The organism is Mycolicibacterium sp. 624, assembly GCF_040548615.1.
GTDB lineage: Bacteria > Actinomycetota > Actinomycetes > Mycobacteriales > Mycobacteriaceae > Mycobacterium.
Window position 1 is genome coordinate 572,228 of the sequence record NZ_JBEPRZ010000002.1, and the last position, 57,671, is coordinate 629,898.

The 57,671-nt window shown below is 67.1% G+C and carries 49 protein-coding genes and 1 tRNA gene (2 of these 50 running past the window's edge); 23 read left to right on the forward strand and 27 right to left on the reverse strand.

The genetic code is table 11. The annotated features are described in order from the left end of the window. Positions 1-843, forward strand: partial view of a DUF4118 domain-containing protein gene (locus tag ABIA65_RS09705; RefSeq protein ID WP_241403526.1) — the end only. The gene continues 1,680 nt to the left of window position 1, outside the view; only the last 843 of its 2,523 coding nucleotides appear in the window; the start codon falls outside the window, past its left edge; the stop codon is at positions 841-843. Further along, positions 840-1,520: a response regulator gene (locus tag ABIA65_RS09710; RefSeq protein WP_241403525.1), complete on the forward strand. Its 681-nt coding sequence runs from the start codon at positions 840-842 to the stop codon at positions 1,518-1,520. Before ABIA65_RS09705 ends, ABIA65_RS09710 begins: the two co-directional genes overlap by 4 nt. 27 nt (positions 1,521-1,547) lie before the next feature. Here ABIA65_RS09710 and ABIA65_RS09715 read toward each other — a convergent pair whose 3' ends face one another. Continuing rightward, positions 1,548-2,411, reverse strand: coding sequence for a class I SAM-dependent methyltransferase (locus tag ABIA65_RS09715; RefSeq protein ID WP_354523394.1), 864 nt, complete (start codon positions 2,409-2,411; stop codon positions 1,548-1,550). Between the two features lie 61 nt (positions 2,412-2,472). Beyond that, positions 2,473-3,414: an alpha/beta fold hydrolase gene (locus tag ABIA65_RS09720; protein WP_354523395.1), complete on the reverse strand. Its 942-nt coding sequence runs from the start codon at positions 3,412-3,414 to the stop codon at positions 2,473-2,475. A 59-nt stretch (positions 3,415-3,473) separates the two neighbouring features. Here ABIA65_RS09720 and ABIA65_RS09725 point away from each other — a divergent pair, with 59 nt between their 5' ends. Then, complete coding sequence (locus tag ABIA65_RS09725) at positions 3,474-5,357, forward strand: propionyl-CoA synthetase (RefSeq protein ID WP_354523396.1); 1,884 nt, start codon at positions 3,474-3,476, stop codon at positions 5,355-5,357. A gap of 255 nt (positions 5,358-5,612) precedes the next feature. Here ABIA65_RS09725 and ABIA65_RS09730 read toward each other — a convergent pair whose 3' ends face one another. The 6 genes from ABIA65_RS09730 to ABIA65_RS09755 all read right to left on the reverse strand — a co-directional run bounded on the left by ABIA65_RS09730 (position 5,613) and on the right by ABIA65_RS09755 (position 13,609). Continuing rightward, entirely contained in the window at positions 5,613-9,119 is a 3,507-nt protein-coding gene (locus ABIA65_RS09730; protein WP_354523397.1) for a hypothetical protein, read from the reverse strand. 207 nt (positions 9,120-9,326) lie between these two features. Beyond that, positions 9,327-10,292: a Ppx/GppA phosphatase family protein gene (locus tag ABIA65_RS09735; RefSeq protein WP_241403522.1), complete on the reverse strand. Its 966-nt coding sequence runs from the start codon at positions 10,290-10,292 to the stop codon at positions 9,327-9,329. Next, complete coding sequence (locus ABIA65_RS09740; protein WP_354523398.1) at positions 10,289-10,780, reverse strand: DUF501 domain-containing protein; 492 nt, start codon at positions 10,778-10,780, stop codon at positions 10,289-10,291. The genes ABIA65_RS09735 and ABIA65_RS09740 overlap by 4 nt, the downstream gene beginning before the upstream one ends. Continuing rightward, a complete protein-coding gene (locus tag ABIA65_RS09745) occupies positions 10,773-11,495 on the reverse strand; it encodes an FtsB family cell division protein (protein WP_354523399.1) in 723 nt (240 codons plus the stop codon). Before ABIA65_RS09745 ends, ABIA65_RS09740 begins: the two co-directional genes overlap by 8 nt. Before the next feature lie 9 nt (positions 11,496-11,504). Next, on the reverse strand, positions 11,505-12,794 hold the full coding sequence (gene eno, locus ABIA65_RS09750; RefSeq protein WP_354523400.1) for a phosphopyruvate hydratase: 1,290 nt from the start codon (positions 12,792-12,794) through the stop codon (positions 11,505-11,507). A gap of 83 nt (positions 12,795-12,877) precedes the next feature. After that, positions 12,878-13,609 (reverse strand): lytic transglycosylase domain-containing protein, encoded by a 732-nt coding sequence (locus ABIA65_RS09755; RefSeq protein WP_354523401.1) that lies wholly within the window; start codon positions 13,607-13,609, stop codon positions 12,878-12,880. 236 nt (positions 13,610-13,845) lie between these two features. Here ABIA65_RS09755 and ABIA65_RS09760 point away from each other — a divergent pair, with 236 nt between their 5' ends. After that, entirely contained in the window at positions 13,846-14,772 is a 927-nt protein-coding gene (locus tag ABIA65_RS09760; protein ID WP_241403518.1) for an EfeM/EfeO family lipoprotein, read from the forward strand. After that, a complete protein-coding gene (locus ABIA65_RS09765) occupies positions 14,769-16,040 on the forward strand; it encodes a Dyp-type peroxidase (protein ID WP_354523402.1) in 1,272 nt (423 codons plus the stop codon). Before ABIA65_RS09760 ends, ABIA65_RS09765 begins: the two co-directional genes overlap by 4 nt. A gap of 87 nt (positions 16,041-16,127) precedes the next feature. Here the strand turns inward: ABIA65_RS09765 and ABIA65_RS09770 are convergent, their stop codons facing one another. Beyond that, positions 16,128-17,096 carry a nucleoside triphosphate pyrophosphohydrolase gene (locus tag ABIA65_RS09770; RefSeq protein ID WP_354523403.1) on the reverse strand — a complete coding sequence of 323 codons (969 nt, stop codon included), beginning with the start codon at positions 17,094-17,096 and terminating at the stop codon, positions 16,128-16,130. 34 nt (positions 17,097-17,130) lie between these two features. Next, positions 17,131-20,790 (reverse strand): transcription-repair coupling factor, encoded by a 3,660-nt coding sequence (gene mfd, locus ABIA65_RS09775; RefSeq protein WP_354523404.1) that lies wholly within the window; start codon positions 20,788-20,790, stop codon positions 17,131-17,133. Between the two features lie 130 nt (positions 20,791-20,920). Between mfd and lysA the strand changes: the two genes are divergently transcribed. Continuing rightward, positions 20,921-22,261, forward strand: a complete 1,341-nt coding sequence (gene lysA, locus ABIA65_RS09780; protein ID WP_354523405.1) for a diaminopimelate decarboxylase — start codon at positions 20,921-20,923, stop codon at positions 22,259-22,261. A gap of 2 nt (positions 22,262-22,263) precedes the next feature. On the opposite strand, the gene ABIA65_RS09785 is transcribed toward lysA, so the two are convergent. Further along, a complete protein-coding gene (locus tag ABIA65_RS09785) occupies positions 22,264-22,857 on the reverse strand; it encodes a TetR/AcrR family transcriptional regulator (protein ID WP_241405503.1) in 594 nt (197 codons plus the stop codon). Between the two features lie 119 nt (positions 22,858-22,976). Here ABIA65_RS09785 and ABIA65_RS09790 point away from each other — a divergent pair. The 8 genes from ABIA65_RS09790 to pth all read left to right on the forward strand — a co-directional run bounded on the left by ABIA65_RS09790 (position 22,977) and on the right by pth (position 29,037). Next, positions 22,977-23,048: transfer RNA gene (locus ABIA65_RS09790), tRNA-Gln, on the forward strand. 51 nt (positions 23,049-23,099) lie between these two features. Beyond that, positions 23,100-24,659 (forward strand): bifunctional UDP-N-acetylglucosamine diphosphorylase/glucosamine-1-phosphate N-acetyltransferase GlmU, encoded by a 1,560-nt coding sequence (gene glmU / locus ABIA65_RS09795; RefSeq protein ID WP_354523406.1) that lies wholly within the window; start codon positions 23,100-23,102, stop codon positions 24,657-24,659. Between the two features lie 102 nt (positions 24,660-24,761). Further along, positions 24,762-25,742: a ribose-phosphate diphosphokinase gene (locus ABIA65_RS09800; RefSeq protein ID WP_241405502.1), complete on the forward strand. Its 981-nt coding sequence runs from the start codon at positions 24,762-24,764 to the stop codon at positions 25,740-25,742. Between the two features lies 1 nt (position 25,743). Continuing rightward, positions 25,744-26,082 (forward strand): arsenate reductase (glutaredoxin), encoded by a 339-nt coding sequence (arsC, locus tag ABIA65_RS09805; protein ID WP_241403512.1) that lies wholly within the window; start codon positions 25,744-25,746, stop codon positions 26,080-26,082. Continuing rightward, on the forward strand, positions 26,079-26,762 hold the full coding sequence (locus ABIA65_RS09810) for an LpqN/LpqT family lipoprotein (protein WP_241403511.1): 684 nt from the start codon (positions 26,079-26,081) through the stop codon (positions 26,760-26,762). Before arsC ends, ABIA65_RS09810 begins: the two co-directional genes overlap by 4 nt. 14 nt (positions 26,763-26,776) lie before the next feature. Then, complete coding sequence (locus ABIA65_RS09815) at positions 26,777-27,643, forward strand: oxidoreductase (protein ID WP_241403510.1); 867 nt, start codon at positions 26,777-26,779, stop codon at positions 27,641-27,643. 130 nt (positions 27,644-27,773) lie between these two features. Beyond that, on the forward strand, positions 27,774-28,433 hold the full coding sequence (locus tag ABIA65_RS09820; protein ID WP_354523407.1) for a 50S ribosomal protein L25/general stress protein Ctc: 660 nt from the start codon (positions 27,774-27,776) through the stop codon (positions 28,431-28,433). A gap of 25 nt (positions 28,434-28,458) precedes the next feature. After that, on the forward strand, positions 28,459-29,037 hold the full coding sequence (gene pth, locus ABIA65_RS09825) for an aminoacyl-tRNA hydrolase (protein ID WP_241403508.1): 579 nt from the start codon (positions 28,459-28,461) through the stop codon (positions 29,035-29,037). A gap of 80 nt (positions 29,038-29,117) precedes the next feature. Here pth and ABIA65_RS09830 read toward each other — a convergent pair whose 3' ends face one another. The 8 genes from ABIA65_RS09830 to ABIA65_RS09865 all read right to left on the reverse strand — a co-directional run bounded on the left by ABIA65_RS09830 (position 29,118) and on the right by ABIA65_RS09865 (position 37,329). After that, positions 29,118-30,152, reverse strand: coding sequence for a 4Fe-4S binding protein (locus ABIA65_RS09830; protein WP_354523408.1), 1,035 nt, complete (start codon positions 30,150-30,152; stop codon positions 29,118-29,120). Positions 30,153-30,233: 81 nt separating this feature from the next. After that, entirely contained in the window at positions 30,234-31,088 is an 855-nt protein-coding gene (locus tag ABIA65_RS09835) for an ABC transporter permease (protein ID WP_241403506.1), read from the reverse strand. Next, the gene (locus ABIA65_RS09840) at positions 31,085-32,041 is read right to left on the reverse strand and encodes an efflux ABC transporter ATPase subunit, DrrA-related (protein ID WP_241403505.1); all 957 of its coding nucleotides are present in this window, start codon (positions 32,039-32,041) and stop codon (positions 31,085-31,087) included. Before ABIA65_RS09840 ends, ABIA65_RS09835 begins: the two co-directional genes overlap by 4 nt. A 182-nt stretch (positions 32,042-32,223) precedes the next feature. Continuing rightward, positions 32,224-32,781, reverse strand: a complete 558-nt coding sequence (locus ABIA65_RS09845; RefSeq protein ID WP_241403504.1) for a helix-turn-helix domain-containing protein — start codon at positions 32,779-32,781, stop codon at positions 32,224-32,226. A 57-nt stretch (positions 32,782-32,838) separates the two neighbouring features. Further along, a complete protein-coding gene (locus tag ABIA65_RS09850; RefSeq protein WP_354523409.1) occupies positions 32,839-33,912 on the reverse strand; it encodes an urea transporter in 1,074 nt (357 codons plus the stop codon). Beyond that, positions 33,909-35,282, reverse strand: a complete 1,374-nt coding sequence (locus ABIA65_RS09855; protein ID WP_354523410.1) for an amidase — start codon at positions 35,280-35,282, stop codon at positions 33,909-33,911. Before ABIA65_RS09855 ends, ABIA65_RS09850 begins: the two co-directional genes overlap by 4 nt. Continuing rightward, a complete protein-coding gene (locus ABIA65_RS09860) occupies positions 35,279-36,916 on the reverse strand; it encodes an amidohydrolase (protein WP_241403501.1) in 1,638 nt (545 codons plus the stop codon). Before ABIA65_RS09860 ends, ABIA65_RS09855 begins: the two co-directional genes overlap by 4 nt. 20 nt (positions 36,917-36,936) lie before the next feature. Continuing rightward, positions 36,937-37,329: a RidA family protein gene (locus ABIA65_RS09865; RefSeq protein WP_241403500.1), complete on the reverse strand. Its 393-nt coding sequence runs from the start codon at positions 37,327-37,329 to the stop codon at positions 36,937-36,939. Positions 37,330-37,734: 405 nt separating this feature from the next. On the opposite strand from ABIA65_RS09865, the gene ABIA65_RS09870 reads away from it, so the two are divergent. The 3 genes from ABIA65_RS09870 to ABIA65_RS09880 all read left to right on the forward strand — a co-directional run bounded on the left by ABIA65_RS09870 (position 37,735) and on the right by ABIA65_RS09880 (position 40,260). Then, positions 37,735-38,949, forward strand: coding sequence for a YbfB/YjiJ family MFS transporter (locus ABIA65_RS09870; protein WP_354523411.1), 1,215 nt, complete (start codon positions 37,735-37,737; stop codon positions 38,947-38,949). 125 nt (positions 38,950-39,074) lie between these two features. Then, positions 39,075-39,599: a DUF6611 family protein gene (locus ABIA65_RS09875; protein WP_241403498.1), complete on the forward strand. Its 525-nt coding sequence runs from the start codon at positions 39,075-39,077 to the stop codon at positions 39,597-39,599. 49 nt (positions 39,600-39,648) lie between these two features. After that, positions 39,649-40,260, forward strand: a complete 612-nt coding sequence (locus tag ABIA65_RS09880; protein WP_354523412.1) for an AAA family ATPase — start codon at positions 39,649-39,651, stop codon at positions 40,258-40,260. Between the two features lie 35 nt (positions 40,261-40,295). On the opposite strand, the gene ABIA65_RS09885 is transcribed toward ABIA65_RS09880, so the two are convergent. Together ABIA65_RS09885 and ABIA65_RS09890 are read right to left on the reverse strand one after the other, a co-directional pair. Further along, positions 40,296-41,933, reverse strand: coding sequence for a fatty acyl-AMP ligase (locus ABIA65_RS09885; RefSeq protein ID WP_354523413.1), 1,638 nt, complete (start codon positions 41,931-41,933; stop codon positions 40,296-40,298). Between the two features lie 295 nt (positions 41,934-42,228). Further along, on the reverse strand, positions 42,229-43,185 hold the full coding sequence (locus ABIA65_RS09890) for a 4-(cytidine 5'-diphospho)-2-C-methyl-D-erythritol kinase (RefSeq protein WP_241403495.1): 957 nt from the start codon (positions 43,183-43,185) through the stop codon (positions 42,229-42,231). A 153-nt stretch (positions 43,186-43,338) separates the two neighbouring features. Between ABIA65_RS09890 and ABIA65_RS09895 the strand changes: the two genes are divergently transcribed. Then, positions 43,339-44,136 (forward strand): serine/threonine-protein kinase, encoded by a 798-nt coding sequence (locus ABIA65_RS09895; protein ID WP_354523414.1) that lies wholly within the window; start codon positions 43,339-43,341, stop codon positions 44,134-44,136. 28 nt (positions 44,137-44,164) lie between these two features. Here ABIA65_RS09895 and rsmA read toward each other — a convergent pair whose 3' ends face one another. The 3 genes from rsmA to ABIA65_RS09910 all read right to left on the reverse strand — a co-directional run bounded on the left by rsmA (position 44,165) and on the right by ABIA65_RS09910 (position 47,170). Next, positions 44,165-45,073, reverse strand: a complete 909-nt coding sequence (rsmA, locus tag ABIA65_RS09900) for a 16S rRNA (adenine(1518)-N(6)/adenine(1519)-N(6))-dimethyltransferase RsmA (protein ID WP_241405501.1) — start codon at positions 45,071-45,073, stop codon at positions 44,165-44,167. Further along, positions 45,070-46,197 (reverse strand): resuscitation-promoting factor, encoded by a 1,128-nt coding sequence (locus tag ABIA65_RS09905; RefSeq protein ID WP_354523415.1) that lies wholly within the window; start codon positions 46,195-46,197, stop codon positions 45,070-45,072. The genes rsmA and ABIA65_RS09905 overlap by 4 nt, the downstream gene beginning before the upstream one ends. A gap of 103 nt (positions 46,198-46,300) precedes the next feature. Further along, entirely contained in the window at positions 46,301-47,170 is an 870-nt protein-coding gene (locus ABIA65_RS09910; protein WP_354523416.1) for a TatD family hydrolase, read from the reverse strand. 26 nt (positions 47,171-47,196) lie between these two features. Between ABIA65_RS09910 and metG the strand changes: the two genes are divergently transcribed. The 4 genes from metG (at position 47,197) to ABIA65_RS09930 (ending at position 52,576) form a co-directional block, all read left to right on the forward strand. Beyond that, positions 47,197-48,768, forward strand: a complete 1,572-nt coding sequence (gene metG / locus ABIA65_RS09915; protein ID WP_354523417.1) for a methionine--tRNA ligase — start codon at positions 47,197-47,199, stop codon at positions 48,766-48,768. Positions 48,769-48,869: 101 nt separating this feature from the next. Continuing rightward, the gene (locus ABIA65_RS09920) at positions 48,870-50,075 is read left to right on the forward strand and encodes an NAD(P)/FAD-dependent oxidoreductase (protein WP_354523418.1); all 1,206 of its coding nucleotides are present in this window, start codon (positions 48,870-48,872) and stop codon (positions 50,073-50,075) included. A 28-nt stretch (positions 50,076-50,103) separates the two neighbouring features. Next, positions 50,104-50,997, forward strand: a complete 894-nt coding sequence (locus tag ABIA65_RS09925) for an RNA polymerase sigma-70 factor (protein WP_354523419.1) — start codon at positions 50,104-50,106, stop codon at positions 50,995-50,997. A gap of 46 nt (positions 50,998-51,043) precedes the next feature. Continuing rightward, positions 51,044-52,576 (forward strand): PucR family transcriptional regulator, encoded by a 1,533-nt coding sequence (locus tag ABIA65_RS09930; RefSeq protein ID WP_241403488.1) that lies wholly within the window; start codon positions 51,044-51,046, stop codon positions 52,574-52,576. Here ABIA65_RS09930 and ABIA65_RS09935 read toward each other — a convergent pair. Further along, positions 52,555-54,195: an amidohydrolase gene (locus tag ABIA65_RS09935; RefSeq protein WP_354523420.1), complete on the reverse strand. Its 1,641-nt coding sequence runs from the start codon at positions 54,193-54,195 to the stop codon at positions 52,555-52,557. The genes ABIA65_RS09930 and ABIA65_RS09935 overlap by 22 nt on opposite strands. Then, a complete protein-coding gene (locus ABIA65_RS09940) occupies positions 54,192-55,493 on the reverse strand; it encodes an MFS transporter (RefSeq protein ID WP_241403486.1) in 1,302 nt (433 codons plus the stop codon). Before ABIA65_RS09940 ends, ABIA65_RS09935 begins: the two co-directional genes overlap by 4 nt. Before the next feature lie 196 nt (positions 55,494-55,689). On the opposite strand from ABIA65_RS09940, the gene ABIA65_RS09945 reads away from it, so the two are divergent. Next, positions 55,690-56,958 carry an aminodeoxychorismate synthase component I gene (locus tag ABIA65_RS09945; protein ID WP_354523751.1) on the forward strand — a complete coding sequence of 423 codons (1,269 nt, stop codon included), beginning with the start codon at positions 55,690-55,692 and terminating at the stop codon, positions 56,956-56,958. Here the strand turns inward: ABIA65_RS09945 and rsmI are convergent. Further along, positions 56,914-57,671 carry the 3' portion of a 16S rRNA (cytidine(1402)-2'-O)-methyltransferase gene (gene rsmI / locus ABIA65_RS09950; RefSeq protein ID WP_241403485.1) on the reverse strand. Its footprint extends 79 nt past the window's final position, so the window shows 758 of its 837 coding nt (coding positions 80-837); its start codon lies beyond the right edge, outside the window; its stop codon occupies positions 56,914-56,916. The genes ABIA65_RS09945 and rsmI overlap by 45 nt on opposite strands.

Here is a 57,671-nt window from a genome sequence, read left to right on the forward strand (position 1 = left end):
GAGGTCGGCGACGACGAATTCTGGATGCTGTTGTCAGGCAAGCGCTTGCCAGCCCGCGACCGTCGCGTCCTGGGTGCCGTGGCCAAGCAGGCGGCCGGCCTGGTACGGCAGACCGAACTCACCGAGGAGGCCGGGCGCGCCGAGGCCATCGCGCGAGCCGACGAATTGCGGCGCTCCCTGCTCTCGGCCGTCAGCCACGACCTGCGCACCCCTCTCGCCGCCGCGAAGGTGGCGGTGTCGAGCCTGCGCTCCGAGGACATCGACTTCTCCCCCGAGGACACCGCCGAACTGCTGGCCACCGTCGAGGAGTCCATCGACCAGCTGACCGGACTGGTCGGCAACCTGCTCGACTCGTCACGGCTGGCTGCCGGTGTGGTGCATCCCCAACTGCGTGTGGTCTACCTCGAAGAGGCCGTGCACCGTGCCATTCTCGGTATCCCGCGCGGTTTCTCGGGGCGCGAGCAGGTCAAGGTCGAGGTCGGCGACACCGCCGTGATGGCCGACAGCGGGCTTCTCGAGCGGGTCCTGGTCAACGTCATCGACAACGCACTGCGGTACGCACCGGACGGCACGGTGCGCATCAATGCGGGCCGGGTCGGCGATCGCGTGCTGATCAACATCGTCGACGAGGGGCCAGGGATACGGCGCGGCGCCGGGGACCAGCTCTTCGAACCGTTTCAACGCCTCGGCGACAATGACAACACGTCCGGCGTCGGTCTTGGCCTGTCGGTGGCGCGCGGCTTCGTGGAGGCCATGGGTGGATCGATCGCCGTCGCCGACACGCCCGGCGGCGGCCTGACAGTCATCGTGGAACTGGCTGCACCAGAATTGGTCCCGACATGACCCGGGTACTGGTGATCGACGACGAACCGCAGATCCTGCGCGCCCTGCGGATCAACCTCTCGGTGCGCGGCTACGAGGTGGACATCGCGGCCACCGGCGCCCAAGCGCTCCGCAGCGCGGCCGAGCGCAAGCCCGACGTCGTCATACTGGACCTCGGGCTACCCGATATGTCGGGTATCGAGGTGCTCGAGGGGCTACGCGGCTGGCTCAGCGCGCCGGTCATCGTGCTGTCGGCGCGGACAGACTCCTCGGACAAGGTCGAGGCGCTCGACGCAGGCGCCGACGACTACGTCACCAAACCGTTCGGCATGGACGAGTTCCTGGCCCGGCTGCGCGCGGCGGTGCGTCGCGGTGCGGCGGCCTCCGAGCCCGATGAGCCCGTCGTCGAAACCTCCTCGTTCACCGTGGATCTCGCGGCGAAGAAGGTGACCAAGAAGGGCACCGAGATACACCTCACCCCCACCGAGTGGGGCATGCTCGAGATGCTGGTGCGCCACCGCGGCAAGCTGGTGGGTCGCGAGGAGCTACTCAAGGAGGTGTGGGGACCGGCCTACGCCAAGGAGACCCACTACCTGCGGGTGTACCTCGCCCAGCTGCGACGCAAGCTCGAGGACGATCCGAGCCACCCCAAGCATCTTCTGACCGAGGCCGGGATGGGCTACCGCTTCGCGCCGTGACCTCCGCCGAAATCGTCGTCCCTGTCGTCAATTCGACGAGGTAGCGACCGTGTGTGCGGTCTCGGCGCGCTTGACGGCCTGGATCGTATAGGTCAGCGGCAGCCGATCGCGACCGTGCGCCAGGACGAACTCGTTCTCCCACGCCTCGCTCTCGACCATCGCGTCCCCCAACGGGTTCCACGGGACCTCCCGGTGCTCCTCCAACGCCGTCACCACCAGCCCTGCCTCCGTCAACGCGGAGAAGATCTCGCCGAGACCGTGGTTGAACTCGACGGTCTCGGGTGCCGCCACGACACCGGAGCCGCCATAGGTCTCGTCCTCAGAGAACACGGTCCCCTCGGTCTCGAAGTACGGGTACTCGACCACCAGCAGCCCATCGGGGCGAGGATCGGCCAGCGACCACAGCATCGGATGCCCCTCACGCATGAACAGCCGACCACCCAGCCGTAGCAGCCCCGCGACGACCTCCGCCCAGCGCCGGATGTCGGGCAGCCAGCAGATGGCGCCGATACCCGTGTAGACGAGGTCGAATCGTTGCGTGCCAACGGCCGCCACCGCCTCGTACACATCGGTCTCGACGAAGCTGACCTCGACGCCCGCATGGTGCGCCAGCTCGCTGCCCGCCGCCAGCGCGGACGGTGAGAAGTCCAGTCCAGTCACCGAGCGGGCGCCGAGGCGCGCCAACGACACAGTGTCGGTCCCGATGTGGCACTGCAGGTGTACGACGTCGAGTCCGTCCAGCCGCCCGAGACGAGGCAGGTCGTAGCGCACCACAGCCGACAGATGGCCCGGGTCGTCGAATCCGGCGAGATCGTAGCCGTCACGCCCGGTGTGTAGCGGCACCCGGGACTCCCAGTTCGCCAGGTTCAGCCTGCGCCAGTCAGCGTTCACCGCACCATTCTCACAGCCGCGCGCGCATAAACACGATTTCCAGGTGCGTCGAGAACAGCCGCTAGGGCTTCGTCTCCTCGGCCAACGAGATCAGCCGGGCCCGCACCAGATCCGGGCGCTCGTCGACGATGAAGTGACCGGTGTCGGCTCCCTCGAATGTGTAGTCGTCGGCGTTGGCGGTCTTGGGCGCAGCCAGGGACCGATGCACCGCGATATCGGCGAGCCCGAACAGCGCGCGGATCGGCACCGTCGCGCGTCGCTTCTCGGGATGCCTTGCCCCGTCCGGCAACTCATGCAACAGGAAGGTCCGGTAGGTGTCGCGGGCGGCACGCGCGACCACGGGATCGCGGAACCGCTCGGTGTACACCCGCACGGTGGCGGGGTCGAGCCGGTGTGCGGCGGGGCCGACGCCGTAGATGACGCGCTTCAGGTAGTCGGTGCGCTGCTGCAGTGGCACCCCGGCGGCCGCGACCATCGGTTGGTAGATCAGGAACCGCCACAGGTGCGGCAGGACCGTGCGGGGGCTCTGCCACGGGTGAGCCATGTTCAGCACCAGGTAGCCGTCGATGCGCTCGGGGGCGGCCAGCACCATCCGGTAACCCACGAACCCGCCCCAGTCGTGGCCCAGCAGCAGGAAGTGATCCAGCCCCATCGCGTCGGCCAGCGCCAGCACGTCGGTGGCGATCTCCTCCTTGTACCAGCGATGCGGCGCCGGTCCCGACCATCCGTACCCGGGCAGATCCGGGGCGATGATGCGAAGCCCCGGCGGCGGGTTGCCCAGCAGATCGCGGTAGGCCCAGTGGTGCTGCGGCCAGCCGTGCAACGCGATGACCGGCCGTCCGTCGGGGTCGCCGGCCTCGGTCACGTGGAACCGGACGCCGCGAGCCTCGATGAACGACCTGCGCACACCCGCGATCGCGGGCGGCTCGGCGCTGCGGGCAAACGCGTTGTTGTCCGGCACGTTGTTGCCCGTCGCGCTATTAGACCCAGCGTCAGTAACCATGATCTGACTATAGGAATCCTCGCGACGTAGAGACAACCTCGTAGCGCTACGGTTCCCCTATGACCGGGTCAGCATCCACCTACAGAGAAGTCCTCGACGCCAGCATCACCGACCCGTCGGCGTTCTGGGCCGCCGCCGCACAGGCCGTGACGTGGACCAAACCGCCGACGCGCATCCTCGACGACTCCAACCCGCCGTTCTACCGCTGGTTCCCCGACGCCGAGCTCAACACCTGCGCAAACGCCCTCGACCGGCACGTCGAGTCCGGTCGCGGCGAGCAGGCCGCGCTCATCTACGACTCACCGGTCACCGGCACCAAGCGCACCTACACCTACCGCGAACTGCTGGACCAGACCGCGCGGTTCGCCGGCGTGCTGCGGGAACTCGGCGTCAACAAGGGCGACCGCGTGGTGATCTACATGCCGATGATCCCGGAGGCCGCGATCGCGATGCTGGCCTGCGCGCGCCTGGGCGCCGTGCACTCGGTGGTGTTCGGCGGCTTCGCCGCACACGAGCTCGCCGCCCGCATCGACGACGCCCGGCCCGCCGTGGTGGTCTCGGCATCATGCGGTATCGAGCCCACCCGCACCGTCGCCTACAAGCCGATGCTCGACGCGGCCCTGGACTCCGCCGAGCACGTCACGCCGAAGTGCGTCATCGTGCAGCGCGAGAACCACCCGTGCGACTTGGTCCCCGGGCGTGACGTCGACTGGGCCGAGGCCATGTCGACCGCGCAGCCCGTCGACCCGGTGCCGGTCGCCGCGACCGACCCGCTCTACGTGCTGTACACCTCGGGGACGACGGGTAAGCCCAAGGGCATCGTGCGCGACAACGGTGGCCACGCGGTGGCCCTGCTGTGGACGATGCGCAACGTCTACGACACCGAGCCGGGCGATGTCTATTGGGCCGCTTCGGATGTCGGCTGGGTGGTCGGGCACTCCTACATCGTCTACGGCCCCCTGCTGCTGGGTGCGACGACGGTGCTCTACGAGGGCAAGCCGGTCGGCACACCCGATGCGGGGGCGTTCTGGCGGGTGGCCGCCGAGTACGGCGTGAAGGTGTTGTTCACCGCACCCACCGCGATACGCGCCATCAAGAAGGAGGACCCCGACGCCTCCCGCCTCGCGGACTACGACCTGTCGGCGTTGAAGTACCTGTTCCAGGCGGGCGAACGCCTCGATCCGGGCACCTATCACTGGGCGTCGGAGAATCTCGGCATCCCCGTCATCGACCACTGGTGGCAGACCGAGACGGGGTGGTCCATCGCCGCCGGTCCGATGGGCATCGAGAAGATGCCGGTGAAGCCGGGTTCGGCCACCGTCGCGATGCCGGGTTATGACGTGCGCATCCTGACCGCGAATGGCGCCGAGTGCGCGGCCGGCGAGGAGGGCGCGATATGCGTCAAACTCCCGCTCCCGCCGGGCACCCTGCCCACCCTGTGGGGTGACGACGACCGGTACGTGGCGTCCTACCTCACGGCATTCCCCGGCTATTACCTCTCCGGTGATGGCGGCTACCTGGACGAGGACGGCTACCTCTTCGTCATGGGCCGCACCGATGACGTGATCAACGTTGCGGGGCACCGACTTTCGACCGGGGCCATCGAGGCCGTACTGGCCGGGCACCCGGCCGTCGCCGAGTGCGCGGTGATCGGTGTCGCCGACGATCTCAAGGGGCAGGCTCCGCGCGGATTCGTCGTGTTGAAGGCCGGCGCATCCACCGAGGGACTCATCGAGGAACTCGTCGCCTCGGTCCGCGACACCATCGGCGCGGTGGTCAGCCTGAAGCGGGTCGATATCGTCGCGGCCCTGCCGAAGACCCGCTCGGGCAAGATCCTGCGCAAGACGATGCGCGGTATCGCCGACGGCCGCGAGGAACCGCTGCCCTCGACCATCGAGGATCCCGCCGTGATCGAGGCGTTGCGGCCGATCCTGCAGGCCTGAACGGCAACGATCACGTATCGATGGGTTCACGCTCAGCCTGAGCCGAACTATTGTGAAGTAGTCATATCTTGATATTCGGATTCAAGGAGTTGACCTTCGATGCGCACTACCCAGACCAAGGGATCCTGCACCTGTCGTTGTAACGCCTGCGACGGCGGACACCACTGCGGAAACCCGCCCAACTGCAACGCACGTAAGTAAAGACAGAGCGGCCGCCGTGGAAACCACGGCGGCCGTTCTGCTTTCTCCTGCGGGTTAGACCCGTGCCTCGACGGTGGTCAAGGCGTAGTTACCCGACTGCCAACCCGACATGAAGGCACCGAGACCAATCTTCATGCCCCTGCCGGTTTGCTGCCCGGCGTACCCGGCCGAGCTGTCGTTGACGTAGACGAAGCCGTTCTCCAGATCGACCTCGGTCACCACTGCCGCGTGATCGGCACCCCAGTAGGACGTGTCCTCGTCGGGAACGTAGCCCCAGGCCGCAGACCAAACGATCGCGACCGAGTAAGTGACCATCGTGGCCTTGCCGAGGGCCAGTGCCGCCATCATGTCGTTCAGCGCCGCCTGACCGTCCTGCATCGTGCTGACCTGGTTACCGGCCGCGTCGACCGAGTAGTACTTCGTCAAGGTGGCGTTGACACCGAGATGCTCGTTCATCAGGGCGACCGCATCCCCGCCGGAGACACCGTCCGAGATGTTCTCGCCGAGGTACATCTTCGCGCCCGGCTGGGTCACGCTGTCGGTGGCCTTGGCGAGGTCCACCATGTACTGCTCGGATCGCGGGGTGGTGTTGGTGGCCTGCGCAACGGCCATCGACGTCGCCTGCAGCACGCAGTTGTCGAAGCTCTGGTTGGTCCAGTAGTGCTGCGCGGCGTACTGCGCGTTGCCGACCTTCCCATCGCCGCTGACCGTGATCGCAATCCGCTTCTCGATGGTGTCGGGCTTGGCGATGCCCACCATGATGGCGAAGGAGTGCAGCATGCGCTGCACCATGCCGGCCAAACCGGGCAGCCTCGCCGCCGCGCCGTTGTCCACGCGCACGGTGATGTAGTCGGTGATGCCCATCTGCGCCAGCCGCGGGTCCGGCGTGTAGGTGTAGGTGCCGGCCTCACCGGCAGTCAGCGTGCCGTACCTGGGCCCCTGAACGACGGTGTAGTTCAAGCCGAACGAGGTGTTGCTCGAACCGTTCAGGTAGATGACCACCTCGCCGGTCGCCTTGACCTGGCTGCCCTGTGAGGGCGAGATCTCCGGAATCCGATTGAAGAAGACGTATGAGATCCGATTCCCGAGATCGGTCAGGAACGACTGGACGCCCGCGAACGGTGCGAAGATCGACTGCACGCTGAACCGCGGTGCGGCCGCGGTCACCGCAAGGCTCACCGGCGCATCGGCGCCCTCGGCCCCGGTGGTACCGGGTTCGCCGTAAGCACCAGCGGCGGCCCGAGTCCCGTCCGGCTTCTTTCCGCCGAGACCGCGGTCGCCGTAGTCCCCGCCGAGTCCGCCTGCGCCACTAGAGCTTCCGCCGGCGCCACCGTCAGCTCCATTGCCACCGTCACCGCCGACTCCGGCAATGGTCCCGTTGCCACCGGTGCCCGCGGCCGCGCCGTCACCACCCTTGCCGCCGGTTCCGCCCGTACCGGTGCCGGTGTTGGCACCGCCCGTGCCGCCGGCCCCGCCGTTGCCACCGTTGCCGCCCTCGTTGAAGGCGCCACCGTCACCGCCGGCACCACCAACGCCGCCGTTGCCACCGTCACCGCCAGCTGTGCCGGTGTCGTCGTCCGAGCTCACACCGCCGGGTGCCCCGGCGCCTCCGTTGCCGCCGTTACCGCCCGGGCCAGCCGAGCCATTCGGGTCCATCGAGTAGCCGCCGGCCGCCCCGGCGCCACCGTCGCCACCCTTGCCGCCGTCACCGTTGCCACCGCGCACGCCCGTCACGGGGGCGAAGAACAGGAAGCGACCCGTGCCGGGCGCGCCACCGAGGGCACCGCTGGCGCCACCCGTGCCGCCGTCACCGCCGTTGCCTCCCCGGCCACCGTCACCACCGACCGCGGACAGCTGGTCGGCTCCCAAGTAGCCGGCGCCGCCCTTGCCGCCGTTGCCGCCGCGGCCTCCGCTGCCGCCGTTACCACCGGCGCCGAGGACGAAGCTGCCCTGGCCGCCGCGGCCTCCGCTGCCGCCCTGCCCGCCGGCCCCTGCCGCGCCGCCGTCGATGATTACCGCCGTGCCGTTGGAGCCGGGCAGTCCGGTCTGGCCCACCCCGCCGTCGCCACCGTCACCACCGCGACCGACGAGCGAGAAGAGTCCGACGTTGCCGCCGGCACCGCCGTCACCGCCACCGTCACCGCCCCCGCCGCCGGCACCGCCGTTGCCCATCCAGAGTCCGCCGGTGCCGCCATTTCCGCCGTCGCCGCCGTGGTCGATACCGGTGCCCTTGTGCGGGCTGTCGCCGCCGGTGCCACCGCTCCCGCCAACCGCGTACATCGACAGCATTCCGCCGCTGCCGCCATCGCCGCCGCGACCGCCGTAGCTCGCGTTGCCGCCGGCGCCACCGTTTCCGGCAATCGCCCAGAACGAGAACGCCCCGGTGTCTCCGCCGGCACCACCGGCGCCGCCGACTTGACCGTTCAGGATCGCGTTGCCGCCAGCGCCACCCGAACCGCCGTTGCCCAGCAGCCAGCCACCCGCGCCACCGGCGCCGCCGTCGCCGCCGCGGAAGTCACCCCGCGAGGTGCCACCCTTGGCGCCATTACCGCCGTTGCCGACAAGGCCTGCCGAGCCACCGCGTCCACCGTGGGATCCATTCATGGTCTCGGCGCCCGCGCCGCCGGAGCCGCCGTTGCCGTAGATCAGACCACCGTTGCCACCTCGACCACCGTTGCCGCCATTGAGACCGGCCACGCCGATCCCGCCGTTTCCGCCGTTGCCGACCAGCCCGGCCCAGCCGCCGTTACCACCGTTGAAACCGTTGCCGCCGTTGCCGAACAGCCCGCCGTTGCCGCCCCTGCAGACCGTGGGGCAGGTTTCGGCAGTCCAGGAGTAGCCGTTGCCGACGAGAATCCCGCCGTTGGGACGGTAGGCGGTGCCATTTCCGATGAAGAAGCCGACGAAGTCCTCGGGCGTCGGTAGGTAGACCTTCGGCAGACCAGGGACTGCTGCGATCGTGAAGTGCGGCACCGGCAGCGCTGCTGGGGTGACCTTCGCGGTCACCTGCGCGGCGGGCGTCGCGCTTGCCGCTGTCGCGCTGGCGGTGGTGGCAGTCGTGCTGCCGGTCTCCGAGGCTTGTGTGGTGTCCGCGTCGCGCTTGACGGTGGTCGCAGCCGAGCCCTTGGGCTCGTTCTTGTCAGCCTCCCGCTCGGAACGCTTCTTGTCCGAGCCCTTCTTCTCGGGATTCTTCTTGCCAGAATCCTTGCCGTCCGAGTCGCTATCCGAGTCCTTGCTGTCGGAGTCCTTGTCAGCGCCCTTCGTGGAAGCGCCGTGCTTCGGCCCGTCAGAAGACCTCGGCCCGTCAGAAGACCTCGGCCCGTCAGAGGTCTTCGTCCCCGACTCGGTCTTGGAGCCGGATGCACTCGACGAGTCGGACGAACTCGACGACGACGAGGAGCCGCCGTCGTCGGCTGCGGCAACCGCAGCCGGCCCCATCACGACGAGGGCGGCACCGACACCGGCCGAAGCCGCACCCATGACGAGCCAGTTCCGTACCTTGAAGTCCTCGGAACGACGACGCGTGGTGCCGCTCGGGCTCGACTCGGACATTTCAGACATCAACCCATCCCCTGAACGAAGAACTCATAATTAACGCCCAGGTAAAATAATGGGCCAGAGGGATGCTAGCGGCATTGAACCATTTGCGCTTGCAAAAAGTTTAAATAAAGGGGAAAGACGCAGCGCCTGAGAAGTACTGCGCCGAAGGGTCTTTCGAACTGCTAAAGATCTCGCCCGCTCGAGAGGCCGCGATCGACCGACGCAGCGCTAAACGATCGACAGCGCGATGCCGTCCAGGATGTCGTGCTCACTCACGACGAGCTCGGTGATCCCGGCCCGGCTGCGGAGTTCACGTGCCAATTCCTCGACGATGATCGCGCCGCCGCCGATCACGTCGACGCGACCCTCGTGCATGGGACCCAGTGCCGCGCGCTGCTTGTAGGTCATCGCGACCAGGTCCTCACACACCACGAGCAGGTCATCGAAACCGACCCGCGACAGGTGAATCGCCTCGGGGTCGTACGTCGTCAAACCCTGTCCGAGAGCGGCCAGCGTCGTCATCGTGCCCGCCACCCCCACCCAGGTACGAGCCGCCTCGACCGGCACCACACGGAATGCCTGCAATAACCCCTCGCGGGCCGCAGCACGCGCGGCGACTATCTCGTCGGGCGTGGGGGGATCGCTGTGCAGACACCGTTCCCGCAGGCGCACACACCCGATGTCGGCCGAGAAGCTCGCCTTCACTCCCCCTGCGTCGCCGACCACCACCTCGGTCGAGCCGCCGCCGAGATCCACCACCACGAACGGCCCTGCGGCGTCGTCCAATTCACCGACGGCACCCTGAAACGACAGGGCCGCCTCCTCGGTGCCACTGATCACCTCGGCGACGGCACCCGGCACCGCGGAGCCGAGGACCTCGGCGGTCATCGCGAAGAACTCGTCTCGGTTGCCCGCGTCCCGGGCCGCCGACGTCGCGACCATCCGCACTGTGGGCACCGAGTGCTCGCGCATCAACGCGGCGTAGTCCGTCAGGGCTTCACGCGTGCGGGCGAGCGCCGCTGGCGCGAACTCCCCCGTCGCGTCCACGCCCTCACCGAGGCGAACGATCCGCATCTCACGGTGGACATCGTGCAGCCGGCCGTCCACGAAATCGGCGATCAGCAGACGGATGGAGTTGGTGCCGCAGTCGACCGCAGCGACCCGTCGTGCTCCTCGCGTGCGCGGCACTGTCATGTCCAGCTCCCCTTATCGAGAATGCCGGCCATCGCCGGTTCGACGGCCAGTATCGCCAGCGCCTCGTCACCAAAGGGGTTGACGCCGCGCCCCTTTGCCAGTGAATGAGCCATCACCACGTGCAGGCACTTGACCCGGTCGGGCATGCCTCCACCGGAGAACGTGGTGCCCAGCGACTCGATGGCATCACGCTCAGCCAGATAGGACTCGTGCGCTCGCCGGTAGGTCGCCGCCAACTCGGGGTCGGCCTGCAGGCGTTCAGTCATGTCCCGCATGAGCCCTGAGGACTCCAGCCGGCTCGCGGCGGCGGTCAGCGCCGGATGGGTCAGGTAGAACAGCGTCGGGAACGGGGTGCCGTCGGGAAGTCTCGGGGCCGTCTTCACCACGCCCGGTTCACCATTCGGGCAGCGGTAGGCGATCGCCAGCACTCCGCGGGGCTCACGGCCCAGCTGAAGCGCGACCGCCTCGAGGTCGGCGGGCTCAACCACCGGGAGGGGGGCCCGGAGGGGCATCAGGCGGGACGGGCGGCGCGGGCGCCGGTCCCGCTGGCGGAATCGGAGCCGGCGCAGGTCCGTGCGGCGCGTCGGCGATGGTGTGCCACAGCGAGGTGTACCAGGGTTGGCCGCTGGGCATCGTTGCGACCTCCTCACTGGGAATCGCCTCGGAGCCAACGGGATTCGGTAGCTGCACCTGGTAGGGGATCTCACCGGGCATGACGAAGCCGAGGCGTTCGCGGGCCTGCGCGGCGATGAACACCGGGTCGCCCAGCTTGACCTTCTGCTGTTCGAGGTCGGCGATCTGCGTACGCAGTTGCGCCTCGACGTCGGAGAGCTGCTTCATCTCGGCCCGTTGCGAGAAGTACGTGCGAACGGGACCGGCAATCGTCAACGTCAGCACACAGATCACCGCCGCCAGGATCGCGGCGCGTCGGGCCGCCGACCCAAGCCGTTGTTCGGACTGGTGTTCGGCGGCCTCGAGGATCGACTGGCGGATCGGCTCGAGAACCGTGCCCTGCTCGGTTTCGTCAGTGTCCTCGACCTCGACATCGGGTTCGGCGGGGCGGGGTGCGGCCGCACGCGGCTCCCGACGCACCGGTGAGGCGCTGCGGGACCTACCCCTGGCCGCCTCACCGGACTTCCCGGCCTTGCCCGGTCGCGGCGCCGGAGAGCGTCGCTTGGGGTCGGGCCGTTTGGCGTCGGGCATGACTGAAAACTACTTGCTCTCCACCGAGAAGCGCGGGAACGCGAGGTCACCGGCATACCGCGCGGCATCCCCGAGGATCTCCTCGATGCGCAGCAGCTGGTTGTACTTCGCGACGCGCTCGCTGCGAGCCGGCGCACCGGTCTTGATCTGCCCGCTACCCACGGCGACGGCGAGATCGGCGATGGTGGTGTCCTCGGTCTCACCGGACCGGTGGCTCATCATCGTCTTGTAGCCGCTGTTGTGGGCCAACGTGACGGCGTCGAGAGTTTCGGTGAGCGTGCCGATCTGGTTCACCTTCACCAGCAATGCGTTGGCGGCACCGCGTTCGATCCCCTCCTCGAGACGCTCGGGGTTGGTGACGAACAGGTCGTCACCGACGAGCTGAATCCGGTCACCGATGGCGGCCGTCAGGGCCACCCAGCCATCCCAGTCGTCCTCGGACAGCGGATCCTCAATTGAGACCAGCGGGTAGGAGTCGATGAGATCGGCGTAGAACTCGATCATCTGCGCCGCGGTGCGGGTCTGCTTCTCGAACGCGTAACCCGTTCCGTTGGTGTAGAACTCAGTGGCCGCGACATCCAGCGCCAACGTCACGTCGGTGCCCAGCTTGAAGCCAGTGGCGTCGATCGCGGTGGCGATCAGGTCGAGTGCGGCCTTGGTGCCAGCCACGTCGGGGGCAAAACCGCCCTCATCGCCGAGACCGGTGGACAGGCCCTGCTTCTTGAGCACCGACTTCAGCGAGTGGTACACCTCGGCACCCCAGCGCAGCGCCTCCTTGAACGTGGGCGCGCCGATCGGGGCGACCATGAACTCCTGGACGTCGACCCCGGTGTCGGCGTGTGCGCCACCATTGAGGATGTTCATCATCGGCACCGGCAGGATGTGCGCGTTGGGTCCACCGATGTAGCGGAACAGCGGCAGCCCGGCCGACTCGGCGGCGGCCTTGGCGACGGCCAGCGAGACGCCCAGCATCGCGTTGGCGCCCAGGCGGGACTTGTCCGGCGTGCCGTCGAGGTCCAGCAGCGCCTGATCGATCAGTCGCTGGTCATCGGCACTCTGCCCGATGACGGCGGGGGCGATCTCGTCGAGAACGGCGTTGACCGCCTTGTCGACACCCTTGCCGCCATAGCGGTCACCGCCGTCACGGAGTTCGACGGCCTCGTGCTCACCGGTCGACGCACCCGAGGGCACCGCGGCGCGGGCGAACGTACCGTCGCTCAGGGCCACCTCGACCTCGACCGTGGGATTGCCACGGGAGTCGAGTATCTCGCGGGCTCCGACCTGCTCGATCATGGACACTGTCGTCGCCCTTTCGTCGGTACTACACGTTTGCGCACATCAGCCTAGAGGGTGCGCCGTTGCCGTGCTCCCGAGGTCCAGCCCTATCGAGGGTGCCCGTTGGCATACGCCGTCGCCCAGTCCCGCACCGTGCGGGCGTACTGGTCGGACAGGTTGTAGGCCCGCAACGCCTCCATCCACCCCTCCGGCGTCGCCAAGTCCTTGCCCCGCCAGCACAGATACCCGGCCGCGGACAGCGCCGCGTCGTCGATGTTGTCGGGGCTGATCACACCATCGTTGTTGGCATCGACGCCGTACAGTCGCCACGTCTCGGGGATGAACTGCATGGGGCCCATCGCCCGGTCCAGAGTGGCGTCACCGTCGAGCCGGCCGCCGTCGGTGTCGGCGATCTCCATGTTGCCCATGGTCCCGTCCAACAACAGCCCCCTGATCGGCGGCACCACGTCACCGTTGGGCAGCACCTTCGACCCCCGGTAGGTGCCGTGGTGGCTCTCGACCCAGCCAATGCCCGCCAACGTGGTCCACGCCAGGTGGCAATTGGGGTTCTCCACCTCGGCGACACGCGCGGCGTAGGCGTAGGCCTCCAGCGCCTTCACGGGGATGCCGAGTGCCGGTGCACGTTCGGCGGCCCACTCGTGCAGCTGGTCGGCGGGCCTGCCCTTGGCGTAGGTGTCGATCTTGGGCACCGGATCCCCGGCCGGGGGCGGTACCCCCTCCGGGATGGGTGCACCGGTCTGAAACGAGCACGATGACGCCATGAGCAGCGCCGTTGCGACGACCACCGCAACGGCGCGCCACCAACGCACTGGCGACACCGGACTCCCTTGACCACAACCGATCCGCCCGGCTGGTGCTTGCGGGCCTGACCATCGCGTCGTCACCAACTCAACGGCAACCGACTCTCGAACACTTCGTCCCTACGGTAAGCCAGCATGCCAGTCAGGTGCCCAGCGAAACGCGGTGCGCGTCGGCCGCGGCGCGGTTCTTAGGAGTGCCTACCCTGCCAAGAGATCTGGATGTAGTGTTCACGCGTCTACTTCAAGGAGGCTCCATGAAACTGCATCTCGCCTGGCCCCTGCCCTTCGTAGCGGCAGCCCTGGTCCTGTCCGGTTGCTCTGATAACAGCAGTAGTACCGACGCGAGCAGCAGTGAATCGAGCAGCGCCGCGACGTCCACCTCGGCGGCCGCGGAGCCCAACCCGCTCGCGGCGAAGGCCGGAGACGAGTACAAGGCGTACGCGGTCGCGCAGGTCGACGAGCTCGTCGCGGCCGTCAAGGTGTTGACCGACGCCGTGCGCGCCGGTGATCTGAAGGCCGCACAGGACGCGTACGCGCCGTCCCGCATGCCGTGGGAGCGCATCGAGCCGCTCGCCGAGCTCATCCCAGACATCGACGGCAAGGTCGACTCCCGTGTCGACGACTTCGAGGGCCCCGAAGACGCAGCCTTCACCGGCTGGCACCGCCTGGAGTTCCTGCTGTTCGAGAAGAACACCACCGAGGGTGGCGCGCCGTTCGCCGACCAGCTCGACAAGGACATCGCCGGGCTCAAGGACGAGATCGCGAAGCTCGAGGTTCCGCCGCTGAAGGTCGCCACCGGCGCCGCCGAGCTGATCGAGGAGGTGTCACAGGGCAAGATCACCGGCGAGGAGGACCGCTACTCCAAGACCGACCTGTGGGACTTCGACGCCAACCTGCAGGGCTCGCAGGCAGCGGTCGACAAGCTGACCCCCGCCCTGGAGCAGGCCGATCCCGCTCTGCTGGGCAAGATCGACGGTGGCATCTCCGACATCTACGGCACGCTGGCCCCGCTGCGTCAGGGTGACGGCTGGGTGCTGTTCTGCACCGAGAACGATCCCTACCCGTCGGCTCGGTGCACCGCGGTCACCGTCACCCCGCAGGTCGTCGACACCCTGAAGGGCCAGCTGGCCGGGCTGTCGGAGAACCTCTCCCAGGTCCCGGGAGTGCTGGGCCTGCAGTGACCGAACGGCCACCACGCCAAGGAGTTTCACGACGCGGCTTCGTCGCCGGTGCCCTGAGTGCCGGTGCCGGGGCCGCTGTCGGTGTGGGCGCAACCCTGGCGCTCACCGATTCGGCGCAGCCCGAGCACCGGCCCGGTCGCCCGGAACGGAGCTTCACCGCCTTCGAAGGCCCGCACCAGGCGGGTATCACGACGCTGCCGATTCCCGAGCAGGGGTTGGTGGCGTCGTTCAACCTTCAGACCAGAACTCGGGCCGGCCTGACGTCGGTGCTGCAGGAACTCACCGACGAGATCCGCGGACTGATGGCGGGCAAGCCTCCCGAGGTGCGGGGCCCCGCCTATCCGCCCGTCGACTCCGGAATACTCGGGGAGCAACCGCCGCCGGACAATCTGTCGATCCTGGTCGGGTTGGGCGCGTCGGTGTTCGACGACCGGTTCGGCCTGGCGAACCGCAAGCCCAAGGAACTGGTCACCATGCCGTTCCTGGCCAACGACAAACTCGATCCGAAACTGTCCCACGGTGACGTGTCGATCATCTTCGAGGCCGGCCACAACGACACCGTGCAGTTCGCACTGCGCCAGATCATGCGCCGCACCCGCAGCGATCTGGTCCTCAAGTGGATGATCGACGGCTATGCGCGCGGTATCGGGGCGGGCCAGACCTCGGATGCGCGGACTCCGCGAAATCTGTTGGGGTTCAAGGATGGAACGGCGAATCTCGACGTCGATGACGCCGGCCTGATGGATCGCCACGTGTGGGTGCAGCCCGGCGACGGGGAGCCCGAGTGGACGGCAGGCGGGTCGTATCAAGCCATTCGCATCATCCGGATGTTCGTCGAGTTCTGGGATCGCACCCAGCTCGTCGAGCAGGAGAACCTGATCGGGCGGGCCAAGGTCAGTGGCGCACCGCTCGGCATGAACGACGAGTTCGACGATCCCGACTACCCCGAGGATCCCGACGGCAAGCGGATCAAGCTCGACGCCCACATCCGGCTGGCCAATCCCCGCACGCCCGCCAGCGACGAGAACCTGATCCTGCGCCGCGGTTTCAACTACTCGCGCGGCTTCGACGGGGCTGGGCGGCTCGATCAGGGCCTGGCCTTCATCGCCTACCAGCGCAGTCTGGACAACGGCTTCCTCGCGGTGCAGAAGCGTCTCACGGGCGAGCCGTTGGAGGAGTACATCCTGCCGGTCGGCGGCGGATTCTTCTTCATCCTGCCCGGCGTCACGGGTGAGGATCGCTTCCTCGGCGATCAGTTGGTCGGCTGAACCTCAGCCACCATGCGCCGAAACTGCTGTGAGATCGCGTTTCGACGCACCAACGCGATCTGACAGCAGTCTCGACGCGGTGTGTGCCTACTCGGCGTCCGGCTCCGACTCCGCGAAAGTCGGCCAGTGCGTGCGCCATTCGTCCTCAGAGATCCTGCCGAGCGTCGCGGCATCGAGTTCGGCGGGCGTGTCCGTGCCGCGCCGCGCAGCGGCCACGGCCGCCTCGACACTGCGCACCGCATTCATGAACTGCAACGTCGCGGCGCGCAACGCATTCTCGGCGTCCCCGCCCTGGGCGACCCCGAGCGCGGCCATGTCCTCGGGCAGCAGGTCAACAGGCACACCCGCGGCGATCACGCGCTGGTAGACCTTCTGCGTCAACGCGAGCGCGGGCTGAGCGGTCGGGACGTCATCCATGACCGACGCCCTGGTCTTCTCCAGCGCCTTGCGCTCCTCCCACTGCGCGAGCTGATCCTCCAGTGAGATCGACTCCCCGGCGAGCACCGCGGGCACCCGGTTGGCGAGCTTGCGCACCAGCGCGTCGGCGACATCGTCGATCGTGAACGAGCCCTCCGACGCGTCCTCGGCGATGCGCGCGTGAAAGAGCACCTGCAACAAGACGTCTCCGAGTTCCTCACGGACCTCGTCGGCGTTACCGCTGTGCACGGCGTCGAACAGCTCGTAGGTCTCCTCGAGCAGGTAGCGCCGCAGCGAGTCGTGCGTCTGCTCGCTCTCCCACGGGCCCGAGGTGCGCAGCTTGTCCATCTGCGCGACGGCGTCGAGCAGCCGCTCCCCCGGCTGCGGGCCGGGCGCGGAGATGAGCTTGGCGCCTGCGGCGAGGCGAGCCTTGACCATCGGGTGGCCGGGATCGGATGACAGCAGCACGGGTGCAGCTTTCTCATCCGGGGCACCGGAAAAGCATGGCCGCGACGCAGGAAGCGACCACGGCACCCTGATCGGCATTTCCTCGGTGTACTGCACGTCCCCAGCGAGCAGTCCGACGGCCTCCACGGGTACCAGCGATGGGCGCCGAGGATCGACCAGGACGACAATCATCCTGATCGCCGGGACTCGTTCGTCATGAGTTCCTTCACTTTTGCTTGTCACGCGAGGCCGTACCGCGCCACTGTTCGAAGTTGGTTATATCAACATCCGTCTGCGGTCTGCCATCCAAAGCCAACAGCAGACCCGCTACGGCACCGGCCAATTCAAGATCACGGATGCGGGGAGCGCCGATACCGCTACCCACCCGAGGGATCGGCATCGCCACGGTCGACGTCGTCGCACGGAACGTCGCGCCGGGGTACATCCGCTTGAGGCGCAGTTGCTGAGAATCCTGCAGCGGGAGCGGCGCGATGCGCACCGTCGACTCGGACGCCGCGCCGACCTCGGTGACACCGTACTGGCGGCACAACAACCGCAGCCGTGCCACCGCGACGAGCCGTTGGGCCGGCTCGGGCAGCGGACCGTACCGGTCGATGAGTTCATCGACGACCGCCCCGATACCCGCCTCATCCGATGCGGCCGCGAGTCGCCGGTAACCCTCCAGCCGCAACCGGTCGCTGCCGATGTACTCCGGCGGCAGGTTGGCGTCGATCGGGAGGTCGATCCGGACATCCTTCGGTTCCTCAACGGCGGCAACGGTTTTGCCATCCACGGCGGCGCGATAGGCCTCGACGGCCTCGCCCACCAGGCGGACGTAGAGGTCGAACCCCACCCCGGCGACGTGACCGGACTGCTCGGCACCCAGCACGTTGCCCGCACCGCGGATCTCGAGGTCCTTCATCGCCACGGCCATGCCAGCGCCGAGTTCGTTGTTCTGGGCGATGGTGGCGAGCCGGTCATACGCGGTCTCGGTGAGCGGCACCTCCGGCGGGTACAGGAAGTAGGCGTAACCGCGTTCCCTGCTGCGCCCCACACGTCCGCGCAGCTGATGTAGCTGCGACAGGCCGAACGTGTCCGCCCGCTCGACGATGAGGGTGTTCGCGTTCGAGATGTCCAGCCCCGTCTCGACGATCGTGGTGCAGACCAGGATGTCGAATTCGCGGTTCCAGAACCCCTCGACCGTCTTCTCCAACTGCTCCTCGGGCATCTGCCCGTGCGCGACGACGACACGCGCCTCCGGCACCAGCGCGCGGACCTTCGCGGCCGCCGAGTCGATCGACTTCACCCGGTTGTGGATGTAGAACGCCTGCCCGTCGCGCAGCAGTTCGCGCCGCAGGGCCGCCGCCACCTGCTTGTCGTCATGCGGACCGACGTAGGTGAGCACCGGGTGCCGCTCCTCGGGCGGGGTGAGGATTGTCGACATCTCGCGGATGCCCGCCAGGCTCATCTCCAGGGTGCGCGGAATCGGCGTGGCACTCATCGTGAGCACATCGACGTGCGTGCGCATCGACTTGATGTGTTCCTTGTGCTCGACGCCGAAGCGCTGTTCCTCGTCGACGATGACCAGCCCGAGGTCCTTCCAGGTCACGCCCGTCTGCAGCAGTCGGTGCGTGCCGATCGCGATGTCGACCGAACCGTCCTTCATGCCCTCGAGTGCCGCCCGCGAGTCGGCGGGGTCGGTGAACCGCGACAGGCCCTTCACAGTCACCGGGAATCCGGCCATCCGAGCGGTGAACGTCTGCAGGTGCTGATCGGCCAGCAGTGTCGTCGGCACCAGCACCGCGACCTGCTTGCCGTCCTGCACCGCCTTGAACGCCGCACGCACCGCGATCTCGGTCTTGCCGTAGCCGACGTCACCGCAGATCACGCGGTCCATCGGGACCGCCTTCTCCATATCGCTCTTGACCTCGGTGATGGCCGTCAGCTGATCCATCGTCTCGCTGAAGCCGAAGGCGTCCTCCATCTCGGCCTGCCACGGAGTGTCGGGTCCGAACGCGTGGCCGGGCGCGGCCTGGCGCTTGGCGTACAGCTCGACCAGTTCAGTGGCGATCTCGCGAACCGCACGGCGTGCCTTGGTCTTGGTGTTGGTCCAGTCGCTGCCACCGAGGCGGCTCAGCGTGGGCTCCTGTCCGCCGACGTAGCGAGACAGCTGATCCAGCGCGTCCATCGGCACGTAGAGCTTGTCGGACCCGCCGCCACGCTTGGCCGACGCGTACTCCAGCACCAGGTACTCACGGCGGGCACCGCCGATGGTGCGCTCGGTCATCTCCACGAAGCGGCCGATGCCGTGCTGGTCGTGCACCACCATGTCGCCCGCGGTCAGTGCGAGCGGGTCGACGACGTTGCGTCGCTTGGCGGCCAGCCGCTTACCCTCGACGGCGGCGGCACGGTTTCCGGTCAGGTCAGATTCGGTGAACACCACGAGGTTGGCCCCCGGCAGCATCGCGCCGTCGTGCAGCGGCCCCTTGAGCACGCCGACCACACCTGCCTTCGGCGCCTCGCCGGACTCCAAGATCGCTGCGGCCGCGTCTGATTCGGCCAGCTGCTCCACGACGCGGTGCGCGGTGCCGGTGCCCGGGGTGACGATGACGGCCAGTCCGCCGGTCGCGACGTGGGCGCGCAGCATCGCGAACATCTCGTCGAGGTTGTGCTGCTGACCGCGCGCGGACGGCGCCGGTCGGATGTCCAGCTCCTTCGCCGACCCGTCCCCAAGCTGGCTCAGCGTCCACCACGGGTGTCCGCCGGCGGTGGCCGCGGCCCGGACGTCGGCGAGGTCACGGAACCCGGAGCCGTCGAGTTCCTCCAGGTCGATCGGCGCGTCGGCGCCCATCGCCGCGACCGACCACGACGCCTCGAGGAACTCACGGCCCGTCTTGACCAGGTCCGCGGCGCGGGTCCTGACCTTCTCGGGATCGCAGATCAGCACCGGGGCGCCCGCGGGCAGGTGGTCGGACAGCAGCGACAGCTCACCCGGCCGCAACACCGGTAGGAGCGCCTCCATACCGTCGACGGGGATGCCCTCGGAGAGCTTTGCCATCATCTCGCCGATGGTGCCGCCAACGCGATTGTCGTCATGGGGCTGATCCGCCGCGAATGCCGCGGCACGCTCGCGCACATCCTCGGTGAGCAGCAGCTCCCGACACGGCACGGCAACCAGCGTCTCGATCTCGATCTCGGGGATGGAGCGCTGATCGGCGATCGAGAACATCCGCATCTCGGACACCTCGTCACCCCAGAACTCGACGCGCACAGGGTGTTCGGCGGTGGGCGCGAACAGGTCGAGGATGCCGCCGCGAACTGCGAACTCGCCGCGCTTGCCGACCATGTCGACGCGTGTGTAGGCCAGCTCGACGAGCCGCTCGATCACGGCCTCGAAGTCGGCCTCGGCGCCGACGGTCAGCGTCACCGGCTCGACGGCCGACAGCGCCGGGGGCATCGGCTGCAGCAGTGAGCGCGCCGTGGTGACCACCACCCGCAGCGGTGGACCCAGCCGGGCGTCATCGGGATAGGCGAGTCGGCGCAGCACCATCATCCGCGCGCCGACGGTCTCGACGCCGGGAGACAACCGCTCGTGCGGCAGGGTCTCCCAGGACGGGAACGTCGCGACGGCGCCGCCGAGCACGGCCTGCAGCTCGGCGGTCAGGTCCTCTGTCTCGCGCCCCGTGGCGGTGACGACGAGCAGCGGACCCGCCTGCGCCAGTGCGGCGGCGACGAACAACCGCGCGGCCGCCGGTCCGACGAGGGCACCCTCGGTTGCGCCCTCGGCGGCGGAGGTGGTGATGTCCCGGAGACCGGGATCAGTCAGGGCCAGTTCAACGAGCCCGGCCAACGGGGTCTGGACATGGGTGTACCCCGGTGCATTCATGGTGTCCTCCATCCTAATGAGCCGCACTGCGAGGCGCTCAACCCGCTCAACCCGTCAAAATTGCGCTGCCCGCCGTGAGGGGTTCGTCAAGATTTGCGATACCCACGTCTTGCGGGCGCACCGTGGAGACATGACCCTTCTCGACCAGTTGCCGTCCCTGCACCGCGCCGCCCCCATGCGCATCGAACCGGCCATCTGGCCGCTGACGGCAAGGGTGGATGTGGACGGCCGGCTGTGCGTCGGCGGCGTGGCGCTGACCGATATCGCCGACGAGTTCGGCACCCCGACCTATGTCCTCGACGAGGCCGACTTCCGCCAGCGCGCCGCGACCTACCGGTCGACACTGCGTGGCATCCGGATCGTCTATGCGGGCAAGGCCCTGTTGACCACCCGCGTCGCCCGCTGGGTGGCCGATGAACACCTCGGGCTCGACATCTGCTCGCTGGGCGAGCTGGCCGCGGGGCTGGCGGGCGGCGTGGATCCGCGACGCATGATCCTGCACGGCAACGCGAAGACAACAGGTGAACTGCGCACCGCCATCGACGCCGGTGTCGGTCGCATCGTCATCGACTGCGGCACCGAGATCGCGCTGCTGGCCAGCCAGCTGCGAAAGCCACAGGACGTCCTGATTCGGGTGACTCCCAACGTCGACATTCACGGCCACGCCGCGGTGACCACGGGAGTCACCGACCAGAAGTTCGGCTTCGCCATCGACGACGGTCAGGCGCTGCTGGCGATCCGTCGCGTCCTCGATCAGCCGATGCTGCGGCTTGTCGGACTGCACTGCCACCTCGGGTCACAGGTCACCGAGGCGACGCCCTACGGCGACGCGATTCATCGGATCGTCACCCTGATGGCCGACGTCCGCGCCCGGTACGGCGTCCTGCTCTCCGAGCTGAACATCGGCGGTGGGCACGGTGTGCCGTACATCGACGGCGACGCGGGCCTCGACCTCAAGGCGCTGGCCGAGGTCATCGACGACGCGCTGGACACCACGTGCGGGGCGGAACGCTTTCCGCGCCCCGTGGTCGTCGTCGAGCCGGGTCGGGCGCTGTCGGCGCGCGCCGGGGTGACGGTCTACCGGGTGGTGGCCGTGAAGCATCAGCCCGGAGGCAGGACCTTCGTGTCGGTCGACGGCGGCATGAGCGACAACCCCAGGGTGGCGCTCTACGGCGCCCGGTACACCGTCACGGTCGCCAACCGTCACCCGCTCGGCCCGACGCAGCCGGTGACCGTCGTCGGCCGGTACTGCGAGGCGGGCGACGCGATCGCCCACGATGTGGCGCTGCCGGTCGACCTGCATCCCGGTGATGTCCTCGCGGTGGCGTGCACCGGCGCCTATCACCACAGCATGGCCTCGACGTTCAACATGGTCGGCCGGCCGCCGGTGGTGTCGGTGCGAGACGGCCGCGCCGATCTAATGGTGCGCCGGGAGACGACGGCGGACCTGCTCCTCCGGGATGTGAACTAGCGCTAGCCCTGGTGCAGGATCGGGTCGGACTCCAGGTGGGTCAACCCGTTCCACATCAGGTTGACCAGGTGGGCGGCCACCACTTCCTTCTTGGGTTCGCGGGTGTCCAGCCACCACTGCGCCGTCATCGACACCGACCCGACGAGCGCCTGGGCGTAGAGCGGCGCGAGCTCGGGGTCGAGCCCGCGACGGGAGAAGTCACCGGCGAGGATCGAGGCGACCTGGCTGACGGCGTCGTTCAGCAGGCTCGAATACGTGCCGGAACTGATGCTGGCGGGCGAGTCGCGGATCAGGATGCGGAACCCGTCGGTGCGCTCCTCGACGTAGGTCAGCAGCGCAAGTGCGACGCGTTCGACCCGGACCCGGGACCGGTTGTTGGTGAGCGACGAGGTGATGCCGTCGAGCAGGGCCGACATCTCGCGGTCGACGACGACCGCGTAGAGCCCTTCCTTGCCGCCGAAGTGCTCGTAAACGACCGGTTTGGAGACGTTGGCACGCTGCGCGATCTCCTCGATGGAGGTGGCGTCGTAGCCTCGCTCGGCGAAGAGCGACTTGGCGATCTCGACCAGTTGTTGACGGCGCTCGGTGCCGGTCATGCGCGCGCGAGGAGCCCGCGCCTCCTTCTCCGGTGCAGCCACACTCAGGAGCCTATTCCTAGGGTCGCCTCGCTCCCACTCTTCACCGATGCCGACGTCGACTAAAGTCTCACCGACAGTCCGTCGTGGTGTAATCGGCAGCACCTCTGATTTTGGTTCAGATAGTTCAGGTTCGAGTCCTGGCGACGGAGCAGAATGGCCGCGAAAGCGCGTCGGCGAACGTCCCCCGCGGCGCGTCGCGCATGAAACCGCACAGTCGCGATTGGAAGGGTCACGTGACCGCTCACCCCCAGACCGCCGTGATCGTGCTGGCCGCCGGCGCGGGCACCCGAATGCGCTCGGCGACGCCCAAGATGCTGCACACCCTGGGCGGGCGCAGCATGATCGCCCATGTGCTGCACGCGCTGACGGCACTGACACCCAGCCAAGTCGTCGTCGTCGTCGGGCACGGCCGTGACCTGGTGAACGCCGAGGTGAACCGGGTTGCCGAACAGACGGGCAGCAGCATCCTCACCGTGGTCCAGGAGGAACAGCTGGGCACCGGGCATGCCGTCGATGTCGGACTTGCGGGTCTGCCCGACGACTTCACCGGCACTGTGGTCATCACCACCGCCGATGTGCCGTTGCTCGGCGGCGAGACCCTCGCCGCGCTGGCCGCCGCGCATGAGGGCGCGCAGGCGACCATCCTGACCACCACGCTGGCCGACCCCACCGGGTACGGGCGCATCATCCGCGATGCCGACGGTGCGGTGGCGGCCATCATTGAGCAAGCCGACGCCGACGACGCCCAGCGCGCCATCGGCGAGATCAACTCCGGTGTGTACGCGTTCGACGCCGCCGCGCTGCGCTCGGCGCTGACCCGGCTGAGCACCGACAACGCCCAGGGCGAGCTGTACATCACCGATGCGGTGGCCATCCTGCGCGCCGACGGGCACACCGTGCGCGCCCAGCACATCGCCGACACCACCCAGGTCTCCGGCGTCAACGATCGCGTCCAACTCGCGGCACTGGGGGCCGAGCTGAACCGACGCATCATCGTCGGACACCAGCGTGCCGGGGTCACGATCATCGACCCGGCCACCACGTGGATCGACGTCGACGTGGAGATCGGGCGCGACACCGTGGTGCATCCGGGCACCCAGCTGCTCGGCGCCACCTGGATCGGGGCCGACTGCACCATCGGGCCGGACAGCACCCTCACCTCGATGGAGGTCGGTGACGGCGCCTCGGTCATCCGCACGCACGGCGAGCTGTCGGTCATCGGGGCGGGCGCCACGGTCGGCCCGTTCGCCTACCTGCGGCCGGGCACTGACCTCGGCGCTGACGGGAAGCTCGGGGCCTTCGTCGAGACCAAGAACGCGGTCATCGGCACCGGTACCAAGGTGCCGCACCTGACCTACGTCGGCGACGCCGACATCGGCGAGCACTCCAACATCGGCGCCTCCAGCGTTTTCGTCAACTACGACGGCGAGACCAAGCGGCGGACCCGGATCGGCTCGCATGTGCGCACCGGCTCGGACACGATGTTCATCGCGCCGGTCGTGATCGGCGACGGCGCCTACACCGGCGCGGGCACCGTGGTGCGCGACGACGTCCCACCGGGCGCGCTGGCGGTGTCGGCGGGCAGCCAGCGCAACATCGAGGGCTGGGTGCAGCGCAAGCGCCCGAGCAGTCCCGCCGCGGAGGCGGCACGTCTGGCTTCAGCTGCCGAGGCCGCCCGCAAGGCGGCCGCCGAAACCGTCTCCGACGATGCCGCCGAACCCGTCTCCCATGAGGACATCGACCCCGAGTCGACGCCGTAACTCGACGCCTTCCGTTGGCATTCTGGTAACCCGGCAACGCGAGCGCAGGGAAGCTACGTACGATTGCCCAGTATTTCGATCCCCGACGTCGAAGGCAGCACAGTGGGCACCGACTGGACCGACAACCGCAAAAATCTCATGCTGTTCTCGGGGCGCGCGCATCCCGAGCTGGCAGAACAGGTGGCCAAGGAACTTGATGTTCCCGTCACCGCGCAGACGGCGCGTGACTTCGCCAACGGCGAGATCTTCGTCCGCTTCGACGAGTCGGTGCGTGGCTGCGACGCGTTCGTTCTGCAGAGCCACCCCGCGCCGCTGAACCAGTGGCTGATGGAACAGCTCATCATGATCGATGCCCTCAAGCGGGGCAGCGCCAAGCGCATCACGGCGATCCTGCCGTTCTACCCGTACGCACGTCAGGACAAGAAGCACCGCGGCCGCGAGCCCATCTCCGCGCGCCTGGTCGCTGACCTCTACAAGACCGCGGGCGCCGACCGGATCGTCACGGTCGATCTGCACACCGACCAGATCCAGGGCTTCTTCGACGGCCCGGTCGACCACATGCGCGGGCAGTCGCTGCTGTGCGGCTACATCGCCGACAACTACGCCAACCACGACATGGTCGTCGTCTCCCCCGACTCGGGCCGCGTGCGCGTCGCCGAGAAGTGGGCCGACTCACTGGGCGGCGTCCCGCTGGCCTTCATTCACAAGACCCGCGACCCCCTGGTGCCCAACCAGGTGAAGTCCAACCGCGTCGTCGGCGACGTGCGCGGCAAGACCTGCATCATCACCGACGACATGATCGACACCGGCGGCACCATCGCCGGCGCGGTCAAACTCCTCAAGGAGAACGGTGCAGATGACGTCGTCATCGCCGCCACACACGGAGTGCTGTCCGAGCCCGCGTCGCAGCGGCTCGCCGAGTGCGGCGCCCGCGAGGTCATCGTCACCAACACGCTGCCGATCACCGAGGACAAGCAGTTCCCGCAGCTGACCGTGCTGTCCATCGCGCCACTGCTGGCCAGCACCATCCGCGCGGTGTTCGAGAACGGCTCGGTCACGGGACTGTTCGACGGGTCCGCCTAGCGTGGCACGGATCCTGCACAACCCGAAGTGCTCGACCTCGCGTAAGACGTTGGACCTGTTACGCGAGAACGGAATCGAGCCGGAGATCGTGCTCTATCTGAAGACTCCGCCGACGCGCGACGAGCTGGTCGCGATGATCGCCGATGCCGGTATCGACGTTCGCACGGCGGTCCGCAAGCGCGAGTCGCTCTACACCGAACTCGGCCTGGCCGACGCATCCGACGACGCCCTGCTCGACGCGATGGCGCAACACCCGATCCTGATCGAGCGCCCGTTTGTCACGACGCCGAAGGGAACACGACTGGCCCGGCCGATCGACACGGTTCGCGAGATTCTGTGACGGGTTCAGGCGCGCGCTCCGCTTACGTCGCGCTCGCCGCCTCGGTCGCGCTGTGTGTCGCCGCCCTGACCGGCTGCGGCCCCGCGACCCCCGACTACCAGTCGATCTGGTCGACGACGCCCACCACGACGACGACGTCGCCAGGAGCCGAACCGCTCATCCCGTTCTCCGAGTACCTCGAGAACATCGGCGTCACAGGCGCGCCCGTCTCCCCCGCCAAGCTCACCGACCTGACCGTGGACGTCCCCAGCCCGCAGGGGTGGCAGCCCTATGTCAACGCCAACCTGTCGCCGGGCACCAGGACCATCGCCAAGGGCGACACCTACCCGACCGCGATGATCATCGTGTTCGAGCTCAACGGCGACTTCGACGTCGCCGAGGCCCTCAAGCACGCCGACGCCGACGCGAAGATGTCGGAGAACTTCAAGGAACTCAACGCATCCGACGCGGATTTCCGTGGCTTCCCGTCGTCGATGATCGAGGGCTCCTACGACCTCAACGGTCAGCGCATGCAGAGCTACAACCGCATCGTCATCGCGACCGGGACGCCGGTGCGGCCGGGTGTGCCCGGACAGCGGTACCTGGTTCAGTTGACCGTGACGAGCTTCGCCGACCAGGCGCAGGCCAACGGCCCCGACATCGAGAAGATCATCAAGGGATTCACGGTCGCGGCCAAATAGCTACTCTCGTCAGCATGAGCGACTGGACCGCTGCAGACCTGCCATCCTTCGCTGGACGCACCGTCATCGTCACAGGTGCCAACAGCGGCCTCGGCGAGGTCACCGCGCGTGAGCTCGCCCGCGTCGGCGCGAACGTCATCCTCGCTGTCCGCAACACCGCCAAGGGTGACACCGCCGCAGCGGGCATGACCGGCGCGGTTGAGGTCCGCCAGCTCGACCTGCAGGATCTCGCGTCGGTCCGCGCGTTCGCCGACGGCGTCGAGCAGGTGGACGTGCTGATCAACAACGCGGGGATCATGGCTGTGCCGTACGCGCAGACCGTGGACGGGTTCGAGAGCCAGATCGGCACCAACCACCTGGGCCACTTCGCACTGACCAACCTTCTGCTGCCCAAGGTCACCGACCGCGTGGTGACGGTGTCCTCGATGATGCATCTACTCGGTGTGATCAGCCTCAAGGACCTGAACTGGAAGGCCCGGCCATACCTCGCCTGGCCGGCCTACGGGCAGTCCAAGCTGGCCAACCTGCTGTTCACCAAGGAGCTGCAACGCAGGCTGCACCGGGCCGGTTCGCCACTGCGCGCCGTGGCCTGCCACCCCGGCTACTCGGCCACCAATCTGCAGGGCAATACCGGCAATGCGCTGGGCACCAAGGTGTGGCTGGCGGCCAACAGGCTGGCCACCGATGCCGACTTCGGTGCCCGCCAGACACTCTTCGCGGCGTCCCAGGACGTGGCAGGCAACTCCTTCATCGGGCCGCGCTTCGCGATGAGGGGCCCAACCCAGCCGGTCGCCCGCAGTCCGCTGGCGAGCAGCGCCAAGACCGCCGAGGCGCTGTGGGACCTGTCCGCGCAGCTCACGGGCACTGAATTTCCGCTGTAGCACGCTCGTGCGCTAGCCTTGCGGGCGATCACGGCGAGGGTGGCCAGGCCACCGTTATCGACGGGAACCTCCGCGCAACTGCGCGTGACCCTGGCCGTGCGACCACCGCATAGGCACAGGAGCAAATCACATGGCCAAGACCCAGGCCCACAGCGCCAACAATCTGACCGCCAAGGTCCGCGAGAAGACCGGCAAGGGCGCGTCGCGTCAGGCCCGTCGCGATGGCCAGGTCCCCGCCGTGCTGTACGGCCACGGCGCCGAGCCCCAGCACCTGGTTCTGCCGGCCCGCGAGTTCGCCGCCGTGCTGCGTAACTTCGGCACCAACGCGGTGCTGACGCTCGACATCGACGGCAAGGAAGCCCTGGCGCTGCCGAAGGCGATCGAGGTCCACCCGATCCGCCGCAACATCCAGCACGTCGACCTCATCATCGTCCGCCGCGGCGAGAAGGTGACCGTCGAGGTCCACGTCATCGTCGAGGGTGACGCCGGCCCGGACACCCTGGTCAACCAGGAGACCAGCACCATCGAGATCGAGTCCGACGCCATGTCGATCCCCGAGAGCCTCACGCTGTCTGTCGAGGGCGCCGCCGCAGGAACGCAGTTCACCGCCGCACAGGTTCCGCTGCCCGACGGCGTGTCGCTGATCTCCGATCCCGAGCTGCTCGTGGTCAACGTGATCCCGGCGCCGACTGCGGCAGACCTCGAGAGCGAGGGTGGCGGCGAGGCCGCTGAGGGTGCCGCCGAGGCCCCCGCCGAGGGTGGCGCCGAGGCCGAGTCCGGCTCCGAGTAACCCCTAGTAGAGCGGATCTGAGATCGTGGCCGAACCGCTGCTGGTGGTCGGCCTGGGCAATCCCGGACCGCAGTACGCCACCACCCGGCACAACCTCGGCTTTCTTGTCGCCGACATCCTCGCCGATCGCATCGGCTCGGGGTTCAAGGTGCACAAGAAGTCGGGGGCCGAGGTGGTGACGGGCCGCCTCGGCGACCGATCGGTCGTGCTGGCCAAGCCCCGGACCTACATGAACGAGTCGGGGCGCCAGGTCGGGCCGTTGGCGAACTTCTATTCCGTGGCCCCGGCCGACGTGATCATCATTCACGACGAACTCGACATCGACTTCGGCCGGATCAGGCTGAAGTTCGGTGGCGGGGCCGCCGGACACAACGGCCTGCGCTCGGTCAGTTCAGCGCTGGGCACCAATGACTTTCAGCGCGTGCGGATCGGTGTCGGCCGCCCACCGGGGCGCAAGTCGGGGGCGGCCTTCGTGTTGGAGAACTTCACCTCGACCGAGCGGCCCGAGGTCGGCACGATCTGCGAGCAGGCCGCCGACGCCACCGAACTCCTGATCCGCGATGGACTGGAGTCGGCCCAGAATCTCGTCCACGCCTGGGCCTGAGCCAGCTCTCCCCCATTCCCTCTTCGCCGAGACTGCTGTGAGATCGCGAATTCGAGCGTTTCGACGCGCTCACAGCAGTCTCAGCGGCTGCCCCGAATTCCGCTGTCGACGATCTTGATCGGCTTGTGCGGGAAGCGCTTCTCCGCGTGACTCTTGGCCGCCGAATTGGGTAGCACGTACAGGGTTTCGCGCTTGTCCTGCAGCGGTCGCAGCACAGTGGCCATGAACGCCTTGCGATCGTCGAGATAGGGGCCGATGACCTCCTCGCCCGCCGGACAGACCGCGAGACAGTAGGCAGCCTTGTAGTTGGCCTTGAAGGACAGGCTCTGCCACATCGACGCGTTCTCCGAATCGCTGACGCGACTGCGAAAGTCGGCAGCGTCGTCGCTGTCGGCGATGGTCTGCGCCCAGTCGGTGAAGCCGCCCATGAACTCGCGGTAGTTGTGCACCGAGCACGCGACGAAGTCGAACTCCCCGTTCTTCCCGATCGCGCCGACCGGGCACGCCGCGACGCACAGCTTGCACTCCAGGCACGGCGAGTAGTCAAGCGGCTCACCGTAACTCGAGATCGGTGCGTCCACGACGATGGTGGCGAGCAGGATGAAGTTGCCGAACCGGGGATGGATGACGTTGCGATGGATGCCCATCACGCCGAGCCCAGCGGCGACCGCGACCGGCTTGTGCGCGATCACCCAGATCCGCCCCGGGTAGCGGTCCATCTCCATCGGGAACGTCGCCGACGGGTTGAGCGCGCGATGGCCCGCATCCTGCAGCGCACGGGTGATGCGGTGCGCCGCCTCGTTGATGATCTCGCCGCTGCGGTGAAACTCCTGGTTGGCAACGCTTCTGGCGGTCGATCGGACGTTGTCTCGGTTCATCTTCACCACCAGAGAGATGAAGCTACGGGCACCGGGTAGCGCCTGCTCGGCATGTTCGAGTTCGGAGGCCAACTGCGGATCGGCGACACTGGCGAACGCCGCGTCGTCGGCCCCCGCGTCGAGGCAGACGCGGCGCAGCCACTCGGAGTCGATCACCGCGGGGCGGTCGCGGGAGCGACCGGCCATCTTGCGCACGGTCGGATGGTCGGCGATGCGCGGAGATATCTCAGCCGTCATATTGCTGAGTATAGTTTAGTGAACTCAGGCCTTGTCAACAGGACGCGGCACGAGGCCTGGGGCAGCCGAAGCCGGGATCGCTCAGTCGGAGGTACGTCGCGCGTAGGCGCGCAGCGCGAACGGCGCAATGACCGCTGTGATCGCCACCGACCACAGAATGGTGGCCAGCACCGGATGGTGCAGGGGTAGTTGCGCATCCGGCGGCGCAGCGGGCCCGTTGCCCCACAACTCACGCATGGCCTGAGCCAGCGATGACACCGGATTCCACTCGGCGACCACCCGCAGCCACCGCGGCATCGGCTCGGTCGGCGCGAAAGTGTTGGCCAGGAACGTGATCGGGAACAGCACCGTGAACATGACGCCGTTGACGGCCTCCACCGAGCGCATGATCGAGCCGATCAGGATGCCGAACCAGATCATCCCGAAACCGAACACCAGGATCAGCGCGAACGCGAGTACCGCCTCAGCGACGCTCCCCCGGATCCGCCACCCGATGCACAGCCCCGTCACCGCCATCACCACGACACCGATGGAGGAGTGCAGCAGGCTGGCCACGCTGCGGCCAATCAGTACCGCCGAGCGCCGGATCGGCAGCGACCGGAACCGGTCGATGATGCCCTTCTCCAGGTCGGCGGTGATACCCGTGGACACCACGAACGCCGTGAACACGATGGTCTGGGCCTGAATGCCCGGCAGCAGGAACTCCCGGTAGGACGCGCCTCCCCTCGTCGCGATTGACGCGCCGAACACGAAGGCGAACAACAGCACGAACATGATCGGTTGCACCGTGACGTCGCTGAGCATCTCAGGCATCCGCTTGGTGTGGATCATGTTCCGCTTCACCATGATCCAGGACTGCTGCGCGATATTGGTGGGGCGGATCAACGGACGCTGCGCCGCCGTGCCGGAATCGGTCGGGGATGCGACGGTGGTCATGCGGACTTCTCCTCGTCCTCGGCGCGGTGTCCGGTCAGGGACAGGAAGACGTCGTCCAGACTCGGCCGGGACAGTCCGATGTCGTCGACCTCGATGCGATTGTCCTGCAGCCAGCCGGCCACAGTGGTCAGCGCGGCGATGCCTTCGGCAGATGCGGTGAGCTGCCGCGCGCCGGTGTCGACGTGCACCTCGGCGCCCGTGCGGAGCAGCAGGTCGCGCGCGGCTGGCAGGTCCGCCGCGTGGGACACCGTCACGACGAGGCTGGCGTTGCCGGCCTGCTCCTTGAGCTGCAGTGGCGTGCCCCTGGCGATGATTCGGCCGTGGTCCATCACCACGATGTCATCGGCCAACTGGTCGGCCTCCTCGAGATACTGCGTGGTCAGCAGCAGTGTGGTGCCGGCCGCCACGAGTTCACGCAGCACCTCCCACAGATCGCTGCGGCTGCGCGGATCCAGGCCTGTGGTGGGTTCGTCGAGAAACAGCACGGGCGGTGACGCGATCAGGCTGACCGCGAGGTCCAGCCGTCGCCGCATACCGCCGGAGTACGACTTCACCGGACGGTCGGCCGCGTCGGCGATCGAGAACTGCTCCAGCAGTCGGTCTCCGAGCTTGACGAGGTCCCGCCGTCCGATGCCGTAGAGGCCGCCGATCATCCGGATGTTCTCCCGGCCGGTGAGCAGTTCGTCCACGGTGGCCACCTGACCGGTCAGGCCCATATTGCTGCGCACCTTGTCGGGCTCGGTGCGGACGTCGTACCCGGCCACCCTGGCCGTCCCACTGGTGGGTGCCGAGAGCGTCGTCATCATGCGGACCGTGGTGGTCTTGCCAGCGCCGTTCGGGCCGAGCAGCCCCATGACGGTGCCCTGCGGAACGCTGAAGCTGACGCCGTCTACGGCGGTGAAGTCATCGAAGCGCTTGACGAGATCGATGGCCTCGATGGCCGGGGCAGTCATGGTTCAACCGTAGCGACGGGTACCGACGATCTGCCATTGCTTTTCCTGCGCACAATGGGTCAGACCCGTCGCAATCGCGAAACTCATCGTCAAGGTTGGGCAGCGAGCCGCACCGGAGTGACGCTCACCTGCATCTATTTGGTTCAGTTCGTCAGCATCTGCCGCACCGCCCTACGCATGATTCACATCGTTTCGGGCCGGATGATAAAGACAAGGAGCGTCGCGTCGCTTCGCCCGACATTGCGCAGGGAGTGTTCTTCCGCGCCTGAGATGGTCGCAATATCGTGCGCCCCGAGATGAAGGATTCCGCTGCCGGTTTGTATCGACACTGCCCCGTCGAGCATGACGAATATTTCCTGGCTTCGGGGGCCGTGGGATGAGAAGGGTCCGGCGCCCGCGCCAGGGGGGAACGTAAATCGCACAACCTCGACCCCTGGCGTTGTGGGAAACAGCGATTCGCGTTTGACGCCAGTCGCTTCATCCGTGAGCGAGGGCTGGGCACCTCGCAGGACTTCGGATCCGGCCGGTTCTTCGGCGCCACCGAGTAGTTGTGCCAGGTTCGTTCCGAGAGCGTCGGCGATTTTCACGGCGATTTCGAGACCGGGACTCCGCTCGCACCGTTCGATCTTTGAAAGCGCTGCTCGCGATACTCCGCTTCTCGATGCCAGTGCATCGAGTGTCAATCCGGACTGATGTCTGATCTCCCGGACCCGTTTACCGAAGACGACTTCGTCATGCATAATCTGCGCAGCCTACCGAAGGCGGATGGCCTCGCTGTTGATCCAGTGCCAGACAGATCAACGCGCCGCTGGTGCTGATCTGGGCGCGACCACAGCCGGTGATTCGGGATGCAGTCGCGGAGAGAGGAACTTCGCGCCGACAAACAACGGCGTGACGATGCAATAAGCGAGGGTGATCGATCCAGGTAGACCCAGTTCGATGACAATCCTGTTGAGCGCCAGAGCCGTAACGGTGGCGGCGGCTGCGCCGACGATGCCGAGGAGCACTGTGTAGACGGTGCGCCGCTGCACGAAGATGGCTCCGAGGGCGACGCACGTCAAGAAGCCATTCAACCCGAGCAGTCCCATGTTGATCGCGGAGGGGTCTGTGCCGAGGGCGGCCGCCGTCAACGCGGCGGTTGCCGAACCCAGGACCGCGAGTAGTGCGCTGTACCAGCAGCAGATCAGTATCCCGGTCAACACGAGCGCCGCGGCAGTGAGAGTTCCCGCAAACACCACCTGACCAATGCCATGTGCGAGGGCATCGGCGATGTTGATGGCCGTTGGCTGATTCACTGCTACCTGGCTGACGGGTTCACTCGTGCCGACAAGCGGACCGGCGCGCCCACGGTCGACTGTCTGCGCAGCAAGAAGGAGCCCGATGACGATGAGGTTGAACGGAATTGCCACCGGAGGGACGCCCCACCCCTTCGCCATTACGTGAATGAGACCGGCCATGACGACTGTCGACAATGCCGCGCCCGCGACCATGTAGCAGACGATCACAACATCCCATGCCGGCGCCAGAAATGTCGCAAACCCACCGCCGACGAGCGCCCCGTTGTAGCCGTACAAGCCGGCTCGGACGTCGTGGCGATCCAATGACAGCGCTAGCGCGGTGCCCGTGGACACCATTCCAGCGAAGATGACGGAAAACCCAAGCCAGGGCGATATCGAGAAGGCGGCAGCAAGGAACAGCATCCCACTGAGGGGATTGTTCGCGAACCCAGCCATTCCGACGCCCCGAAGCGCAGCGTCCACGAAACCAGTCAAGCTGTTACGGCTGAGACGTTCTGCCACTTTCGGCATCGTTCCTGTGCATGCCGAACCGACGGTCAGCGACATCCGGCCCAGCGCGGCAAGGGTGCTCATCTCGCGCCCTGGAGAAGCTGTTGACAGAATTGTCCGAAGGCGAGGAGGAACGCGTCGTCGAAATAGCCGGCGACAAGTTGAATGCTGTCAAAAGCGTTGTGCGAGCCGGTGTTCAGTGGGACCGTGACCGCAGGATGACCCGTATGGTCGAAGAGGGCGGTGAGTCGCACCATTGCACTGGTCGCAAACGTCGGCGTTCCGTCGAGGTCGATCTCGTATTGACCGGCCGAGGGAATGTCGACGAGAAGGGTCGGCAATGCCAGCACAGCACATGTGCCGAGCTGCTTGCTGACTGCGCCGGCAAGCTCGGCGCGTACGCGTTGAGCCTGGAGGTACTGCCCGGCGGTCACGGCAGGCTGGCCCCAGATGAACTCGTGGAGACCAGGGCCGTAGCGGTTCTCACTGCGACCGAACCTCCCGGCGTGGTAGCCACGCATCTCCGTGCGCAGGATCGCCTGATGCACGTCGGCGACCACGTCGAGATCAGGAAGCGTGACATCGACGCGACGCATACCGAGCGACTCCAGCGCTTGCACTGATCGCCAGTACTCCCCTTCTGCGCGGGTGCCGTGGAAGCGAAGATTGGTCGGTACACCGATTCGGAGGTCCGTCGGCGCCGGGATCGATCGGACGTCGACGGGCGAGCCGCCGGTCAGCAACCCGCCGAGAACGACAGCGCTGTCCTCCACGGTGCGCGTGATTATCCCGAGATGATCAAGCGAGTGTGCGAGCGGCAACACTCCGTCGAGGGGCAGCAGTGAGCGGGTGGGCTTCAACCCGGTGACGTGACAGCAGTGAGCGGGAATGCGCACGCTGCCGCCGGTGTCGGTAGCGAGATCGGCAAAGGACATACCCGTCCGAACGGCGACCGCGGACCCGCAGCTGGAGCCACCTGCGGTCAGATCCTCAGACACGGGGTTCAGGACAGGTCCGGTTGTGGTCAGCGCGAATTCGTCGAGCGCAGTCTTACCCACGATGACAGCGCCTTCTCTCCGCAACGTCGCAACCGCCGCCGCGTCGTGGGCCGCCCGCTGGCCGGAGAGGACAGCTGAGCCCGCCTCCCATTGAAGTCCCTCGGCGGCGATGATGTCCTTGACGGAGATGGTTATGCCGTCGAGGGGGCCGCGGCTGACGGACCGCCGGTATCGATCCTCGGAGGCCGCGGCGGCTTTGAGAGCGCCATCACGATCCACCTGGGCGAACGCGCCGAGGCGTTCATTGCTCTCGATACGGTCTAGGGCTGCACGGGTGACGGCCACCGGTGACACGTCTCCGGACAGGAACAGCTGGCGCACGTGTGTCATCGACTGCTGCAGCAGATGCGCCACGTCGCTGTCCCACGGCTCGTCGGGCAGTTCGTTCGCGCTCATCGGCTCAGCCCGTGTCCACGAGCGCTCCACACGTTGGTACCGCCGACCCATGTCTGCAGTACGGATGTCGAGCCGACACTGTCGGGATCCTCAACGATATTCGTATCGAGCACGGTGAAGTCAGCCAGCATCCCCGGCTTTAGTTGCCCTTTGAGATGCTGTTCGCCGGTCGCGACGGCCGACCCGATGGTGTAAATGGAGAGGGCTTCGCGGATCGAGAGTCGCTGGTCTGCGCCGTGAACCGTGCCGTCGGTCGCAGAGGCGCGAGTGAGTAGCGATTGCAGAGCGGTCAAGGGCTCAATCGGGGTCGTGGGGTAGTCCGACGATCCGGCGATGGTTATGCCGCCGTCAAGGAATGCCTTGTGAGGGAGGATCTGAGCGGTACGTTCGCGGCCGTAGTACTCCACCATGTGACTTGCATGCTGCCGGATAGCGCCGCTAAACGGAACGGGCGTTGTGCCTGAGCGTTTGATCCGCTCGAGCAAGGTCGTGTCGACCATGCTGCAGTGCTCGATTCTGTGATTGATGCCATTCCGGGGGTCCCGACTTCTGGCGAGTTCGATCGCATCGAGAACCTCCGATATCGCTCGATCTCCGTTGGCATGAACGCAGATCCGATTTCCTGATTCGTGTACATCGCTTACGAGTTGGTTGAACTCGTCGCGGTCAACCAACTGCAGACCGTTGTCGCTGCCCGTCCCACTCGCATAGGTCTGGCTGCACAGGCACGTCCCGCCGCTGAGCGCCCCGTCGTACATGACCTTGACGCCCACGAAGCGGAGATGCTCGTCACCGAATCCCGAACGCAGGCCCAGCTGTGCGATGCTCTCGAAATACGTGCTCCACAGCAGCATTCCCACTCGAGGTGTCAGTTGGCCCCGTGCTCGGGCGGCCTCGTACGTCCGCCATATGCGAGGGGTGACGATGGCGTCGCAATACGAGGTGATGCCGACGGAGTGCAGGAAGTCGTTCTCCTCCACCAGCGCGTCGACGAGCATGTCCTGCGGTAGGTCCGCGACCCAGGGAGTCTGGCCGGTAGCCGCCCAGTATGGGTTGAGAAAGGCCTGCTCGATAAGCCAGCCGTCGAGACGTCCCGCACTGTCTCGACCGTACTCGCCACCAACGGGATCCGAAGTGCGGTCGTCGACGTCGAGCAGCCGAAGCGCAGCAGTGTTGACCACGGCGATATGCCAGTTGAACAGCACTACAGCGATCGGCTTCGTCGTGGAGATCCGGTCGAGAATGTCGCGGTTGATCCGGGGCTCATTGCGCGGTAAGCGGTTTGGATTGAAGCCCGCTGCAAAGATCCACTCACCGTCGGCAACAGAGTCGGCACGTTCCTTGAGGCGCGATAGGAGGCCCTCGACGGAGCCGATCGTCGCGGGCGATACGTCCAAGCGAAGGCGCGTCTCGGAGGTGACCGACGGATGGCAGTGCGCATCGTTGAAACCCGGCACGATGTGGGCATCAGGAAGCTCGACGACCTCGGCGGTGGCGAACTGGTCGCGAAGATCGCGCAGTGCTCCGACCGCGGCTACCCGGTCACCTAGGACTGTCATCGCCTCCACGTCAGCGCCTGCGAGAGTGGTGATTTGCCTCGCCGCCACGATGAAGGGGGTTGAGGTAGGCGTCATGATTCTCCTGTCACTGTGCATTAACGGTGTTGGTTCGGGACGGGAAGGACGGCTACAGCGTCGATCTCGACGGCCAGGTTGCCGAGGAGTGCGCTGATCTCCATGGTGGCGCGCGCTGGCCTGTGCGCGCCGAAGAACTCGCGATAGACCGCGTTCATCGATGCATAGTCGTCAAGGCTGCGCAGGTACACGGTCGTGCGAAGTACGTCATCCAATGTGGCGCCGTAGCCGTCGAGGACCGTCGCCAAGTTCGCGAGCACGATCCTGGTTTGGCCGTCAATGTCGAGATGTGCCAACGGTTCTGAGGTATTCGGGTCGAGGGCCAGTTGCCCGGCACAGAAGATGAGACCGCCGCCGGTCGCAGCATGACTGTATGGACCTAGCGGGCTGGCTAGCTCACTCGTGGCTGACAACTGCATCCTCCTCTGTCAGAGACCGGCGCGGCGCCATCTTGTCGAGCGTCCCCGTCGGCAATTTCTTGTATTGGAGATAAGGTACATCACCTCCGCGTCACTGCCAAGCATTGTCTCGACAGGGGCCAATCGACCATGCCGCCCAGAGTCGGACGCTGCAGTCGCCACCCGTGGTTCACTTATCTGCAGGAAAATGGGCCTTGTCTGCAGATAGCGACCAGCCGGGGCGGTAGATCATTCGGCACGATCGAGGGATACACGCCGAGGTTACGGTTCCACCACCACTTGAGATCGACTCCAAGATTCTTTTATTGTAGAACTGGTCGCGCGACGATCGGCGGCCCATCGCTCGGTCTGCCCGCGCGGCATGCACACCGAGTCCTCCTCTGGAAGGAATCCTCACTGATGGACACAAGCCTCACAGCCGGCGTTGGCGGCGCTGAGTCGCGCAGCACTGCGCATCCAGTCGTGATTGCGCTGTGCCTATCGGCGGGTCCCGTTGTTGCGCTGGCCTTCACCCGATTCGCCTATACGCTGCTGCTCCCCCCCATGCGCGCAGACTTGGGGTGGAGTTTCGCAGTGTCGGGGGGAATTACCGCATCAAATGCCGCGGGCTATCTCATTGGCGCGGCGACAACGGGGCTCGTCGCTAGACGCTTCGGCGAGCTTCGGTGCTTCGTGGGCGGAATGGCAATCAGTGCTGTGTCGTTGCTGCTGACCGCGCTGCTGTCAAATTATCTGTGGCTAAACCTAATTCGTGCCATGGGCGGATACGCGACCGCCATCGTCTTCATCGTTGGTGCGGCGTTGGCGTCGCGAGTTACGGTCTCCGGGCGAGGACGCTCGTCGCAGATCGTCAGCGTCTACATGTCCGGCGTTGGGGTTGGGATCGTGTTGGCAGGCATTGGTGTGCCATGGTCTCTTGAACACTGGGGTGAGCGCGGTTGGCGTGAAGGCTGGCTGATACTGGGAATTGTGGCGGCCGGGCTCGTCGTTCCGGCGCTCTACGGAGCACGCCAGTGCGAGCAGGTGGCCCCGGGTAGAGCGCCCCTGGACAGGACGTCGCTTCGACTGTTACCGACCTTTCTGTGGTACGTACTGTTCGGGGCGGGCTACGTCACCTACATGACGTTCGTGGCTGCGCTTCTCAAGCAGCAGGGTTCATCTCCCGGAACGGTCGCGGTGTTCTTCATCGTGTTGGGAGTCGCCTGTATGGCTGGCACGCTTTTCGTGTGGGGATACGTACTCCATCGTCTTCACTCGCGCATCGCTCCAGCGGTGGTGAGCTTCGTCGTCGCGCTCGGCATACTTCCCGTTCTGTTGATACCGGGGATCGTGGGCGCATTCGCTTCCGCCGTAGTCTTCGGCATCGGCTTCATGGCTGGACCGGCGGTGGTGACAATCATCGTGCAACGTACTCTGCCTCAACCGATTTGGACCGCTTCAATAGCGCTGCTGACTGTCGCCTTCTCGCTTGGGCAAGCCCTTGGACCCGTGCTTTCCGGAATTATCGCCGACGGCACCTGGGGAATCAGCGGAGGCTTCTGGTTGTCATTTGCACTACTGGTCGTGGCCTCTGTGATGGTGGTGTTGTGCCCCCATCCGGCGACGGAGCGCTAGCAGAGGTGTCTACCCCCCTGATGTGCATGAGCCCCACCAACACCGCCGTCAAAGTTGGGCAGCGAACCGTCAGGATTCCGTATGGACGACGGATTCCGGGCGTTTCGCGGCGTAGACCTGGATACATGAGTCACCCGACGCGCACTGCGCTCGTCCGGCGTCTGCTGGATCGTGGCCGCAGCTGGGGAGCATTGGACATATCCGCCGGCCGAAGCGGTATCTCGCGGTATCACTTGGTTCTGTTCCCGCCCGGTATCTCGCGCGACGAGCGCATCGTGCTTCGCCTGTGGCGCACCTGGCCGATCTGGGGCACCGTTGCCTGGCTCCTGTCGGAGATCGTGCTGATGGCGATGTTCGGATCCATACCGGCGCTGGTGATCTCGACATCGATCTGCCTCGGCGCGGGTGCGGCGCTCATGGCGATGGCGGGGCCGGTCCGTGGCGGGGTCCGCACGCTGACGGTCCTGCGCATCGCCGGCATCGACGATCCGTCGGTGAACGATGCCTTCACGCGACTCGCCACGCTCGCGCTGGTCCTGGTTGACGCGGACGCCAGGCTCGCGTCGGGCGCACTCAGCACCGTCGAGCACGAGGCAGTCGTGTGGCGGGTCTACGACGCCATGCCTGCGCGACAGGCCGCGGTGGCGTAGCCAGATAACCCTGGGGCGCTGCCATGCGAACGCCGCTAGACTCGGCTCGATGCTGCTGTGGATCAACGGCGCGTTCGGCGCAGGCAAGACGCAGACCGCCTTCGAGTTGCAGCGTCGAATGCCGTCGGCGCACGTGGCTGATCCCGAGCTGATTGGGTTCGCGATCCACAGGATGCTGCCATCACACGCACGCAACGACTTTCAGGACAGGTCACAGTGGCGCGCGGCCGTCGCGGCCACACTCGCGGACGCGGTCGCACACCACACCGGGCCCGTGCTCGCGCCCATGACGCTGGTGGAGCCCAGGTACTTCGACGAGATCATGACGGGGCTTTCGAACGCCGACGTCGACGTCCGACACTTCTCTTTGATGGCGTCCCCGGAGACGTTGCGCCGCAGGCTGAGTGCCCGCACCGGATACGCGCTCGCTCGCGTCACGGGTCGCGATGAATCCTGGGCGATGCAGCAGATCGACCGATGCACGACGGCACTTGCCGACGAACGGTTCGCCGAGCACGTCGACACCGACAACCGCACCGTCGACGAGGTGGTCGAGGACATCGCCGCCCGCGCCGACTTGACGCTCACGCGGCCAAGGTTGAGTGCGGCGCGCTACCAACTACGCCGTGCGGCGGTCGGAATACGGCACATCAGATTCTGACGAACGCGCAGGCGTCACGCCAGGAGGGCGAAGACCTAGCCGGTGACCAGCGAGACCGAGTTGGCCCGGCGCAGCTTGCCCGACGGCGTCTTCGGAATGGTGCCCGGTCCGAGGACAACGACGTTGCGCGGACGGACGTCGACCTCGGTCACCACTTCGTGTGCGACCTGGTGCTCGATGCGACGCACCTCGATCGGGTCCTTCCACGCGTTGGACTCCACGGCGACGGCGAACGTCTCACGCGAGTGCCCGGCGTCGAGGCGCACGGCGACGGCGCAGCCCGGGCGGACACCCTCGACGCGACCGGCAGCACGCTCGATGTCGGTCGGGTAGATGTTGCGGCCCGCCATGATGATGACGTCCTTCACGCGACCGCAGACGACGATGTGCCCGTTGTCCATCTGGTAGCCGAGGTCACCGGTGTCGTACCAGCCGTGGGCGTCCTGCGACGGCAGGAACCCGCCCATGGTGATGTAGCCGGGGGTGAGCGACTCACCACGAAGTTCGATGACGCCGACGCCGCGGGCGGGCATCACATCACCGTTCTCGTCGACGACACGGGCCTCGAGATCCTGCAGCAGCGGGCCGAGCGAGGCCAGCCGCCGGGTGTTGCCCTTGGTCGCGGGTACCGCACGACGCAGCGCGGCCAGCAGGTCGGCGTCGACCTCGTCGACCACCAGACCGGCGCCACACTCGGAGAACGACACCGCGAGCGTGGTCTCCGCCATGCCATAGGCCGGCAGGATGCAATCGGGCCGCAACCCGAACGGCTTGCCCGCGTCGAGCAGATCCTCAACGTCGGCCGGATCGACGGGCTCAGCGCCTGAGAGCGCGAACCGCAGCGTGGACAGGTCGAACTGACCCGGCTCGGCCTGCTTGCGCAGGCGCTTGGCGAACAGCGCGTAGGCGAAGTTGGGCGCCGCGGTCATGGTGCCCTTGTACTTGTCGATGAGCTTGGCCCACAGCAGCGTGTCGCGCAGGAAGTCCATCGGCGTGACCTTGACCAGCTCGGCGCCGAAGTACATCGGGATGGTGAGGAAGCCGACCATGCCCATGTCGTGGAAGCAGGGCAGCCAGCTGACCATGACGTCCTTGTCGACGTCGTACTCGGCGCCGACGAACATCGCCTCGGCGTTGGAGTGAATGTTGCGGTGCGTGATCTGCACGGCCTTCGGCGAGCCGGTGGAGCCCGACGTCAGCTGCATCAGCGCGAGATCGTCCTCGCCGGTCTCGACCGGGTCGATCGGCTCGGCCTCGAGCAGCGAGCCCACCGTGAGGACCTTGATGCCCTTCTCCTCGAGCACGGGGATCGCGACCAGGAACGGCTCGGAGACGATCACGGCGTTGGCCTCGATCATGCCGATGACGTTCATGGTGTCCTCGGCCCAGACGGCGAGGTCGGTCCGCGGGGTCGGCTGGTGCAGCATCGTCAGGCTGGCGCCGCGCATCCACAGGGCCTGGGCGGTGGGTGCGATCTCGACCGGGAAACCGGCCAGCACGCCCACGGCGTCACCGGGTCCGACGCCTGCTGCGGCGAGTCCGCCCGCGATGCGACGGGCACGCTCGTGCACCTCGAGCCACGTGTGCCGCACGGGCTCGTGCGGCTCGCCGGTCACCATGCCGCGATCGCTCTCATGGGCGTTGCGGAACATCTTCTCGGTAAATCTGCTCACGACGACCTCCTGGGTCCAGGTGCCACTGCCCGGTCTTCCATGCTCCGCCAAGTGGCGGCCGCTGCACCGAAGGCACGCACATACGATTTGGGAGCAGTTGGGTTGCAAAATGATGATGCCGTTCGGCCGGTACGACCGCTGCGCATCCGCCCGCCGGGAGTCCCGAGGCGAGTAATCGTCGCGTAGGCCGCGTCACCGCTAGCTTTCACCGTTGTCCATCTTAAGAGACTCTTAAGTAACTACCAAACCTACGACAGAAATGAGGCCTGGGTCACACTCGCGGATCCGGCCGCCGCTACGCCTGCGACGGGATGACGCGGGCGCCGTGAACCGGCCCACTGGCCGCCCGCACGGTGCGGCACACGCCCTCCCCCGCCAGTTGCACGCCGACGTCGACGGCGGCCGAGGCAGACGAGCACAGGAAGGCGCACGTGGGCCCCGAACCGGAGACGATCCCGGCCAGCGCGCCCGCCTCCTCCCCCGCCTGCAGTGTCCGGCGCAGGCGAGAATCCAGGCTCAGCGCGGCGGCTTGCAGGTCGTTGCCGAGCAGTGGCGCCAGTTGCGCGGCGTCACCCGACGCCAGCGCCGCCAGCAGCGGCTCGGGGTCCTCCAACCGTGCCGGCCCACCCCCCTTGGCGGTGCGCAGTCGGTCGATCTCGTCGAACACCTTGGGTGTGGACAGACCACGCTCAGAGAACGCCAGCACCCAGTGAAATGTGTTTCGCGCCAGAACCGTTGCGAGTTGCTCTCCCCGACCGGTGCCCAGCGCAGTACCGCCGTGCAGGCCGAACGGCACGTCACTGCCAAGCGTGGCACCAAGCGCGTGCAGGTCGCGACGCGGCACACCGAGTTCCCACAGGGCGTTGATCGCCACCAGGACCGCCGCAGCGTCGGCACTGCCACCGGCCATACCGCCGGCGACAGGGATCGACTTCTCCACGAGGATCGCCACGTCGGGTGAACGGCCCACATGTTCGGCCATCAGCTCGGCCGCCTGCCAGGCCAGGTTGGTCCGGTCCGTCGGCAGGTCGGCGGCACCCTCACCCGAGGTCTCCAGCGACAGCGTCTCGGCGTTGCGCACGGTGACCTCATCGAACAGCGAGACGGCATGGAAGACGGTGGTCAGCTCGTGATAGCCGTCGTCGCGCAGATCGCCCACACCCAGATACAGGTTGACCTTGCCGGGGACGCGGACGGTCACCGACCCCGACGGAACCCAATCGGATGCGGTATTACCGTCGGAGGCGGGCACGCCAAGACCTTATCGCCGTGGCGCCCGGGGCAGGTACCAAGTGGTGAGATACCCCTCGTTAATCCCGCCGCTCACAGCGGGCGGCAAAACCCGCTAGTGGCAACGCTAGTGATCGCCGCGAAGATGTGTCAAGGATCACCGTAGCCTGAGACTGTGCTCGCGCCCGACGATCGGTTCGCGGCCTACGTCATCGATGAGGCCGTCGGCCACGGCGGATCCGCGACGGTCTACCGAGCCCACCACGCCTCGGAGCCGAACCGCGCGGTGGCACTCAAGGTTCTCGATGCCAGACACCGACAAACCGCTCAATTCGACCGAATCCGACGCGAGTTCGACTTCGCCGGGCGACTGCGTCATCCACACGTCGTGACGGTGTACGAGTGCGGCACGGCTTGGCTGGCAATGGAACTGGTCGACGGCGGCCTGGTGACCAACCTCGACACGATGACCGACCGCCTCACCGCACTGGCCCAGGTCGCCGATGCGCTCGACCACGCGCATCGGAGAGGTATCGTGCACTGCGACGTGAAGCCGTCGAACGTGCTTGTACGCCAGAACTTCTCATCCGGCGGCGTCGTGCTCATCGATTTCGGGGTGGCGCACTCACTGGCGCAGGACGCTCACCATCGACCCACGCACGTCGAGGCCAGCCTGCCCTACGCCGCGCCGGAGCTGCTGCGCGGGCGGGCACCATCCGCTGCATCCGACGAGTACGCGCTGGCCTGCACCACAGTCGAACTACTCACCGGGAGAGGGCCTTACGCCCCGACCACGACGACGGATCTGGTCGACGCGCACCTCAACCGTCCGGTGCCACGCTTCGCGGGTCGTGTTGCCGGAATGACGCATGCGTTCGACACAGTCCTCGCCAAGGCCATGGCCAAGGACCCCGACCATCGCTATACGGCGTGCGCGGAGTTCATCCGGCTGGTGACCCGCGCGCTGGGATGATCGGCGCCGATGTCAGCGCCGCCACGATCTACAGGACGCGCTGTTGTTCCTCGGTGGTCTTCGGCTGCTGCTGAGGCTTCCACCCCGAGCGCTGCAGAAGACGGACGAAGTCGGCAATGCTCAGCGTCTCACCGCGACGAGCCGGGTCGATGCTGGCCGACAGCAGTCGCTCGGCGGACTCGTTGCCCGAGCCCGCCCATTCGGCGAATGCATTACGCGAGGTCTTGCGGCGCTGCGCGAACGCGATGTCGATCAGCTTGAAGACCTCGTCGCGGAACTCCGCGTCCGTCGGCCACGTCGACGTCTCGTAGCGGTCGATGCGCACCAGACCGGAGTACACCCGCGGGATCGGCCAGAAGACCGTCGGGGAGACCATGCCGTATCGGCGGACGCTGCCGTAGAAGCGCATCTTCGCGCTCGGCACGCCGTAGTCCTTGCCACCGGGCTCGGCGGCGAGTCGCTCGGCGACCTCGGCCTGAACCATGACCATGACGGTCCGGATGGTCGGGAACTCCGCAAGCAAGTGCAACAGCGCGGGGACGGCCACGTTGTACGGCAGGTTGGCGACCATGGCGGTCGGCGCATCCTCGATGTCGGCGTTGCCGAGCTTGAGGATGTCCTCGTTCAACACCGACAGGCGACTGATCTCGCTGTGGGAGTGCTCGGCGACCGTCTTCGGCAGCTGACGCGCCAGAAGTGGATCGATCTCGACCGCCGTCACACGGGACCCGCGATCGAGCAGCGCCAATGTCAGTGACCCGAGGCCGGGACCGACCTCGAGCACGTGGTCATGGCGATTGATACCCGACGCCGATACGATTCGTCGCACGGTGTTCGCGTCGTGAACGAAGTTCTGACCGAATGACTTCTTCGGCCTGAAGTCGAGTTCCTTCGCCAGATGCCTTATCTCGGTCCGCCCGAGGAGCCTGATGGTCAGCGGACTCCCAACCTTCCACTACATGTCGGCCAGGCACCCCAACCCTGGCGTGCCCGAGTTACCTCAGCAATCGTGATCTGCTCTTCCCGCGTGGCCAGATCAGCTCTTGGAGCATACCTTAGACCGCCGCTTCGCTCCCACGTGTTCAGGTCAAATTGCACACCACCGTAAAAACCGTTGCCGGTGTTTATAGCCCAATTACCACCTGCTTCGCACTGCGAAAGCGCATCCCATGTGGCTCCGTTGGAGACCGGCGGCACCTCGGTGCCCGGCTTCGCCCCGACCCGAACCACCCCGTCACGGGCCGGCGTGAGGACGACATTGGCTACTGGCAGTCTGCCCGTCTCGACGCCGTTCACTCGTGCCACGGCAAACGTCACGTCCTGGGTTCCGGGCATACCCGGGTCCTCGACGACCTTCCTGCTCATGTTCATCGTGGGGTCGGGAACCTGGCGGTTGTTCGGCACCAGCGGTGCCCGCTCGGTCACCTTTTCGACACGCACCCGAGTGACGTCGACCCGCATCCCCTCGACGACGGGCGAGGACGCGGCGGGCACGACCGTGTCGCTCTGTTGCAGAGGTGCGCCCGCGGCCTCAAGTAGGCCGGCGACGTTCGCCGCCGCCAGGTGCACGGTCCGCATCACGCCCGCATCGTTGATGTTCACCGTGCGCGCACTGACGACCGGCAGGGACATGCCCCCTATCGGCACCCGGGTGGCACGTGACGCGGCGGCCGGCGCGGTGTCATTCATCGACAGCTGGGCCAGCGCCTCCTGCACCGTGGACGCCGTCGTCCAGACCTCGCGGCTGTCCCGGCCGTCCAGCGAAATCTGCAGGGGCCTGCTGCGGCGCAGCACTATGGTGTCGGACTGGCTCACATCGGCGTCGGCGGCCGGGTAGAGGTCATCGCGTTCACCGAGGTCGAAGCCATTTTCCTCGACGACGTCGATAACGTGCGACTTCATGGTCGACACCGTCATCTCGGTGCCGTCGACCACGAGCTTGACGGTCTTGTGCGCGGTCACAGCTACGCTGCCCGCAAACGCCAGACCCAGAAGCAGAAGCGCGACGCAGACCTTCAATAAAGGCGAGCGAGTGTCATTTAGTTTGTGTAAGGCATTCAAAATTGGTTATCCCCGACTGGTAAGGCCAGCGCCGAACATTCGATTGGAAAGGCCGTTTCTATAACAGGACGGTAACCAAAGGGTCAGGTGGCGGCAACTGACGTCACGTGCGGATTCGGTAGGTCGCCGTCGCAGTCTCCGCGGTCTCCCGCGCCAAATCCTCTGCGGGCCGACCCACGACCTCGGCCAATGCCCGCACTGTGTACGGCAGGCAGTACGACTCATTCGGTGCACCCCGGTAGGGATGTGGGGTCAGGAACGGCGCGTCGGTCTCGACGAGTAGCTGCCCCGGCGGGATCAACCGGGCCGCCTCCCGAAGCTGTGTCGCGTTCTTGAAACTGACCGTTCCGGACAGGCTCAGCAACCACCCCGCGTCCACACATTCGCGGGCCATCTCGGGCCCGGAGGAAAAGCAGTGGAAGATCACGGTGTCCGGAGCACCCTCCGCCAGCAAAACATCGAGGACCGCGGCATCGGCGTCACGGTTGTGGATCATCAGCGGCTTGCCGGTCCGTTTCGCCAGATCGATGTGCCACGCGAACGCCTCGCGTTGGTCAACGGGATCCGCACAGCCCTCGAGCCGGCCGGGCCAGTACAGATCCATCCCGGTCTCCCCGACCGCGACCACGCGGGGATGCTCGGCGAGGCGCTCGAGTTCAGCACGCGCGTCATCGGTCAACGCGTTCGCGCGTGTCGGATGCAGTGCCACCGCGGCGTAGACCCGCTGATCCCACTCCGCCGCCTGGGTGGCCCACCTCGCGGCATCGAGATCGTCGGCGATGGTGACGACTGCACGCACGCCGACGGATTCAGCACGGTCGAGGATCGCGCGCACGTCGTCGGCATCGGTCGCACCGCACGCATCGAGGTGGGTGTGAGCGTCGACTAGTGGTGCCAATGGCTCGGGCAGCGGCGGGGGCGTGCGTTTCTCCCTCGGCGGCGGAGCCGCCGGACCGTCGACTGTCCCAGACACAACACAAAACAATAGGGTGAAGCGCGATGAGCACCTCGAGACCCCCGACCACGCGGGAACCGTTCTACGTGACAACCGCCATCGCGTACCCCAACGGCGCACCGCACATCGGGCACGCATACGAGTACATCGCCACCGACGCGATCGCCCGGTTCAAACGGCTCGACGGTGTCGACGTCCGCTTTCTCACCGGCACCGACGAGCACGGGCTCAAAATGGCCCAGACCGCCGCCGCGGAGGGGATTCCGACCGCCGATCTGGCGCGTCGCAACTCCGATGCCTTCCAGGCGATGCAGGACAAGCTCGGCATCTCGTTCGACCGCTTCATCCGCACCACCGACGCCGACCACATCGAGGCGTCGATCGCGATCTGGAACCAGATGAACGCCGCGGGCGACATCTACCTAGACACGTACGCGGGCTGGTACTCGGTGCGCGACGAACGCTTCTTCACCGATGACGAACTCGAGGTGCAGACCGACGGCACCCGAATCGCCACCGAGACGGGCACCCCCGTCACATGGACCGAGGAGCAGACCTACTTCTTCCGGCTGTCGGCCTACGCCGAGCGACTGCTCGCGCACTACGCGGATCATCCCGAGTTCATCGGGCCCGACGTCCGGCGCAACGAGATCGTCAGCTTCGTCTCGGGTGGGCTGCGCGACCTCTCCATCTCACGCACCACATTCGACTGGGGCGTCCAGGTGCCCGATCATCCCGACCACGTGATGTACGTCTGGGTCGATGCGTTGACCAACTACCTGACCGGCGCGGGATATCCGGATACCTCTTCCGAGGCGTTCAAGAAGTACTGGCCCGCCGATCTGCACATGATCGGCAAGGACATCATTCGGTTCCACACCGTCTACTGGCCCGCCTTCCTGATGTCTGCCGGAATCGCCCTGCCCAAGCGGGTGTTCGTGCACGGCTTCCTGTTGAACCGTGGCGAGAAGATGAGCAAGTCGGTGGGCAACGTGGTTGACCCCATCGCGCTGGTCGACGCCTTCGGGCTGGATCAGGTCCGCTACTTCCTGCTGCGCGAGGTGCCGTTCGGTCAGGACGGCAGCTACAACGAGGACGCGATCATCGGCCGGATCAACGCCGACCTGGCCAATGAGTTGGGCAATCTGGCCCAGCGCTCGTTGTCGATGGTGAACAAGAACCTCGACGCCGCCGTCCCGCAGCCAGGCGAGTTCTCCGCCGCGGACCGTGAGATGTTGGCGCTGGCAGACGGCTTGTTGGAACAGGTTCGCGCGCACTTCGACGTGCCCGCGATGCATCTGGCGCTGGAGGCCATCTGGTCGGTGCTGGGGGCGGCCAACCGCTACTTCTCCGCGCAGGAACCGTGGGTCCTGCGCAAGTCCGAGGCCGCGCAGGACCAGGAGCGATTCGGCACGGTGCTCTACACGACGCTGGAGACCGTGCGGATCGCCGCACTGCTCGTGCAGCCCGTGATGCCCGAGTCCGCTGCCAAATTGCTCGACCTGCTCGGCCAGGACGCGGACGCGAGGTCGTTCGACGCCATCGGCACCCGCCTGAGCCCCGGAACGGCACTGCCGAAACCCGAGGGTGTGTTCCCGCGGTATCTAGTGGAGTGAGCTGAGCCACATTCGGTCAGTACGTGTCACACTCCGGCTGGCACCGGTGTCTTGAGGTCAGCGGCTCAACGAGGAGCCGGATCGATCCCAGAGGAGTGGACATGAGCGAGCAGACCAACGTCGTCGTGATCGGTGGCGGATACGCGGGCGTCATCGCGGCCAATCACCTGCGACTGAACCCCGACGTGGCCGTCACGCTGATCAATCCGCGGCCGGAGTTCGTCGAGCGGATTCGACTGCACCAGTTGGTCACCGGCTCCGATGACGCGGTGGTGGACTACGCCGACATGCTCGGCGCCGATATCCGGCTGCTGGTCGACACGGCCCAGCGGATCGATGCCCCGGCGCGCACCGTGACGCTGGCCTCCGGCGGCACCGTCGACTACGACTATCTGATCTACGCCGTCGGCAGCACCGGTGCCGCGCTGACAGTGCCCGGGGCCGCCGAATTCGCGCACCCCCTATCGGAATTGGAGCACGGCGCCCCGCTTCGCGAGGCAATCGCCGGCATTCGGCCCGGCGAACCGGTGACGGTCGTCGGTGCGGGCCCGACCGGCATCGAGATGGCGACCGAACTCGCCGAGACAGGGCACGCGGTGACGCTGGTGTGCGGCGGGGTGCTCGGCCCGTACCTGCACGAGAGGGGCCGCAAGTCGGTGGCCAAGGTGATGCGCAAGCTGGGCGTCGAGGTCGTCGACGGGCCCGACACGCTGGTCACCGAGGTCCGCGCCGACTCCGTGCGACTGACCGACGGGCGTGAACTGCGTAGCGCCGTGACGATCTGGACGGCCGGATTCGGTGTGCCTGACCTGGCCATCCGCAGTGGTCTGGCCACCGACGCCATCGGGCGGCTGCTCACCGACGAGACGCTGACCAGCATCGACAACCCCTACATCGTGGCGGCGGGCGATGCCTCGGCACCATCGGATTCACCGCTGCGGATGAGCTGCCAGGCGGCGATTCCGCTCGGCGCCCAGGCCGCCAACACGGTGCTGAGCCGTATCGAGGGCTCCGAACCCGCAGTGATCAACCAGGCGTTCACCGGGCAGTGCATCAGCCTCGGACGCAACGCGGCCACCATCCAGCTGGCCCACTTCGACGATCGGGTGATACCGCTCTACATCGGTGGACGCGCCGCGGCGATGATCAAGGAGACCATCTGCAAGGGCACGGTCGGGTTCCTGGCCAAGGAGGCGCGCAAGCCGGGCTCGTACTTCTGGCTCAAGGGTGGCAAGCGCGCGCAGCGTCTGGCCGCGGCGAAGGCCGCCGCCTCCGATCGCTCCTCACGTCCGCGGGAAGTCCGATGAGCGCCATGCCACGCGCTCGGAGTGCGCCATGAAACCGGAGCGCGAGCACGCCGAACGGTTCACGCATCTGCGTCCGCTGCTGTTCACCATCGCCTACGAGATCCTGGGCGCCGCAACGGAGGCCGACGACGTACTGCAGGACAGCTATCTGCGCTGGGCCGATGTCGACCTGTCAGAGGTGCAGGACACCAAGGCCTACCTCGCTCAGCTCGTCACCCGGCAGTCGCTCAACGCGCTGCGCGCCCAGGCCCGTAGGCGCGAGGAGTACATCGGGCCGTGGCTGCCCGAACCCGTGCTGCTCGACGTCGCCGACGCGTCAACCGACGTCGTACTCGCCGAGTCGGTGTCGATGGCCATGATGGTGGTGCTCGAGACGCTGACCCCCGACGAGCGCGCGGTCTTCGTGCTTCGCGAGGTGTTCGGATTCGAGCACGCCGAGATCGCGTCGGCCATCGGCAAGTCCACGACGGCGGTGCGCCAGATCTCCCACCGAGCCCGCGAGCACGTGCAGGCCCGGCGCAAGCGCTTCGAGCCCGTCGATCCCAAGACGTCATTGGAACTCACGGCGCAGTTCTTCGTGACCGCGTCGACGGGCGATATCGACGGGTTGATGAGCATGCTCGCCCCCGACGTGGTGTGGACGGCCGATAGCGATGGAAAGGTCAGTGCCGCACGCCGACCGGTGTCGGGTGCGGACAGCGTCGCGCGCCTGGTCGTCGGCCTCATCCGGCTCGGCGGGCCCGACGGTCGGGCCGAGCCCGCCTTCTACAACGGTGCGCCGGCGCTCGTGCTCTACCTCGGCGACAACCTCGAGGGCGTCGTGTCGGTGGAGATCGTCGACGGCAAGATCACGAACTTCTACGCCATGCGCAACCCGGAGAAGCTGGCGGGCGTGACGGTGTCGCGCGCCATCGGCCGGTAGGCCTCCCCGGCGTCGCCGGCAGCGAGGGCGTCGTACTGTCGACTTCATGCCCGTCACGATTCGCTCCCTGCTGGCGCGCTGGGACGCAAGTACCCAGCTCGTCGTCGGGGGCGACGGCGAGGACGAACCGTCGATCGACGAGCCGGTGACGTGGGTGCACAGTTCCGAACTGCCCGACCCGACCCCGTTTCTCGACGCGGGGCACCTGTTGCTGACCGACGGCTCGCAGTTCCCGCGCGGGTCGCATGATCAGGAGATCTACGACGCCTACGTCGCGAGGCTCAGCGCGAACGGAATACTCGGCCTGGGCTTCGGCACCCCGTTGATTCACGTTCACATGCCACCGGAGCTGGAGTCGGCGTGCCGTCGCCACAGGCTGCCGATGTTCCTGATCACCGATCTCACACCGTTTCTGGCCATCGCCCGCTATGTGGCCGATGAGCTGGCTCAGGAACAGCACGCGCGCATCCGGTGGTCACTCGACGCCCAGCGGGCGATCGCGCGGGCGGCGCTGCGGCCCGATGGCCTGACGTCCATCCTGGTCGAACTGGCCGAGCAGTTGGACTGTTCGGCGCAGTTGTTCGACGCGGCGGGATCGCGCGTCCGGTCCCCAACAGATCCACCGATCACGGAGCTGGACAACGCTATTCGGGACGCGGTGCGCGCCTCGCTGGAGCGTGGCGTGCGCTCCTCGTCACGTGTCGAACTCGGTGATCGGGAATTCACGGTCCAGACGATCGGCCACGGTAAGCGCCTCGACGGCGCGCTCGTGCTGGAGGGCCTGGAGTGGTCCGATCCGGCGGCCGCCGACCTCGTCAACAGTGTTATCGCCCTTGCGAGCCTGGCGCTCACGCAGAACCGGGCCCTCGACAAGGCGTATCACCATTTGCGGTCGGGCCTGTTCGAGCAACTCCTCAAGGGCGACCGAGCGCTCGCGATGCGCACGGCGACGTCAGTCTGGGGCGGGCTGCCCGCTGAACCCGTGACCGTGATGGTCGCACCGCGGCCGCATCACAGCGACTTCCTGTTGGATGCTCTCGAGCGGGAGGCCGAGGAACGCCGTGGCCGTGTCTTCTTCACCCAGCGTGGCGATCGGATCGTCATGCTGGCCGAGAGCCCGCCGCCCCAGGAGCTCCTGCAGTTGCTCGCCCGCCACTCGATTCCCGTCGGCATATCGGCCGCCGTGTCGTTCGAGGCGCTGTCCCGCGGGGTCGCCGAATCCGAACGCGCGCTTCGGCACGCCGTCGAAACCGGCCGACCGAGCGTGACCTTCCCCGAGTTCCTAGATCAGGGAATGCTCGGCCTGCTTCGCCGCGAACAGGTGGGCACGGTGGCCCGCGGCATCCTGCGCGTTCTGCACGAGCACGACGTGGACAAGGGCGCCGAACTTCTCACGACCGTACGAGTGTGGGTGCAGAACGAGTGCGCGTGGGACGCGACGGCTCGCGAGCTTGGCATCCACCGCCACACCCTGCGCAACCGGATGCAACTGGCCGGGCGCCTGCTCGGCCTCGACCTCGACAAGCTGCGCGACCGCCTCGAACTCTGGACCGCGGTTCAGCTGATGAGCGAGGAATGACTGCGGTCGAACACCTTTCGCCCGCTCACCCACGTCGCCTCGACGTCGATTCCCGCGAGTTCCCCGGCCTCGACGGTCAACGGGTCCCGGGCGAGCACGACGAAATCGGCGAACTTTCCCTCCTCCAGGGAACCGACGGCATGCTCGCGGTGCGCCGATGCCGCCGCCGTCAGGGTGTGCGCCCGCAAAGCCTGCTCAACGGTGAGACATTGGGCATCTGACCCGAGTCGCTGTCCCGACAGGGTTCGACGCTGGACGGCGGCGGCCACCGCCTCCAGTGGATGCGGCGGGCAGACCGGAGCATCCGAGGACAGCACCACCGGGACACCCGCATCCCGGATCTCGCCGAGCGGGGTCAGACGCTGCGCACGCTCGCCGAGCGCACCGGTCAACTCGTCGCCGTAGCGCAGGAGGTACTGCGGCTGCGTTATCGGCCACAGCTCGAGATCGCGGCAACGGTGCACCTGCTCCTCGGTGGGACCGCCGAAGTGCTCGATCCGGTGGCGTGCGTCGCGCGTGGGCGCGGGCAGGCCGGCGTGCGCGTCGAGCACCAACTGGATCGCGGCGTCGCCCTGTGCATGCGTTGCCGCCTGCAGGCCGAGCGCGGTCACCCGGGCAATGAGTTCGGCGAGTTCTCCGTTCGGATGGTAGAGGTAGCCGAAGTCGTCGGGGCTGCAGCAGTACGGCTCCGAGAAGCGCGCGGTGCCGGCGGTGAGCGCGCCATCCGCGTAGAGCTTCACGCCTGCGATGGCGAGGCGGTCGTCGCCGAAACGGCCGCAGATTCCCAGGTTCTCGAGTTCACCGATCAGGCTCGAGATCATCAGTAGCTCGGCGCGCATGGTCAGCGCACCGGCCTTGTTCGCACGCAGATACGCGCTGAGTTCGCGCGCCGTCACCTGCGCGTCGACGATCGTGGTGACACCGCGCGAGTGCATCTCCGCCTGCGCGGCGAGCAGTTGCGCATCGAGTACCGCGGCATCGTCGGAAAGGTGAAAGTTCGGGCCGTTGTTGGTGATCTTCACGCCGTGTCGCCCGGTGAGCCAGTCCGCCGCCGCATCCCAGACGGTGCCGTCGGGCGTGCCGTCAGGCTCCCGACCGAAGTGCCCGCCGGGCGGATCGGGGGTGTCGGCCGTGACCCCCATCGCGAGCAGCGTCGCACTGTTCGCCATGGCCCCGTGCCCGCTCGAGTGGAAGACGAGCACTTCCCGGTCCTGGGCGACGCGATCGAGATCGTGGCGGGTGAGCAGTCGCGCCTCGGCCACATTGCCGTGGTGAAAACCCCTGCCGCGCACCGCTCCAGGTTGGTGGGCAGCGCGCTCGGCGAGTGCCGCGACGACGTCGTCAATCGTCGGGGCGGCTTCCCAGCTGCAGTCGACCCATGACGCGAACTGCCCGTGCATGAGCGGATGGCAGTGGGCGTCGACGAACCCCGGAAGCACTGTGGCTCCATCGATGTCGATGACATCAACCTCGCCCGCGGCCTGTGAGCGGCACTCGGCTTCGGTCCCCACCGCGACAATGCGTTCGCCGCGTATCAGCATCGCCGCTACCGCAGCATCACTCGCGTGTGGCCGGATGACGCCCCCGACGATCAGCACCTCGTTGAGATCGCTTGTCATGCAACCGCTTCCTTCGTCGTACCGACCAGGACGGAGAGCTTCCGCGTTGCCAGCACGCAACTGGCGGCCGCGACGCACAGCACCGCGAGGTAGCCGAAGATCAGGATCGGCGAACCAGCCGACATTCCGAGCAGGGTGGGCAGCACGATCGGCGTCAACGCGCCGGCCGTCAGGGCCGCACCCTGGTAGGCCAGCGATGTTCCCGTGTAGCGCACTCGAACTGGGAAGATGCTGGCGAGTACCGCCGCGATCGGTCCGTAGTTGAATCCGGTGAACAGGGCCGTCACCACCAGCATCGCCGTGATCACCAGGAACGAGCCGGTGTGTGCGAGCAGATACAGCGGCACCGAGACGACGGCGATCCCGATGAGACCGACCACCACCACGTATTGCGGCTTCCACTTGTCACCGAGCCAACCGGCGAGGGGAACGAACACCATCTCGAAGAGGCCACCGATGATCAGCGCGTTGAGCAACAGGTCGACGGGTACTCCGGCCTCCTCGGATGCGTAAGCGAGGAAGAACGACGATGTGACGTAGTAACCGCCCGTCGCCACGAGCATCGCGCCCAATCCGATGAGCAGGGGCCGCGGTGACCGGAACACCTCTGCCACGGGCGTCGCCGAGAGTTCCTGGGCAGCGCGCGCACGGGCGAACTCCGGTGACTCCCCGACGACCAGCCGGACGATGAGCCCGACGACGACGAGCACGGCCGACAGCAGGAACGGTATCCGCCACGAGCCGGCGGCAAGGCCGTCGCCGATATGTGCAGAAACGGCGAACACCGCGGCGGACAGCGTCGCACCCACCGAGGAGCCGAGCTGGGCGAACGACCCGAAGAACGCGCGACGGTCAGCCGGGGCGTGCTCGATCGCCAACAGCGCCGCACCACCCCACTCGCCGCCCATTGCCACGCCCTGCAGCAGGCGAAGGGTTATGAGGAGCAGCGGTGCGATGGCGCCGACTGACTCATAGGACGGCAGCAGACCGATGCCCACCGTGCCGATGCCCATCAACAGCAGGGTGCTGATGAGCACGGGCTTTCGACCGAATCGGTCACCGAAGTAGCCGAAGATGAAGGCGCCGAGCGGCCGGCCCAGGTAGCCGAAGGACGTGGTGCCGAACGCGACGATGGTGCCGAGCACCGGATCCATGTCAGGGGGGAAGAACACTTCTCGGAAGACGAGCGCGGCGGCCGTCGCGTAGATGAAGAAGTCGTACCACTCGATGCTGGTTCCGGCGAGGGCGGCCAATGCCGCCCGCCGTGGCCGCGCTTCTGGGACCGAATCTCTCGCCACTGTTTTTCCTTACTGAACGAAGACTGTCGGAATACACGACGCCGCTGGGACGCGAGGTGCTCGTGATCACGCTAGGGAGCGAGTTGTGACGGACACAACGTGACATTCGTCGAGCCAATCGCTCTCGAATCGACAAATGTCCAGGCTCTACCTGCGGCGCTTTGCCTGGGAGTACACGACGCAGCAAGCTGGCACGGTGCACGTCGAGCCGCTGCCGGACCCGGGTAACGCCCCGGCGGTGCTGCGCGCTCTGACCGCGGCCACGTCCCGGCTCGGACTGCCGCCACCGGCGGCGCTGACCGGAGACTGGTTCGGCTCCCGCGCCGTGATCGCCCCCAGCGTCGACGTCGCACCAGTCGGTGTCGACGAGGTGTTCGATGTCGCGCCCGGCGCCCAGACCGGTGTTGTCGGCGGCGGCTGGATCGGCTACCTGTCCTATCCGGATCCCGCTGCCGACGGCCGCGGCCCCACCATCCCGGTCGCCGCGGGCGGGTGGACGGACAGCGTGCTACGCCAGGACGTCGGCGGCCGATGGTGGTACGAAAGCCTCTCCGGTGCAGCACTTCCCGGCTGGATCACCGACGCGCTCCGCGCGCCGCCGGACGTCCGTCCCTACCACCTCGACTGGCAGGCGCCGGACCGCGCCACCCACCGCGGCGGGGTGGCCGCCTGCCTGGAGGCCATCCGCGCGGGCGAGGTCTACCAGGCCTGCGTATGCACCCAGTTCGTCGGGCGGATCGACGGTGCGCCCGTCGACCTGTTCGCCGACTCTGTGGCCCGCACCGCACCCGCCCGCGCGGCGTTCGTCACGGGTGACTGGGGTGCGGTGGCATCGCTGTCGCCCGAGCTGTTCCTGTGCCGACGGGGCCACGACGTCACGTCGAGCCCCATCAAGGGCACGCTGCCGCTGGACCAACCGCCGGCGGCGCTGCGCGCGTCGGTCAAGGACGTCGCCGAGAACGTGATGATCGTCGACCTGGTCCGCAATGACCTCGGTCGCGTCGCGGTCACGGGCTCGGTGACGGTGCCCGAGCTGCTGGTGGTACGCCCCGCGCCGGGTGTGTGGCACCTGGTGTCGACGGTGACGGCGCGCGTCGACGTCGACCTGCCGATGGCCGCGGTGCTCGACGCGACGTTCCCGCCCGCCTCCGTCACCGGCACCCCGAAGACCCGCGCCCGCCAACTGCTCGCGACGTGGGAGCGGGCGAGACGCGGAATCTATTGCGGGACAGTCGGGCTGGCCTCGCCAGTCGCCGGCTGCGAACTGAACGTCGCGATCCGCACGGTGGAGTTCGGCGCCGACGGCTCGGCGGTGCTGGGTGTCGGCGGCGGCATCACGGCCGATTCCGACCCCGACCGCGAGTGGGAGGAGTGCCTGCACAAGGCCGCGGCGATCGTCGGCGCCGACCGCATCGGGGAGCTAATCGCGAGCGCGCAGGACGGCGTCGTACAACTCACGCCGTGACGGGGCACCCGGGTTGGCGGCCACCACCTGAGCGCAGGCGTCCTTGACCCGCATCCCGTCGTCCACCAGCGCGATGACCTCGGCGACCATCGCGTCGGGGTCGGCACTCGGCACGGCGCCCGCCAGGACGACGGTGATCTCACCGAGCACACCGTCGGCGGCCCAGTCGGCGAGCTCGGCCAGTGAGCCCCGCTTGACCTCCTCGTGGGTCTTGGTCAGCTCGCGGCACACGACGGCGCGACGGTCCGCGCCAAGGGCCTCGACGGCGTCGCGCAGGAGTTCACCCAGCCGACGCGGCGACTCGAAGAAGACGCATGTGCGTTGTTCCTTGGCCAGAGCGGCCAGCCACGTCAGGCGCGCGGAGTGCTTACGCGGCGCGAAACCCTCGAAGCAGAACCGGTCCGATGCCAGGCCCGAGACGGCCAGCGCCGTCGTCACCGCCGACGGACCCGGCAGACAGCTCACCGTCAGTCCGGCGTCGGCGCACGCGGAGACCAGTCGGTACCCGGGATCGCTGATGAGCGGCATGCCTGCATCGCTGACGACCAGTACCGTCGCGCCGCCGGTGATCTCCTCGATCAGCCACGGCACCCTCGAGGCCTCGTTCTGGTCGAAGAAGCTGACGATGCGCCCCTCGGGCTTCACATCGAGCGACTGGGCCAGCCCACGAACACGCCGGGTGTCCTCGGCGGCGATCACGTCGGCGCTGCCCA

Excerpts from the sequence above, each read along its gene's own strand:
- ABIA65_RS09710 (WP_241403525.1), top strand. The coding sequence starts at position 840 with ATGACCCGGGTACTGGTGATCGACGACGAACCGCAGATCCTGCGCGCC.
- ABIA65_RS09720 (WP_354523395.1), bottom strand. The coding sequence starts at position 3,414 with ATGGTTACTGACGCTGGGTCTAATAGCGCGACGGGCAACAACGTGCCG.
- ABIA65_RS09725 (WP_354523396.1), top strand. The coding sequence starts at position 3,474 with ATGACCGGGTCAGCATCCACCTACAGAGAAGTCCTCGACGCCAGCATC.
- ABIA65_RS09730 (WP_354523397.1), bottom strand. The coding sequence starts at position 9,119 with ATGTCTGAAATGTCCGAGTCGAGCCCGAGCGGCACCACGCGTCGTCGT.
- ABIA65_RS09735 (WP_241403522.1), bottom strand. The coding sequence starts at position 10,292 with ATGACAGTGCCGCGCACGCGAGGAGCACGACGGGTCGCTGCGGTCGAC.
- ABIA65_RS09745 (WP_354523399.1), bottom strand. The coding sequence starts at position 11,495 with ATGCCCGACGCCAAACGGCCCGACCCCAAGCGACGCTCTCCGGCGCCG.
- ABIA65_RS09760 (WP_241403518.1), top strand. The coding sequence starts at position 13,846 with ATGAAACTGCATCTCGCCTGGCCCCTGCCCTTCGTAGCGGCAGCCCTG.
- ABIA65_RS09770 (WP_354523403.1), bottom strand. The coding sequence starts at position 17,096 with ATGATTGTCGTCCTGGTCGATCCTCGGCGCCCATCGCTGGTACCCGTG.
- mfd (WP_354523404.1), bottom strand. The coding sequence starts at position 20,790 with ATGAATGCACCGGGGTACACCCATGTCCAGACCCCGTTGGCCGGGCTC.
- lysA (WP_354523405.1), top strand. The coding sequence starts at position 20,921 with ATGACCCTTCTCGACCAGTTGCCGTCCCTGCACCGCGCCGCCCCCATG.
- ABIA65_RS09785 (WP_241405503.1), bottom strand. The coding sequence starts at position 22,857 with ATGACCGGCACCGAGCGCCGTCAACAACTGGTCGAGATCGCCAAGTCG.
- glmU (WP_354523406.1), top strand. The coding sequence starts at position 23,100 with ATGAAACCGCACAGTCGCGATTGGAAGGGTCACGTGACCGCTCACCCC.
- ABIA65_RS09815 (WP_241403510.1), top strand. The coding sequence starts at position 26,777 with ATGAGCGACTGGACCGCTGCAGACCTGCCATCCTTCGCTGGACGCACC.
- ABIA65_RS09820 (WP_354523407.1), top strand. The coding sequence starts at position 27,774 with ATGGCCAAGACCCAGGCCCACAGCGCCAACAATCTGACCGCCAAGGTC.
- ABIA65_RS09830 (WP_354523408.1), bottom strand. The coding sequence starts at position 30,152 with ATGACGGCTGAGATATCTCCGCGCATCGCCGACCATCCGACCGTGCGC.
- ABIA65_RS09835 (WP_241403506.1), bottom strand. The coding sequence starts at position 31,088 with ATGACCACCGTCGCATCCCCGACCGATTCCGGCACGGCGGCGCAGCGT.
- ABIA65_RS09840 (WP_241403505.1), bottom strand. The coding sequence starts at position 32,041 with ATGACTGCCCCGGCCATCGAGGCCATCGATCTCGTCAAGCGCTTCGAT.
- ABIA65_RS09845 (WP_241403504.1), bottom strand. The coding sequence starts at position 32,781 with ATGCATGACGAAGTCGTCTTCGGTAAACGGGTCCGGGAGATCAGACAT.
- ABIA65_RS09850 (WP_354523409.1), bottom strand. The coding sequence starts at position 33,912 with ATGAGCACCCTTGCCGCGCTGGGCCGGATGTCGCTGACCGTCGGTTCG.
- ABIA65_RS09855 (WP_354523410.1), bottom strand. The coding sequence starts at position 35,282 with ATGAGCGCGAACGAACTGCCCGACGAGCCGTGGGACAGCGACGTGGCG.
- ABIA65_RS09860 (WP_241403501.1), bottom strand. The coding sequence starts at position 36,916 with ATGACGCCTACCTCAACCCCCTTCATCGTGGCGGCGAGGCAAATCACC.
- ABIA65_RS09870 (WP_354523411.1), top strand. The coding sequence starts at position 37,735 with ATGGACACAAGCCTCACAGCCGGCGTTGGCGGCGCTGAGTCGCGCAGC.
- ABIA65_RS09875 (WP_241403498.1), top strand. The coding sequence starts at position 39,075 with ATGAGTCACCCGACGCGCACTGCGCTCGTCCGGCGTCTGCTGGATCGT.
- ABIA65_RS09880 (WP_354523412.1), top strand. The coding sequence starts at position 39,649 with ATGCTGCTGTGGATCAACGGCGCGTTCGGCGCAGGCAAGACGCAGACC.
- metG (WP_354523417.1), top strand. The coding sequence starts at position 47,197 with ATGAGCACCTCGAGACCCCCGACCACGCGGGAACCGTTCTACGTGACA.
- ABIA65_RS09920 (WP_354523418.1), top strand. The coding sequence starts at position 48,870 with ATGAGCGAGCAGACCAACGTCGTCGTGATCGGTGGCGGATACGCGGGC.
- ABIA65_RS09925 (WP_354523419.1), top strand. The coding sequence starts at position 50,104 with ATGAAACCGGAGCGCGAGCACGCCGAACGGTTCACGCATCTGCGTCCG.
- ABIA65_RS09930 (WP_241403488.1), top strand. The coding sequence starts at position 51,044 with ATGCCCGTCACGATTCGCTCCCTGCTGGCGCGCTGGGACGCAAGTACC.
- ABIA65_RS09935 (WP_354523420.1), bottom strand. The coding sequence starts at position 54,195 with ATGACAAGCGATCTCAACGAGGTGCTGATCGTCGGGGGCGTCATCCGG.